The following is a 54,794-nucleotide window of genomic DNA, read 5'->3' as shown; positions in this document are numbered from 1 at the left end:
AGCTCGCGCGGGCGGTCGACATTGGCATGCATGGCTTCGATGCCGTTCACCACCAGGTTGATCAGCACCTGCTGCAGCTGGATCCGGTCGCCGCAAATGCTGGGCAGGTCGGACGCCAACTCCATTCGCACCGACACCGCATGGATCGCGAGCTCGCGCCGAACCAGCGCCACTGCCTCCCTGACGACCTGGTTGATGTCGAGTGGAGCCATTTCGATCTCGGTCTTCTTCGCAAGCGCTCTGATCCGGCGGATCACCTCGCTTGCCCGGTTGGCGTCCTCGACAATCCATTCTGCGGAACGGCGCGCGGCCTTCAGGTCGGCGGGGTCGCGGTCAAGCCAAGCGATGCAAGCGTCCGCATTGGAGATCACCGCGGCAATGGGCTGGGTGATTTCGTGGGCAATCGAGGTGGTCAGTTCGCCGAGCGTCGTGACGCGGGTGACGTGGGCGAGCTCGCCTTGCGCCTTGCGCAGCGCCTCTTCCGCCTGCTCGACGCGGATTGCCGCCGTGACGTCGCTGCTGACGCCGCGATAGCCGAGAAAATTGCCTGCCGCATCATGGAAAGGCTTGCCGCTGGTCCGAACGTAGATTGGAGATCCGTTGCCATCCCTGCTGCGGTAGATCAGATCGCGGAACGCAACGTGGGCATCGAGCGCCGCGCGATGCTGCTCCCATTTCTCCGGCTCGAACTCGGCGTCGGGCGGAATGTCCCAGCGGGTCAGGCCGATCAGGCCCTTCGGCGCCGCGCTGGAGGTTTCGGCATGCTCCGATATCCTGGTGATGCGGTGGTCCGGCCCGGTCTCCCAGAACCAGTCGGATGCGGTTTCGGCATAGTCGCGGAATCGCTGTTCGGATGTCTTGAGCTCGTCGAACGCCTTATGCAGCGCATCTTTCGCCGCGAACTGCTCGGTGACGTCCACGTGCGTGCCGATGATTTCCATCACCTCGCCGTCGCGGCCGATCACAGGATGTCCCTCGCTGTGGACGCGTCTGATCGAGCCGTCGGGGCGCACAATCCGGAAGTCGATCTGGAAGGGCTGCTTTTGCCTGACAGCTTCACGTTCCACCTCGACAATCCGCCGAAAGTCCTCCGGCAGGATACGTTGCTGAAAAGCCCGGGCCGGGACATCGGTCTGGTCCGGCTCAAACCCGAACAGTCGGTACAGTTCAGTCGAGCGGTAGGCGAACTCCTGACGATGAACGTCCCAGGCCCAGCTGCTCGTCTGGCTGAGGCGTTGGGCTTCGGCCAAATAGGCTTCGCTGCGACGCAGCCTCTGTTCCGCTTCCTTCGCAATCGTGACATCGGTCACCGCTCCGACGAACTCGATGCGCCCGGATGGGTGCCGCACGGCGCGCGCCACGGAATGGAGATATTTGATCGATCCGTCGGGCATCAGCAGGCGGTATTCGTGGTCGAAATCCTCCGCCAGCCGGTAGGCCCGATCAAGGGTGCTGCGGACTGTGTCGCGATCTTCCGGATGGATGCGCTGAAAGGCGAAGTTCAGGGTCGGCTTCGTCGCAGGGTCGCATTGGAAGATGCGGAAGGTCTCCCTCGACCAGACCGCCTCGCCGGTGGCGAGGTTCAAGCCGAAGCTGCCGGTGTGGCTCAATTCCTGGGCCTGGGCGAGGTAGGCCTCGCTCTGTCGCAGCGCATCCTCGGTCTCCTTGCGCTGGGTGATGTTCTCGCAGGCGACCAGCAGGATCGGCGTGCCGTCGCCACGCAACATCGCCTTGGCGTTCTCGCGGACCCAGAGCACCGACCCGTCCTTCCGGAACTTGCGAATCTCCCAGGTATGCGACTGGTCCACGGTCGTGAGGCACAAAGCGACGCATTGACGAACGAAGTCGTGGTCTTCCTCGAAGAAGACGTTCAGCACGGATTGGCCGATCAGCTCCGCCGTCGTGTAGCCCAGTTGTGCGGCGCCAAACGTATTCACGTTGAGCACCGTTCCGGCCGGATCGACCATGAAGTACATGACCGGGTTGTGCTCGAACACCTCGCGCCATTGCTTCATGGCGTCACGCAGATCGGCGTTCTGCCGCGAGGCCTCAGCTACCGCGGACCGGTCCTTCTCGCCGTTGCCGAATGATCGAAGCGCCGCAAGGCCGCCGAGCAGGAATTGTGCGGCCGAAGTCCCGATTTTCGTGATCTGGCCAGGCATCATCGCAAGCGTCCCGGCGCGCCAGCGTCAAGGCGAGTAGAGCACTTTGCCCGAACAGGAGCAATTGGCTCCGACCAAAGTCGGATTGCCGCCAAAACTCCCGGTTGCCGTGCAGCTTGCGCGCGTTGCTCCGTCTCGTTGCGCGGGCGGGCAGAGGTCCGCAAAACTACGGCCAAACCTATGTATAGCTCGCACAACCCTAGTTCTAGCGCGCATTTACCTCCGTACAATTGAGTGATGCGTTGCAGCCGCCTAGTTTTGCAGCCAATCGAGAGGAGACGATTGCGGAGCACAAATCGCTGAAAGGCTCGGGGATGTTGTCCCCAAAAAGCCAGGCTCTGCGTCCGCCCCCTGACTTGCCGGATGAATTGGCGGTCACGATTGAGAAGCCGCATTTTCCGTGACGACCGTGGCGACCCGTGCTTGCGCACAAGGAAGCCGGGACCCCTAAGAGGTCAAGAGGAGAGGATGATGTGCGATAGCCCCGACTACTCCGAGCGCCGTCCCGAGTCCAAAGGCTGTGCTGTCTGCGCGGCGAAGTTTGGCCTGATCCGATACTATTCCTGGCGGACGCCGGTCTGCTCGAGGAAATGCCTCGACCGGTTCAGGGCGCGCCGTGAGCGCGACCGTCGCTGGTTGTTCCGATATCAGGCGGCCTGAGGACCAGCCGCCGCGTCTGCCACCTCAGGCAATTTCTTCGTCGGGAGGCTGCGTTGAACCGTACCTGCAAGCTCCTGTTGGCGATCGCGCTGCCACTTTCGCTGGTGACGGGCGTGGAGGCCGACGAAGCCGGACCGGATGGTTCACATCGTCACCATCCGCCTCAGGATCAACTGCTGCACGAGAAGTTCTATTCGAGCTGGCACATGCCGGATAATCCGGTTCTGAGCTGCTGCAACAATGCCGATTGCTACCCGACCGAGATTCGCTACGTCGACGGCAGGATCTACGCGCGGCGCCGGGAAGACGGCAAATACATCCTGATCCCGTCCCAGAAAGTCGAGCGCAACAGAGACAATCCCGACGGCCGCAACCATATCTGCGCGCCACCGCCGTCCGCCTCTCTGGTCGACCTGGTCTACTGTTTCGCGCTGGGAGGTGCCACGTGAGATTCATATTGGTGAACGGCAGAACCCCGTTCCGCAAGACGTCGTGCCTTTGGTGCTGCGAGGAGATCGATGGTGGCTATCTGCGCGACGCCAGGACGCTGCTGCGCTACTGCGGCTACGACTGCTACGCACTTCATCACGAGTCCGCGCCGTTGATCGAGGGACGCACGCGCGCGGCATCTTGAGTAGTCGGGCCGCAGAACGCATTCGGCAGGAGAGGACACGGCATTGAGATTCATGCTCGTCAATCAGGAACATCCCTGCCACGGCGGCGTCTGCCGCGCATGCGCCCGGCCCCTGGGTGCGAGTTACGTCCGTCATGTGTCCAAGCAGGAGCGGTATTGCGACTACGGTTGCTACCGTCAGCAGACGGCCATGGACATGCTGTGGCCCGGCAGCTCGCTCGAGACGATCGCGGCGCTGGCGGCGATCTCGAGCTGGAGCTGGATGATTCAGATCGGCGCGCTGTCGCGCGCATTGGCCGAGGCATATCTGCGCGAGTACGACCTTCTGACCACGGAAGGAGGTGACGGCTAGCTCGATGACGGCCGCGCAGAGCAGTCGGCCGCAGTCACCGCGTCCAGCCCGCGCCGCGTCCAGCCCCGGCGGCGGCGAGGCTAGGGTGAGGGGGCTGCGGCCGATCCCGTTGGTGCCGCGCTCACTTCCTGCGTCGTGACGCGCTGGTCGGACTTGCCGGCGACCATGCTGCTGCCCTCGAACCGTGCGCGGTACACCAGCACGTTCTCCATCACGCGCTGGACGTAGTTGCGCGTCTCCGACAGCGGGATGCGCTCGACCCAGTCGACCGGATCGACCTTGGGATCCCTGGGGTCGCCGCGGGCCTGCACCCATTCGCGCACGCGGCCGCGGCCGGCATTGTAGCCGGCAAACGTCATGATCTGGTTGCCGCGATATTCCGACAGGAGCGCGCTGAGCTCGGCCGCGCCCATTTGCGTGTTGTAGACGGGATCTGAGACCATCTTGTCCCAGTCGTAGGTCAGGCCGAAGCGCTTGGCGGTGTCGCGGCCGGCTTCAGGTGTCACCTGCATCAGCCCGACCGCATTGGCCGGCGACTTGTCGCGCTGGTCGAACGAGCTTTCGGTGCGCGCCACCGAATAGATCACGCTGGTCTCGATCGCGGGCGCGACCTGCTGGTGCTCGGGGATGCCGATGGTCGGAAAAGCGTAATGGTCGAGCGCGAGCCCGCGCGCCAGCGCCGACTTGCCGACCTCCAGCATCACGCGCGCATCGCGGCGCTGTCCGGCGAGTTCGCCTAGCCCCTCGAGGGCCGCGACGTCGGTGCTCTCCTTGGCGAAATCCTCGGCGTAATAGAACACCGTGTCGCGCTCGCCGATGCCGTAGAGCATGTCGGCAGCGCGCACGCGCTCGTCTGCGGGCGGAGTGTCGAGCGCGGCCAGCACGGGCGAGGGCGGTCGCAGCTCGATGCGATCGAGGCCGAGCTTTGCGCGCGCAAGCTGGCCGTAATAGGCGGTCGGATAGCGCGCGGCCGCCCGGTAGCTCATGCGAGCATCGGCCACAGCACCCATCGCCTCGGCGGCACGGCCGCGCCAGTAATGGGCACGCGACAGCGCGATCGGATTGGCCGAGCCTGCATCGATGGCGGCGAAGTGCACCATGGCCGCCTGGGGATCATTCAGGAAGCGCAGAGCGATCCAGCCGCACATGAAATGATAGTCGACGCGGTAGACTTCCTTCTCGGGCACCGCGGCGGTACGCACCACGTCATACGCCGTCTTGAACTTGCCCTGGTCGAGCAGCTTGCGCGCGAGCATGCGACGCTCGCGCCACCAGGCGTCGGTGTCCTGCGCGGCCATGGTGTCGGGCGCGGCGGCCAGGATCACCTCGGCGGCGTCGTCGATGCGATCCTTCTGGAGGTGCCATTGGGCGCGGCACAGCACATAGCCGAGATCGCGGCGCGCTTCAGTCGGTACGTCCTCGAGATAATCCTTGGCCTTGCTGGCCTTGCCGGTGACGGCGGCGCAGGCCTTGACGATCGCGAGCTCATCCTCGCCGAGCCGTTTCGCGGCGCGCCGCGCAGCCGCATAGTCCTTGGCGCCGAGCCGCTTGTCCATGCGGGCGCGATGATCCTCGGAGTTGAGCAGATCGCGGAACGCCTCGTAGGAATCCTCCTCGCTCCGCTCGGACAATTCGTCGGTGCGCCAGGCCTCGCGCACGAGCCGCGCGGCCCTGTCGGCGTCGCCTTCAGCGAGCAGCACGCGGGCGAGGGCGAACTTGCCCTTGGCGCTGGTCGGGCGGTCCATGGTGAATTTGTGCACGGTGGCCGCGTCGGCCTTCTCCTGCCACAGCCGCGCCTCGGCGCGGCGGCGAAGCAGGGCGCTGCTCGGCCAACCCGGATTGGCGGCGAGGAAGGCGGCATAACGCTTGAAATTGGCGGTGCTCTCGGAATGGCGCAGCATGAACCAGTCGGCGAGCTTCTGTCCGGCGGGATCAGCGATGCGGTCGCGCGCCGCGCTCGCATCATCCGTCTTGCCCTTGCGCGCGAGGTCGATCGCATCCTTCAGCGCGGCGAGGTCCCCGGTGAGCGGCGGGGCGGCCGGCTTCTCGGACGGCTCGCCGCCGGTCTTCTTCGACTTGCGCTTGGCCTCGGCATGCTTGCCATGGCGCGATTTCACCGCGGCATGACGCTGCTTGCCGGCTTTCGCCTCATGCGACTTCTTCGGCGCGGACGATTTGTGGCTGCTCTTGGCCGCCAGCTCGGTCGGAAGGAGGGCCATTGCGGCCACGGCAACGAGACACGCGAGCGAGCGTAGGCACTGGTTCATCCCATGGTCCCCCTGCGAAACCACTACAAACCAAGGTCCGCGACGACATGCGGCTTGAGAATCAACGACATCGAGAACGATGCCACGGCATCGTTTCGCATTCCTCACGCTGTCGCAACAATGCGGCGAAATACGGATGTGACCAGGGAACTTCGGCTGGGGAGCAAAGGTCAGCTTCTTTAACCTTTGTTAACGATCCGGACCTGCGACGGTCGGGCCTGTTCAGGGCGCCAGGAGGAACCAGATTGCGCGTGTTCCCGCAGCCAGATCCGGTGTATGGAGTTCCCTTGCTCCGTCCCTTTGGCCTTTGTCCCTGCAGCTATGCCGATTTTCAACCAGTCGATCAGGCGCAAGATCGTCGGTATCGCCCTCGGATTGATCGTCCTGATGCTGGTCACCTCGATCCTGTCGATGGTGATGTCGAGCCAGGTCGGCGTCCTGCTCGACGAGCTGACCAACCGCTACATCCCGGCCTACAGCCATCTGGCTCGCGCCAACATCCGCTCGCTGGAGCGGGGGCTGGCGCTACGGCGGATGGTCATGACCAAAATGGAGTCACCGTCGGACGAAGAGGCCTATGCGGCGCGCCTTCGCGAGTTCGAGACATCCGATCGCAAGATCGAGGAGGAGGCCGAGGCCGCGCGTTCGCTTGTCAACGCGATCATCGACGACCCCAGGACGTATTCCGACAATGCCGCGCTGGGACGGATCGATATTCGCATCGAGACCGCCGTCACCGAGCTGCGGCGCGATCTGAACGAGGACCATGCGAAGCTGCTCAAGCAGGTCGACGCCAGGCAGATGGCCGAGGCCCGCGGCACGCTGGAACACATCGACGTGCTACGCGATCAGTTCAACCGCAAGGTCGATGCGATCCGCGCCGACATGCTGACGCAGGTGTTCTTCTCGACGTCGCAGGTGATCAGCCGCCAGCATCAGGCGATCGTCGTTTCGGGTGTCGTGACCCTGCTCGCGGCGATCGTCGGCTTTGCCTTTGCGCTCCTGGTCTCCAGCGGCATCACGCGCCCGGTGCGGCTGCTGCTCGCCGGCACCCGCGAGGTCGAGGCCGGCCGCTTCGACAAGACCATCACCGTCTCCACGCAGGACGAGATCGGCGAGCTCGCCGCGGCCTTCAACCGCATGACCGAGCAGCTCAGGCACAACGAGCGCATCCGCGAGACCTTTGGCCGCTACATCGATCCCAAGGTGGTGCAGGGGCTGATCGATCGGCCCGAGGTCGCGATCGACGGCGAGCGCCGGGTCATGACCATCATGTTCTGCGACATGAGCGGCTTCACGTCGATGAGCGAGGGTATGACCCCGCGTGGCCTCGTCAGGGTGATGAACCACTATTTCACGGTGATGTCCGGACCGATCAGGAGCAATCGCGGCATCATCGACAAATATATCGGCGACGCCATCATGTCCTATTGGGGCCCGCCCTTCATCGAGGAGGACGAGCAGGCGCTCCTGGCCGGCATCGCCGCAACCGAGATGGTCGACCAGGTGCCCGCGCTGCAGAAGCAGCTGCCCGACCTGCTCGGCATCCGCGCCATGCCGGCGCCGTGTGACCTGCGGATCGGCATCGCCACCGGCGAGGTCCTGACCGGCAGCATCGGCTCCGAGCTGATGATGAGCTTCACCGTGATGGGCGATGCCGTGAACCTGGCGTCGCGGCTGGAGGCCGTCAACAAGGTCTACGGCACCCGCATCCTGATCTCGCAGGCAACTGCTGATGCGATCGGCTCGCGGCTCGAGCTGCGCGAGATCGATCGTCTCGCGGTCGCGGGGCAGAGCGCGCCGCAGCCGATCTTCGAGGTGATGGCGCGGGCGGGCGCGCTCACCGCCGCGCAGGACAGCCTGCGCACGCATTATGCCGAAGCGCTCGCCGCCTATCGGGCCCGCCGCTTCGACGAGGCGCGCGCGGCCTTCAACGCCGCGCTCGAAGCCGTCCCCGGCGACGGCCCCTCGCGCACGATGCTCGGCCGCATCGCGCAATTCGAGGCCAAGCCGCCGGAAGAGGGGTGGGACGGCGCCTGGCGCCTGGAGCAGAAATAGCCGTTTTTGTTGGGTCGGCCCGCCCTGTCCGGAAAAAACGTTTCTACTCGATAACGATGTTCGCCGTGACCTATTTCCCGGGCTTAGGTTGGATGTCCTTGAGGCGTTTGACGGGGACACGCCGATGACGGAACTTCAGGACAGGCTGGAACGGTTCGAGACGCTCACCGCCGAATGCGAGCTGATCGCCAAGCTCGCCACCGACAGCACCAAGCGCGAGTTCTATCTGAAACTCTCGGAACAGTACCGTCAGCTGGCGGTGGACATGCGGCAGGCGATCGCGACCAAGGCTGCGGCCTGACGCCGGCTGCAATCCGTTCTTAAGGTTTGGCGCGCATCCTTGACGTCGCGAGCGATCGCTCGTGGTGGAAAGGCCGGGGTTCGCTGCAATGCAGCGCACCTCGCGAGTGTCATTTGCCATGCTTGACAGGGCAATCACATGCGCCTCGTTGCCGTGATCATAGTCGCGCTCATGACGGCGGCCTGCGACCAGGAGCAGGATATCACCGGCTCGACGCCGACCTGCCCGATGCGGAACTACAGCTACAATCCCCGCGACATGAACCAGTGCGTCAGTGCGTGCAAATCGTGCGATCGTGGCACCACGGTCACCTGCACCACCTCCTGCACCCTCAAGGGCGCGCGCTGAGGCTACCGCTTTCTCCGGCGCACCCAGCGGCGGTGCTAGGGCACCGGAACGATTCACTTGGGTTAATCATTGAAGCAGGTGGGCAGGACGCGGAGTCCGATGGAAATGGGTATGCTCGATCCCGGTCGATTTCTGGTGTCGTGCTCGCATTGTGATGCCTGGCCGATGGCGGCCAATGTGAAGCGGTCGAGCTGGTCGGCGTCCCCGCACGAGGTCCGCTTTGTCTGCACGCGCTGTCGTCGCGAGGAGACCGCGATCGTCTCGGCCTCCGGCGAATTGACCCCGATCAAGCGCGTCGACGTTCCGCCGCGCGACGTCGCTGTCGCCTGGGCCCAGGCGCAACGTGTGCGAGGGCGGACCTGAGCGCCCGGCATCGACCGGTCGATTGACTCCCGGGGCCAACGGCTCGTAAATGATCGGCGACGGTTCTCCTCAGGGAGATCAAAAGGGAATGTGGTGCGGGATTGTCCCAACGCAGGGATCTGTCTCAACGCCACGGCTGCCCCCGCAACTGTAAGCGGTGAATCTTTCGTCTCATGCCACTGGGAAACTCGGTCCTGGGAAGGCGACGCAAGGTCACGACCCGCGAGCCAGGAGACCTGCCGTCAGCCGTGGTCACACGCGAAGATGTCGGTCGGGGAGTACAGACATTAGCTTCACCGGAGCAATCCATCGCTCTGCCGTGAAACCTCGTTCGCTGTGACGTGCCACTGACGTCATACCGAGGTTACAATTGTGTCCCGTCTCGTCTCTGCCGCCAGGCGCCTTGCCGCCGGCCTGCTCGCATCCGTTTCCTTCCATTCGCTCGATCTGTCCTCCGCCTTCGCCCAGCACGAGCTTGCCGAGCAATTGCCGCCGATCGAAGTGATGCATCACGACGATCACAACCGCACGCGGGCGAGGGCGATCGGTGACGGCGAGGCGACTCGGCAGCGGGCGAGGACGAATGTCGCGCCGGCAGGCAATGGCGCCGGCTCATCCGGCTCCGGCGGTAAGGCTGCCGCCGGCAACGGCGGCATCGTCGGGGCCGCCACGACCGTCATCACGGCCGCGGATATCGCGCATTCGCCATCGCAGACGCTTGCCGAGATCATCGCGATGCAGACGCCGGGGGCCCAACTCACGACGCTCTATGGCGGCCAGATCGGCGCCAAGACCAGCGTGGACCTGCGTGGCTTCGGCGCCTTTGCCACCGCCAACACGCTGGTGCTGGTCAACGGACGACGGTTGAACGACGTCGACATGGCGCAGGTGGACCTCTCCACCATCCCGCTCAATTCGATCGAACGCATCGAGGTCACGCGGGGAAATTCCGGCGCGGTGCTCTACGGCGACAACGCGGTCGGCGGTGTGATCAACATCGTTACCAAAAATGGCGTCGGCGGACCGCCCGTGACCGCGCGCATCGAGGCCGGCTTCGGCTCGTTCAACACCAGGCTCGGCAATGTCTCGACCTCGCTCAATTCCGGTCCGTGGTCGACCTCGTTCTACGGCAATACGGTCAGGACCGATGGCTACCGCGACAACAATCGCTATTCGCAGCAGAACGGCGTCGGCAATCTCAACTACACGACGCCGGGCCTGAGTGCTTTTCTCACCGTCACCGGCGACAATCAGGAGCTGCGACTGCCGGGCGGCCGCACCGTCGATCCCTCCATCGGCCTCGACGAGCTCAGGGCCAACCGGCGAGGGACCAGCACGCCGTTCAACTACGCCAACCAGCAGGGTTTTGGTGCGACCGCGGGCTTCACCAAGACCCTGGTCAACGGCGTCGATCTCATTGTCGACGGCGGCGTGCGCGACAAGAAGCAGCAGAGTGCGTTCTTTTCCACCCCGACGCCGGTTCCGGCTTTCTTCACGTCAACCTATGTCGGTTCCCATCTGACGAATTGGTCGATCACGCCGCGGCTCAGCGTGAAGAGCCTGCTGCTCGGCATGCCGTCGCAGCTCCTGAGCGGCATCGACTATTACGATGCGAGCTTTGAGCAGAACCGCGGCGCGGGGCAGGGGCTCTCCCCCTGGCACAATTACGACCTCAGGCAGCAGACGGTTGCGGGTTATGTCCAGCACACATTGGGAATCGCGCCCGCGACCGACATCTCCTACGGCGCGCGTGTGCAGAACGTCAGACTTGCGGCACGCGACAATTTCGACCCGGTAGCTCCTTTCAACGCCGACATCGGCGCGCTGCCGCTGACGAGCAACGAGACCCAATATGCGCTGCATCTCGGGGCCGAGCATCGCCTCAACGACCAGGTCTCACTGTTCGGCCGCATTGCGCGCGCGTTCCGCACGCCTGATGTCGACGAGCGCCTGTCCTCGGGGCCTTCCTTCGATCCCTTGACCTTCGCTGCGATCCCGCAAACGTTCCAGCTCAAGACCCAGACCTCTGGGGATATCGAGGGCGGTGTTCGCATCAAGGGAGGCGGATTGCAGCTGCAGAGTAGTCTCTATCTGATGGATCTCACCAACGAGGTCCATTTCAATCCGGTCCTGTTCTACAACACCAATCTCGATCCGACCCGCCGCTACGGCTCGGAGACCAGCCTGTCCTATCGCGTCAACGATGCCCTGCTGCTGCGCTCCGGCGTGGCCTACACCCGCGCGGTCTTCCGCGAAGGCATCTGGGCCGGCAACGACGTGCCGCTGGTGTCGCGCTACACGGCGAGTGCGGGCATCACCTGGAACATCTGGCAGAATTACGTGGTGCTCGATGCCACCGCGCGCTTCTGGAGCGAGCGACGCATGGACAACGACCAGGCGGGCACCCAGAAGCCGATTCCCGCCAACGGCACGATCGATCTCAAGCTCAGCGGCCAGGTTGAGCGCTACTTCTGGTCCCTCAGCGTCAACAATGTGCTGAATGCGCTCTACTACGACTACGCCATCGCGAGCACCTTCACGGACGGCCGCTTCAGCGCCTATCCGCTGCCCGGCCGCTCCTATCTGCTCAAGGCCGGTGCAACGTTCTGATTTTCGTCACGCGCCCTAAATGGACTAGAATTCGAAAGAAGGAGATTCAACCATCGCTCTCAGCATCCTGCCGTCTGGTGGCGATCGCTTCCGGCTTCACCCGGTCGCGCCGCGCCTTGCGCCGATATTCTGCTTTGCGCTGCTGACGGCGTCATGCGCGCTCGCAAGTTTTGCGTTCGCCTGCGCCACGCCGTTCGCGGCCTTCGCCGTCGTTGCCGCGGCGATGTTGCCGCAGCGTCCGGCGCTGCTCGTCGTCACCGGCGCCTGGCTCGTCAACCAGACCATCGGTTTCGGCGTGCTGCATTATCCCGTTGACGCCAACGCGATTGCCTGGGGCTTCCTGATCGGCGCGGCTGCGCTTCTGGCGACCGCGGCCTCGTCGACGGTGCTCGGCCTGCTGCCGCAGGGCCGCACGCCGCTGACGCTGGCGATCACGCTCGTCGCCGCCTATGGGATTTACGAGCTCGCGCTGCTCGCCGCGACGCCGTTCCTCGGCGGCGAGGGCGCCTTCACCGCCGCGATCGTGACGCGCATTGGACTGACCAGCGCCGTCTGGCTCGCCGGCCTCGTCGCCATCTGTGAGATCGTGCGCCTGGTCGATCCGGCCGGACGCAAGCGAGCGATGTCGGCCTGAGCGGCCGATCGTGGCCGTAGCCCGGATGGAGCAAAGCGCAATCCGGGGCCGCTCGCCCCGGCATCTCGCACCGTCCCGGATTACGCTGGCGCTCCATCCGGGCTACGCGATCGTGCCTGTGTCGCCCTCTGTCAATCCACGTCGCTAAAAATATTCCACTTTACCGAAATTCGGTTTCGGCGTATGTGTCGTCCATCCCGGCTCACCCAAGAGGGGCGACTATGTGGTCGTCACTGTCGCGAGCCGGGCTTGCGGTGGACGCGGCAGCGTCGGCACGAGAGGCGCGGGCAGGGCGGGTAGTCCCTGTGAGCCCGAGGCTTCGTGCGGATGAGCGGCGCTGCTAGGCTTCGTCTCGTCTGTTAGTTTCCGGCTTCGTCGACAGGGCTGGAAAAACTGCGGCGAAATGGCGGGCCGTGCGTACGGCAAAACCGTGTGGTCCTGGCCGTCGTTGCCACGGTCAAGCTTCCGCGGAGATGCGAGCGAGCCCAACCGGGCAGACTGCATCATCCAATTCGCGGGGCGAGGGAGGCCAGAAGGAATGGTCGGCTCCCGGGAGATCACGGCATAAGCCGTCCAGCCACTGCGCAGGGAAGGCCGAGTGATCGGCCACACCTGTATGCTGCTGTGCGGTTCTTTCTGCGCGTGCTTTTCGCGCAGCGGACCGCGGGTGCGAGCCGGCACCCGGCCTTCCCTGCGCCCTCTTGGATGAGAGGGTAGCGAGACCAAGCAAAGCTCGGGCGAATGAAGCCGCGAGGCCGCGAAGGCATGTCTGTGAGCTGAGCTGCGTGCCACAATCTCGATCTCGTAGGGTGGGCAAAGCGCAGCGTGCCCACGCCTTGTTGTTTATGGAGGGAGATCGTGGGCACGGCGCGATGCGCCTTTGTCCACCCTACGGCACTGCAGCTAGGATATGCATTGGAGCATCCCGATGGTGCCTCCTGCTCCGTCATTGCGAGGAGCGCTTGCGACGAAGCAATCCAGAATCCCTCCGCGGAAAGACTCTGGATTGCTTCCGCCTTCGCCGAGGCTTCGGCGGACAAGTCGCTTCGCTCGCAATGACGGCGTGGAGAAAGCGTGCGTCATAACTCCGCTGGTGCCCCGGACGCAGCGCAGCGCTCCTTCAGCGGTGCGTTGCAGAGCCGGGGCCCACACACGAGGGAAGAGTCGTCGATGAGCGGCGCGCCCCGACTCACCCGCGCGGTCACCGCCTCGTGGAGCAAATGCGGAAGTGTTGTTGCCGATACAAAATCTGAAGTTGTGGATCATCCTTCCCGCGAGGGTATTGAAGTAGTCCACCCCGTGTCTTCCCGGTAACGATTGTGCTGTCTACGCAACACTCGGTTCCGATTTAACCGTCATCACTGGTGGTTCGCATCACCGCCGCTTTTTGGCCACACCCAAACATGAATAAAATCGCTCTAATGTTCTAGGGCAGCGGCGGTCTTCGAAGGCGACGAGAAATCCCAAGGTCGATTCAAATCTTGGCTCTGATTTTTCGGGTCTGAAAGGGTTGACCGAGGAAACTGGTTTGCGATGAGCGCGAAGATTGACAAGCAGAGGCTGCCGAGCCGTCACGTGACGGAAGGCCCTGCGCGCGCGCCGCATCGGTCCTATTTCTACGCCATGGGTCTGACCACCCAGCAGATCCACCAGCCTTTCGTCGGCGTCGCCTCGTGCTGGAATGAGGCCGCTCCCTGCAACATCGCCCTGATGCGCCAGGCGCAGGCGGTGAAGAAGGGCGTGGCGTCGGCCGGCGGCACCCCGCGCGAGTTCTGCACCATCACCGTGACCGACGGCATCGCCATGGGCCATGACGGCATGCGCTCCTCGCTGCCGTCGCGCGAATGCATCGCCGACTCCGTCGAGCTCACCGTTCGTGGCCATGCCTATGACGCCCTGGTCGGGCTCGCCGGCTGCGACAAGTCGCTGCCGGGCATGATGATGGCGATGGTCCGTCTCAACGTGCCCTCGATCTTCATCTATGGCGGCTCGATCCTGCCCGGCACGTTCCGCGGGCAGCAGGTCACCGTGCAGGACATGTTCGAGGCCGTCGGCAAGCACTCGGTCGGCGCCATGTCGGACGAGGACCTCGACGAGATCGAGCGCGTGGCGTGCCCCTCGGCGGGTGCCTGCGGCGCGCAGTTCACCGCCAACACCATGGCGACCGTGTCCGAGGCGATCGGCCTTGCACTGCCTTACTCGGCCGGTGCTCCGGCACCCTATGAAATCCGCGACGCCTTCTGCATGACCGCGGGCGAGAAGGTGATGGACCTGATCGCCGAAAACATCCGGCCGCGCGACATCGTCACCCGCAAGGCGCTGGAGAATGCCGCCGCCGTGGTCGCCGCCTCGGGCGGCTCGACCAATGCTGCGCTGCACCTGCCGGCGATCGCGCATGAGTGTGGCATCAAGTTCGACTTGTTCGACGTTGCCGAAATCTTCAAAAAGACACCATATGTCGCGGATTTGAAGCCGGGCGGCCGTTATGTCGCCAAAGACATGTTTGAAGTAGGTGGCATACCGCTTCTGATGAAGACGCTGCTCGACAACGGCTTCCTGCACGGTGATTGCCTTACCGTCACGGGCCGCACGATCGCCGAAAACCTCAAGAGCGTGAAGTGGAATCCGCACCAGGACGTGGTGCACCCGGCAGACAAGCCCATCACCGTCACTGGCGGCGTGGTCGGTCTGAAGGGCAATTTGGCGCCAGAAGGTGCGATTGTGAAAGTCGCGGGAATGTCCAACCTCAGGTTTACCGGTCCGGCCAGGTGCTTCGACCGTGAGGAGGATGCTTTCGAGGCGGTCCAGAAGCGCACCTACCACGAAGGCGAAGTCATCGTGATCCGCTACGAGGGGCCGAAGGGCGGCCCCGGCATGCGGGAAATGCTCCAGACCACCGCGGCGCTGACCGGCCAGGGCATGGGCGGCAAGATCGCGCTCATCACCGACGGCCGCTTCTCCGGCGCCACCCGCGGCTTCTGCATCGGCCATGTCGGGCCGGAAGCGGCCATTGGCGGCCCGATCGGGCTGCTTGAGGACGGCGACATCATCGAGATCGACGCGGTCGCCGGTACCCTTAACGTAAAATTGAGCGACGCCGAGCTGGCCCAGCGCAAGACCAAATGGACCGCTCGCGCGACTAACCACACGTCAGGTGCGCTCTGGAAGTATGCTCAACAGGTTGGACCAGCGGTCGGGGGGGCAGTGACCCATCCGGGCGGCGCGCACGAGAAACAGTGCTATGCGGACATCTAGGCGTGCCATAGTTGCGTTTGTGTTGGGGGCCGGTGCGCTGGCCGCCCCGGCGCTTGCCTTCGACGGGGCTCCGGTCAACCCGAAGGACGCGACCATCCCGGTCGTGACCACCTTGCCGGGGACCGCGGTGACCGCGCGCGGCAAGGTCGCGCCGGCGGCTGTGCCTCAGGAGACCTCGCTCAGTGCGCTGCAGTATGCCGCCGAGGGTGGCCACCCCATCGCGCAGTGGAAGCTCGGCCGCATGTACGCCAATGGCGACGGCGTCGCCCAGGACGATCTGCGCGCCTTCGAATATTTCAGCCGGATCGCCAATGCGCATGCCGAGGACAGCCCGTCGGCACCGCAGGCGCAGATCGTGGCCAACGCCTTCGTCGCGCTCGGCCGCTACTATCTGAGCGGCATCCCGAACTCGAAGGTCAAGTCGGATCCGGAGCGGGCGCGGGAGATGTTCTCCTATGCGGCGTCTTATTTCGGCAATGCCGACGCTCAATACGATCTCGCCCGGCTCTACCTGAAGACGCCGGACGCCTCGCGCGAGGATTTCCGCTATGGCGCGCGCTGGCTCGGCCTCGCCGCGCAGAAGGGCCAGCACGAGGCGCAGGCGCTGCTCGGCCAGATGCTGTTCAACGGCGACCGCCTGCCGCGGCAGGCCGCGCGCGGCCTGATGTGGCTGACGCTGGCGCGTGACAGCGCCGGCGCCGAAGAGACCTGGATCAAGGAAAGCTACAGCCGCGCCTTCGCCAAGGCCTCCGACGACGACCGCGCCATGTGCCTGCAAATGCTGGAACAGTGGGTGCAGGGCGGCCGCCGGCAGTAGCTCGGCAATCTCGGTCTCGTAGGGTGGGCAAAGCGCAGCGTGCCCACCAATTCCGCGTAGCCTACGCCGCCTCCAGATCCAGATCCGCCCACACCGGCACGTGGTCCGACGGCTTCTCCCAGCCGCGCACATAGCTGTCGATCCCGACATTGGCGAGCCGGTCGCTGGCCTGGGGCGACAGCAGCAGGTGATCGATCCGCAGGCCCTGGTTCTTCTGCCAGGCCCCGGCCTGGTAGTCCCAGAAGGTGTAAAGCCCGGGCTCATCCGTGACTGCCCGCAAGGCATCGGTCAGCCCGAGGCCGAGCAGGGACTGAAAGCTCTCCCGCGTCTCCGGCTTGAACAGCGCGTCCTCGGTCCAGGCGGCGGGGTTATGGACGTCACGGGCGTGCGGGATGACGTTGAAGTCGCCGGCGAGGATCAGCGGCTCCTCGGTCTTGAGGCGCTCCTTCGAATAGTCAAGAAGCCGGGACATCCATTTGAGCTTGTAAGGATATTTCTCCGTCCCGACCGGATTGCCATTGGGCAGATAGAGACAAGCGATGCGCATCACGCCCGACTTCAGCGTCACCACGCCCTCGATGAAGCGGGCATGGGCGTCCTCGTCGTCGCCGGCGAGCCCCGACTTGGTCTCGTCGAACCGAAGCTTGGAGAGCAGCGCGACGCCGTTGAACGTCTTCTGCCCGTGGGTGACCACGTTGTAGCCGAGCGCCTCAATCTCCAGCCGCGGAAAGGCCTCGTCGACGCATTTGATCTCCTGCAGGCAGACGATGTCCGGCTGGCATTCCCTGAGCCAGGTCAGCAGGAGGTCGATCCGCTGCCGGACCGAGTTCACGTTCCAGGTGGCAACTCTGATGGTCATGTCGGCGGGCTCCGGGCAGGGGCCATGGTTAGAACAAACTGCAAACGCGCCCGTCAAGGACGCCGCAAAATCTCCCACAAAATTAACCCGGCTTAAGCATGCGGCAGGCCATTGATCGTCAAAAGGTTCCGCGAATGGGATGGCCGAACAAGTCGATGAAGCAAACTGAGCCGCGTGACGGCCTGATCGGCGCGTTCCTGTATTGGCTCGGCGGCTTCGAGATCGAGGACGGCCTGACCGCCGATCTCAGCGAGCGCGAGATCCGCCGCATCCGCGCCAAGCAGATCGATGCCGTGACGCGGCTGATTCCCGTGACGATGGCGGTGACGATGCTGAACGTCGCCATCGTGCTGATCCTGTTCTGGGGCAGGGGCTGGAACGACTTCCTCGCGATCTGGGGCCTGACGCTCGCCGCCACCGCCTCGCTCGCGGTGCGCGCCTGGCGGCGGTCGCACCAGAACCCGCCGCAGGAGGCCTCGCCTCGCGCCGCGCGGCAGATGCTGCGGCAGGCGGTCTTGCTCGCCGCGATCTGGGGCGCGCTGCCGCTCGCTCTGTTCAGCCGCATCGAGCCGACCAGCCAGCTGATCCTGGCCTGCCTGATGGTCGGCATGATGTCGGGCGGTGCCTTCACGCTGTCGACCTTCCCGCGTGCCGGCCTCGTCTATCTCGCCACCATGACGACCGCCTGCGCCGGTGCGATGCTGCTCTGCGGCGCCGGGCCGTATCTGGTGACGGCGGTGTTCCTGCTGCTGTTCGCATTTTTCATGGCGCGCAGTATCGTCTCGCAGGGCAATCTGTTCCTCGGCAATCTCAAGGCCCAGCTCGAGCTCGAACGCCAGACCGAGATCATCTCGCTGCTCCTGAAGGACTTTCAGGAGAACGCCAGCGACTGGCTGTGGCAGACCGATGCCGAAGGGCATTTGATCGACGTGCCCGAGCGCTTCGCAGATGTCGCTCAGTTGCCGTTGCCGCTGTTGAAGGGATCGAATTTCGCCGACGTGCTCGACATGCTGTGCCCGGAGGACAAGAGCGCGGCCTACAACGTCGTCGGCCTGATGGAGCAGAACGAGCCGCTGCACGAGATGAACCTCAAGGTCGTCGCCGGCGGCGAGGCGCGGCTGTGGTCGCTGACGGCCAAGCCGGCCTATGACCGCGAGGGCCAGTTCCTCGGCTATCGCGGCTTCGGGCGCGACGTGACCGAACGCTGGCGCGCGGAAAAGGCGGAGGCCGAGAGTCGCGCCAAGTCGGACTTCCTCGCGGTGATGAGCCACGAGATCCGCACGCCCATGAACGGCGTGTTCGGGCTTGCCAGCATGCTGCTCGAGACCAGGCTCGATCCGGAGCAGCGCGAGGCGGTCACCACGATCCGCGAGTCCGGCGACAATCTCCAGCGCATCCTCAACGACATCCTCGACCTGTCCAAGCTCGAGGCCGGGCGCTTCACCTTCGAGGTGATCGACTTCGCCCCGCAGGCGCTGGTGGAGGCGGTCGCGACCGTCGTCCGCGCGAGCGCCAAGGCCAAGGGGCTGACGATCAAGCTGGAACTCGACCCGAACCTGCCGCCGACGCTGCGCGGCGACGTCGCGCGCATCCGCCAGGTGCTGCTCAACCTCGCGTCCAATGCGGTGAAGTTCACCGATGAAGGCGAGGTGACGATCTCGGCGACCTGCCAGGCGCGCCGCGACTTGCTGGCGACCGTCGAATGGACGGTGACCGACAGCGGCATCGGTATCGCTCCCGAAAAGCTCGGCCAGCTCTTCAGCGACTTCGCGCAGGCCGATGCCTCGATCAGCCGCCGCTTCGGCGGCACTGGCCTCGGCCTTGCGATCTCCCGGCGCATCATCGAGCAGATGGGCGGCACCATCGGCGTCACCTCGGCGCCGGGCGAGGGCTCGACCTTCCGCTTCACGCTGGTGCTGCCCTGGAGCCAGGCCCAGGCCTCCGAGCAGACGGCCGGCCACGACGAGGCCGACGAGCTCAAGGCCCGTATCGCCGGTCTCGATCGGCCGCTGAACGTGCTGGTCGCGGAGGACGATGCGGTCAACCGCATGGTCGTGAGCAAGATGTTGGGGGCCTTCGACGTCGAGCTGCGCGTCGTCACCGACGGCGCTGAGGCCGTCGCGGCAGCATCCGAAGGCAATTACGACGTGGTGCTGATGGACGTGCGCATGCCCGACATGGACGGGCTTGCCGCCACCCGCGCCATCCGCGCGCAAGGCGGACGCTGCGAAGCTTTGCCGATCGTCGCGCTGACCGCCAATGCCTTCCCCGAGGACGTCAGGATCTGCCGCGAGGCCGGCATGTCGGACTTCCTCGCCAAGCCGCTGCGCAAGCCGGCGCTGGTCGCGGCCTTGCTGCGCGCGCTCGGCGGCTACACGATGTCAGAGGACGCGCCGCTGCAGCCGGAGCTGATGCCGGCCGAGATGGAGTGGACGGACGAGGAGAAGCAGATAACAGGCGCGTAAGCGGTCAGACCGAGAAGCTGGTCCCGCAGCCGCAGGACGCCGTGGCGTTGGGGTTGTTGACGCGGAACGAAGCGCCGATCAGGTCGTCGACGAAATCGACCTGCGATCCCGCCAGGAACGGCTGCGAGGCGGGATCGACCAGCACCACCGCATTGTCCTGCTCGATCACGAGATCGTCGTCGGTTCGCGCACGGTCGATGTCGAACTTGTACTGGAAACCCGAGCAGCCGCCGCCCTCGACCGAGATGCGCAGCATCGCGCCAGAGCCTTCGCCCTTGAGGATCTCTCCAATCCGGCGTGCGGCGCGGTCACTGATGGTCACGTCGGTCGTCATGGCTCGTCTCCGATAGTCGCGCGGTCATACCAGGTTCACTTGCCAAATTCATTTGGTATCCCGCGTCCGGCATAGTTAAGTGCAAGGATACGCAGAATCAAATGGATAGGGACTAAATTCGTCGTGTCCGTCGGAATGGCTGCCCCCCATGCGCCCTATGCCTGCGATCCCGACCGCAGCCGCGGCCGGCTGGTCGCGGAGCCGCCGAGCCGGACCCGCAGCCCGTTCCGGCGGGATTGCGACCGGGTGATCCATTCCACCGCGTTCCGCCGCCTGAAGTACAAGACCCAGGTGTTCGTGTTCCACGAGGGCGACCATTACCGCACCCGGCTGACCCATTCGCTGGAGGTGGCGCAGATCGCCCGGGCGCTGGCCCGGCAGCTCGGGCTGGACGAGGATCTCACCGAAACCCTGGCGCTGGCCCATGATCTCGGCCATCCCCCGTTCGGCCATGCCGGCGAGCGGGCGCTGGACGCCTGCCTGAAGGAATTTGGCGGCTTCGACCACAACGCCCAGACGCTCCGCGTCGTCGCTTCGCTCGAGCATCGCTATCCTGATTTCGACGGGCTCAACCTGACCTGGGAGTCGCTGGAGGGCATCGTCAAGCACAACGGTCCACTGACCGACCGCGGCGGCGCGCCGGTGGGGCGCTATCGCGAGCAGGGCATTCCCGTCGGAATCGCCGACTACATCAAGACCTACGACCTCGAATTGTGGAGCTTCGCCTCGCTGGAGGCGCAGGTCGCCGCCATCGCCGACGACATCGCCTATGATGCCCACGATATCGACGATGGCCTGCGCGCCGGCCTGTTCCATCTCGACGATCTCAAGGTGATGCCGCTCACGGCTGAGATCATCGCCGAGACCTCAGCGCACTATCCCGATCTCGAGGACCTCAGGCGTGGCGCCGAGCTGGTGCGCGAGCTGATCTCGCACCTGATCGGCGCGGTGTTCGCGCAGGCGCAGAAGAACCTCGCCGCGGTGAAGCCGCAATCGGCCCAGGATGTCCGCCAGCAGAGCCGGGCCCTGGTCGCATTTCCGGCCGAGGTCGCCGAAGAAGAGGCCGCCATCAAGACCTTCCTCTATCAGCACATGTACCGTCACAAGCGGGTGATGCGGGTGATGGGGGAGGCGGAACAGATCCTGTTCGACCTGTTCGCGAAATACCTGAAAGCCCCTAGCGAGCTGCCGCCGGAATGGCTGCTGGGGGCGGAGGCGGATAATGAGGGTGACCGAGCCCGCCGGATCGGCAATTTCATTGCCGGAATGACCGACCGTTTCGCCCTGACCGAGCACCAGCGGCTTTTTGACTCGACCCCGGATTTGCGTTAGGCGGCGGCCATGCCCGACACATCCTCAGCACTGCATTTGTTCGCCGACGTGCTTGCACGCGTGCACGCCGCCTGCCGTACGCTGGCGGCGGAAGCCAACTGGCCCGAGGGCATCGATTTCGCGCGCGTGGTGGTCGAGCCGCCGCGCGATCCCTCCCATGGCGACATGGCGACCAACGCCGCCATGGTGCTGGCGAAAGAGGCCAAGGCAAAGCCCCGCGACCTCGCCGAGCGGATCGCAGAGCGGCTGCGCGCGGACGCGCTGATCGCCAAGGTCGACGTCGCCGGTCCCGGCTTCATCAATCTGACCTTGAGGCCGGCCGCCTGGGCCGAGGCGTTACGGACAGTGCTGCGCGAGGGCGCCGATTACGGCCGGGTCCGCGGCGGGTCCAAGGTCAATGTCGAATACGTCTCTGCCAATCCGACCGGGCCGATGCATGTCGGCCATTGCCGCGGCGCCGTGTTTGGTGACGCGCTGTCGAGCCTGCTCCAGTTCGCGGGCCACGACGTCGCGCGCGAATATTACATCAACGACGCGGGCGCCCAAGTCGACGTGCTCGCGCGCTCCGCGTTCCTCAGGTACCGCGAGGCGCTCGGCGAGGACATCGGTGCGATCCCGGAGGGGCTCTATCCGGGCGACTACCTGAAGCCGGTCGGCGCGGCGCTGGCGAAAGAGCACGGCGACAAGCTCCTCGCGATGAACGAGGCCGGGTGGCTGCCCACGGTGCGCGCCAAGGCGATCGCGATGATGATGGACGAGATCAAGGACGATCTCGCCGCCCTCAACATCCGCCACGATGTGTTTTTCTCGGAGCGCTCGCTGATCGAGACCGGCAACAACAGGGTTGCCGAGACCATCGATTTCCTGAAGGCCAAGGGTGATGTCTACGAAGGCCGCCTGCCGCCGCCGAAGGGCGCGCCGGTCGAGGATTGGGAAGACCGCGAGCAGCTGCTGTTCAAAGCGACGGCTTACGGCGACGACGTCGATCGTCCGCTGATCAAGTCGGACAATTCCTACACCTACTTTGCCGCCGACATCGCCTACCACAAGAACAAGTTCGACCGCGGTTTTGCGGAGATGATCGACGTCTGGGGCGCCGACCATGGCGGCTATATCAAGCGCATGCAGGCGGCGGTGAAGGCGACGACGTCAGGCAAGGGTTCGCTCGACGTCAAGATCGTCCAGCTCGTCAAGCTGCTGCGCAACGGCGAGCCGGTGAAAATGTCCAAGCGGAGCGGGGACTTCGTCACCTTGCGTGAGGTGGTGGATGAGGTCGGCCAGGATGCCGTCCGCTTCATGATGCTCTACCGCAAGAACGACGCGGTGCTCGACTTCGACCTCGCCAAGGTCATGGAACAGTCGCGCGATAACCCGGTGTTCTATGTCCAGTACGGCCACGCCCGCGGCCACTCGATCTTCCGCAACGCGAGAGCGGAGGTGTTCCCGGAACTGCCGGAGGATGCCGGCGAGCGGATCGCCTGGCTCGCTGAGTCGGCGGTGGAACGGCTGTCAGACCCCGTCGAGCTCGACCTGCTCAAGCGGCTCGCAATATTTCCGCGCATGCTGGAAGCTGCCGCCGCGGCCCACGAGCCGCACCGAATTGCCTTTTATCTCTATGATTTAGCCAGCGAATTTCATGCACTTTGGACGAAGGGGCGCGATTTGCCCTATTTACGCTTCATTATCAATAATGATGCAGATCTAACAAAGGCGCGACTGGCCATGGTCCAGGGCGTCGTCTCGGTTCTGGCATCGGGCCTCGCCATCCTCGGCGTCCATGCTCCGAACGAGATGCGGTAGTTTGGGGCGAACTACTTAAGGGGAATATCGGGGGTAACCGGCAGAAGCCGGATCGCTTAGACTTGGTTGAAAGCCTTGTGGGTCGAAAGCCGTGCCTTGGTCGAGGGGCGCGCGGCTTTCCCGAAGGGACGCATCATCACGATGGCCGAACGATATCAGGACAGACCGTTTCCCTCCGATGACTATGGTCGCGGTGGCGCCCAGCATGGCAAGGCGGAAAGCGATCCCTTGGCCGAGCTCGCCCGCCTGATCGGACAGACCGATCCGTTCGCAGCTCAGGGGCGGCCCGGCGCACATCCGCCGGCAGTCCCTGCGCCCGCACAGAGCTATCAGGACGACGACTATCGGCAAGCGGATCGGCAAGACGATTATCAGCAGGACTATGCCGAGCAGGCCCCGCCGGCGCAGCCCGGGCCGCCCTCATGGATGCGGCGCGCCAACGTGCAGCCGCAGCCGGCGCCAGCTCCCGAGCCCGACTATCCCGTGTCCGTGAACCCGGTCCATCCGTTGCACCGCTATTCAGCCCAGCCCGCCGCGCCCGAGCCTGAACTTCACCAGCCGCAGGCTTATCAGGATCATGCCTATCCGGCGCAGTCCTACCAGGATCAGGCCTACCAGCAGGATCAGGCTTCCCAGCAACACGCCTATCAGGAGCCGCATCAGCAGCCCGATCCGGCGCGTTATGACGATGCGCTCTATGGCCGGCTGGAGGCAGGCGAGCAGGACTATCAGCGCGATCCGGCCTATCCCGACGATCCCTACGCGTATCAGAGCGACTATCCGGAGGCGGAGCCCGAAGAGCCCAAGAAGCAGCGCGGCGGCATGATGACGGTCGCAGCGATCCTTGCGCTTGCCGTGGTCGGCACCGGCGCCGCCTTCGCCTACAAGACCTATGTCGGCTCGCCCCGCAGCGGTGAGCCGCCGATCATCAAGGCCGACAACACTCCGACCAAGATCGTGCCTGCGCCGACGGATTCATTGGCCAAGGTGCCGGATCGCATGGTGAGCGGCGATGGCACCGAGAAGATCGTGCCGCGCGAAGAAGCGCCGGTCGACGTCAACGCCAAGGCGGGTGGTCCTCGCGTGGTGTTCCCGCCGCTGAACCAGAACGCGAACCCGCCCTCGGTGGCGAGCGTGTCGCCGTCTGCGGTGCCGCCGCCGAGCACGGGCGCGAGCAACGGCACGATGTCGAACAGTTCACCGCGCCCGATCAGGACTGTCGCCGTGAAGGGCGATCAGACCGATAGCGCCACGCCGCAATCGGCCGCCGCCGCCAAGCCGACGGCTGCGCCGAAGCCTGTTGCCGCGCCCGTGGTGCCGCCGGCACCGCGCAATCCGCCGACTTCGGCCAATGCCAGCGCCAACCAGCCGATGTCGCTGGCGCCGCAATCGGTCCCGGCGGCCGAACCGCCGCAGCGGGTGGCTGCGACCACCCCGACGCAAATCGCGCCCGCCAGCAGCGGCGGTGGCTACATCGTGCAGGTCTCCTCGCAGCAGAGCGAGGATAGCGCGGCCGCGTCGTACCGCGTGCTTCAGAGCAAATATGGCAGCGTGCTCGGCTCCCGTTCGCCGGTGATCAAGCGCGTCGACCTCACCGACAAGGGCAAGGGCGTCGTCTACCGCGCCTTCGCTGGTCCCTATGGTTCGGCCGAGGAGGCGACGCACGCCTGCAACAGCCTGAAGTCTGCAGGCTTGTCCGCCTGCTTCGTCCAGAGGAATTAACGGCCGTTTCCTTGACCCCCTCGCGGGTCAGGGTTAATCGGCCGTTATGAGCACGCGGGCCTTCATTACCGGTGTATCCGGAACGGAACTGACCGCCGTCGAGCGGGAGTTTATCCGCGACCAGCGCCCATGGGGCTTCATCCTCTTCAAGCGCAATGTCGCAACCCCAGCTCAAGTCGCTGCACTGGTTGCGGAATTGCGGACGACGGCGAGTGCCGCCGACGCGCCTGTCCTGATTGATCAGGAGGGCGGACGGGTGCAGCGCCTGGGTCCGCCGCACTGGCCGGTCTACCCGCCGGGCGCCGTTTTCTCGACCTTGTACGACACTGATTCGGCACTCGGGCTCACCGCGGCGCGCTTGTCCGCCCGCCTGATCGCGGCCGATCTTGCCGATCTCGGCATCACCGTGGATTGCCTGCCGCTCGCTGATGTGCCGGTCGAGGGCGCCGATGCGGTCATCGGGAACAGGGCTTATGGCACCGAGCCCGGCAAGGTCGCAGCGATTGCCCGCGCGGTCACCGAGGGCCTGGAGCAGGGCGGCGTGTTGCCGGTCCTCAAGCACATCCCCGGCCATGGCCGGGCCACTGCCGACACCCATTTCAAGCTGCCGACGGTCGATACGCCGAGGGGAGAGCTGGAACGGACCGACTTCGCCGCGTTCAAGCCGCTTTCGGACCTGCCGATGGCCATGACTGCACATGTTGTGTTTAGCGCGGTCGACCCCGCCCATCCGGCGACGACATCTGCGACAATGATTGCTGACGTGATTCGCGGCGCAATCGGGTTCCAGGGTTTGTTAATGAGTGATGACGTGTCGATGAACGCGCTGTCGGGGAATATCGCCGAGCGGACCCGCGCCATCTTCGCGGCCGGCTGCGACATGGCCCTGCATTGCAACGGCAATATCGAGGAGATGCGCGAGGTCGCCGGCCAGACACCTGAGCTGTCGGGCCGGGCGCTGGAGCGGGCGAACGCCGCGCTCGCCGCGCGCAAGGCGCCGCAACCGCTCGACCGCGTCGCCGCACGCACTGAGCTGGACGCATTGATCGCACGGGCAAACACGGCTTCCGCATGACCGCAGAAATTCTATCTTTCGAAACCGGGCGGCCCGCAGAGCTGGCCGAGGGTGAGCCGGCGTTGGTGGTGGACGTCGAGGGCTATGAGGGCCCGCTCGATCTGCTGCTCGCGCTGGCGCGACAGCAGAAGGTCGACCTCGCCAAGATCTCGATCCTGGCGCTGGCCGACCAGTATCTCCACTTCATCGAAGCCGCACGAAAGATCCGGCTCGAGCTTGCCGCCGACTACCTCGTCATGGCGGCATGGCTCGCCTTCCTGAAGTCGCGCCTCTTGCTGCCCGAGCCGCCGAGCGCGGAGGGCCCGAGCGCCGAGCAGATGGCGACCGCGCTCGCCAATCGCCTGCGCCGGCTGGAAGCCATCCGCGAAGCCGCCAACCGGCTGATGAACAGGCAGCAATTGCTGCGCGACATCTTCCCTCGCGGCGAGCCCGAGCAGATCGCCGAGATCAAGCACCCGAAATACACGGCGACGCTGTACGATTTGCTCACTGCCTACGCCTCGCAGCGCCAGTCGCGCGTGCTGGCGAGCGTGCATCTGGCCAAGCGCACGGTCTGGTCGCTCGCCGAGGCGCGCGCCACGCTGGAGCGGCTGGTCGGCAGCATCAGCGAGCAGGACGATTGGGGCGTGCTCGACGATTTCCTGGTCCGGCATGTCGCCGATCCGACGCAGCGCGCGACGGTGTTCGCGTCGAGCTTCGCCGCCGCGCTGGAACTGGTTCGCGAAGGTCAGCTCGAGCTGAACCAGAAAGAGGCGTTTGCGCCCATCTATTTCCGGAAGGGGCGCCCCAAACCGGTGCCGGACGCAGCTCCTGCGCCTGATGCGCCGGTCGGTTAAGTGCAAGAAGGAGAATCTGCCATGGCAAGCCTGGCTGAAGTGCGGATAGAAGAGGCCGAGCCGATGGAGAACGAATCCCAGGCACGTCCCGAGGAATTGCGGCTGCTGGAAGCGCTGCTGTTCGCTTCGAGTGAACCGCTGGATACCGCGACGCTGGCCAAGCGCATGCCCGAGGGCGTCGACGTCAAGGCCGCGCTCGAGCAATTGCAGGCCGACTATTCCTTGCGCGGGGTGAATCTCGTTCGCATCGCCAACAAATGGTCCTTCCGCACGGCGGGTGATCTCGCCTGGCTGATGACGCGGGAGAGCACCGAGACCCGCCGCCTGTCGCGCGCGGCAATCGAGGTGCTGGCGATCATCGCCTATCACCAGCCGGTGACGCGCGCCGAGATCGAGGAGATCCGCGGCGTGGTCACCTCGAAGGGCACGCTCGACGTGCTGCTGGAGACCGGCTGGATCAAGCCGCGCGGCCGCCGCAAGACGCCCGGCCGTCCGCTGACCTTCGGAACCACCGAGGACTTCCTGTCGCAGTTCACCCTGGAACAGCTCGGCGATCTGCCGGGCCTCGAGGAGCTGAAGGGCACGGGCCTGCTGGATTCGCGCCTGCCGACCGGATTCAGCGTGCCGACGCCGTCGGACGACCCGCAGCTCCGCGAGGACGAGGATCCCTTGGAACCGGGCGAGGACCTCGATCTGGCGCTGGCGCCTGCGGTCGAACCCGAGACCCCGGAAGAGGCGCCGCAGGGCGGCAATGAGGGGGGCGGTGAAGGCGGCACCGAAGAGTGAGGCCTTTGCGTTTTACCGGTGCCCTGCGACCGGTTAACACTAGCAAGATTACGTAGTGCCAACAGCGAATTGGCGCTCCCTAGGTCCTTGTTTTTGAGACCTGCCAAGCCTAGGTTTCGGTGAAGATCGGCCGGGTCCCCGGCCATGCGCGTTTGGAGGGTTGCAGGATGGGTTCACTCAGCATTTGGCACTGGATCCTGGTGATCGCAGTGGTCCTGCTGCTGTTCGGCCGCGGCAAGATTTCGGATCTGATGGGCGACGTGGCGCAGGGCATCAAGGCGTTCAAGAAGGGCATGCAGGACGACGACAAGCCCGCCGAGAAGCCCGAGCCGGCCAAGTCCATCGAGCACAATGGTGCGCCGACCGCGGCGCGGTCCGACGTCGGCAGCAAGGCCGTCTGAGCCGGAAGAAGCACGCGAGACGCGGGGTGCGGCCCGATCCTGCGCGCAAGGGATTGGGCCGGCTGCGGCTTCGCGTGAACGGAAGACCTCATGTTCGACATCGGGTGGAGTGAACTGGTCCTGATCGGGGTCGTGGCCCTGATCGCCATCGGCCCGAAAGAGCTGCCGGGCGTGCTGCGCATGGTCGGCCAGTGGATGGGCAAGGCCCGCAAGATGGCCGCCGAATTCCAGGGCCAGTTCCAGGAAGCGATGCGCGAGGCCGAAATGGCCGACCTCAAGAAGAGCTTCGACGAGGTCAAGGAAGCTGCGACCAGCTTCAATCCGCTGACCTCGCTGCAGAAGGACGTCAGCGACGCGCTCCGTGTCGATGCGCTGGACAAGCCGGCAGAGACGTCGACCACAACGGCGGTCGAACCGCCGGTAACACCAACCACCCCGGAAGCGCCGACGCCTGCGACCTTCATTGAAGCCGAGGCGCATGCGGCCGCCAACGAGCCGCTCGCGATCACCCGTGAGGTCGAGCAGGCACCGGTTGCGCAGGACACCGCGCCATCCGAAGCGATCAAGGACGCCAAAGCGTCATGACCGACGCCGATATCGAGGCCAGCAAAGCCCCGCTGATGGACCATCTGATCGAGCTGCGCTCGCGGCTGATCAAGGCGCTGCTCGGCTTTGGCATTGCGTTCATCTTCTGCTTCTTCTTCGCCAAGCAGATATTCAACGTGTTGGTATGGCCATATGTCCTGGCCGTCGGCGACCCCGCAAACGCCAAGCTCATCTACACCGCGTTTCTGGAGTATTTCCTGACCCAGCTGAAGCTGGCGATGTTTGGCGCGGCCTTCATCTCGTTCCCGATCGTGGCGGGGCAGGTCTACATGTTCGTGGCGCCCGGGCTCTACAAGCACGAGAAGCAGGCCTTCCTGCCGTATCTGGTCGCGACGCCGTTCTTTTTCGTGCTGGGTGCGGCGCTGGTCTATTTCGTTGTGTTCCCGATGCTGGCGCGCTTCTCGCTTGGCATGCAGCAACTCGGCAGCGACGAGACCGCAAAGATCGAGCTGTTGCCGAAGGTCGGCGAATATCTGTCGCTGATGATGTCGCTGATCTTTGCCTTCGGCATTGCCTTCCAGCTTCCGGTGATCCTGACGCTGCTTGGCCGCATCGGCATCATCACCTCGAAGATGCTGCGCGAGAAGCGGCGCTATTTCATCGTCATCGCCTTCGTCATCGCGGCCGTGCTGACGCCGCCCGACGTGATCAGCCAGTGCTCGCTGGCGATTCCGCTGATGGCGCTCTATGAGGGCTCGATCATCGCGGTGGCGATGGTGGAGAAGAAGGCCGCCGCCGCGGCGCAGGCCGCCACCGGCACCGACGTGTCGACGCCGGCCAATCCGGCGGAGTAGGGCGCCGCCCCACGCTCCGGTGTCATTCCCCGCCTTGTGCGCAATTGCGCACTGGTGCGGGGAATCCAGTACGCCGCGGCCCCTCGGAGAATCACCACCGTCTCTGGAATACTGGATCATCGGCCTTCGCGGATGATGGCAGCTGTGCTAGGGGACGCGCTGACGTACAACGTTTGCCGTTGTCTGTTTACGCGCCGATCCAGGACCACAGCCATGCACGACATCAAATCGATCCGCGACAATCCGCAAGCCTTCGACGCCGGCCTCGCCCGGCGCGGCCTGAAGCCGTTGTCGGCCTCGCTGCTCGCGATCGACGAGACGCGGCGCGCGGCGATCCTGGCGTCCGAGCAGGCGCAGGCGCGGCGCAACGCGGCGTCCAAGGAGATCGGCGATGCCAAGAAGGCCAAGGACGAGGCGCGCGCGGCCAAGCTGATGGCCGAAGTCGCCGAGCTCAAGACTACGATGCCGCAGCTCGAGGCCGCCGCCAAAGCCGCCGATGAGGAGCTGACCAAAGAGCTGTCCGCGATCCCGAACATTCCGTTCGACGAAGTGCCCGATGGTGTCGACGAGCACGGCAACGTGCAGCACCACGTGTTCGGCAACAAGCGCAACTACAGCTTTGCGCCGAAGCTGCATGACGACCTCGGCACGGCGCTGGGTGACATGGATTTCGAGGCGGCGGCAAAACTCTCCGGCGCGCGGTTCGTCGTGCTGAAGAAGGCGCTGGCGCGGCTCGAGCGCGCGCTCGGACAATTCATGCTGAATCTGCACGTCGACGAGCACGGCTATACCGAGATCAATCCGCCGCTGCTGGTGCGCAACGAGATCATGTTCGGCACCGGCCAATTGCCGAAGTTCGAGGACGATCAGTTCTGGGCGATCAAGGGCGAGCTGCTTGCCTCGCCCGACCAGGAGCGGCTGAGGACTGAGCGCCTCGGCCTGATTCCGACCGCGGAAGTCTCGCTCACCAACCTTGCGCGCGAATCCATTCTTGACGAGAAGCAACTGCCGATGCGGCTCACCGCGCTGACGCCGTGCTTCCGCGCCGAGGCGGGCGCTGCCGGGCGTGACACGCGCGGCATGATCCGCCAGCACCAGTTCACCAAGGTCGAGCTGGTCTCGATCACGACGCCGGAGGAGAGCAAGGACGAGCTGGAGCGGATGCTGTCCTGCGCCGAGCAGGTGCTGCAGCGGCTCGGCCTGCATTATCGCGTGATGACGCTTTGCGCAGGAGATATGGGTTTCTCGTCGCAAAAAACCTATGACATCGAGGTCTGGATGCCGGGGCAGGGCGAGGGCGGGGCATTCCGCGAGATCTCGAGCTGCTCGGTCTGCGGCGACTTCCAGGCACGGCGCATGGATGCGCGCTCGCGCGGTCCCGACGGCAAGCCGCGTTTCGTCCACACGCTGAACGGTTCGGGCACCGCGCTCGGCCGCGCGCTGATCGCCGTGATGGAGACCTATCAGCAGGAGGACGGCTCGATCGCAGTCCCCGACGTGCTGCAGCCCTATATGGGGGGCGTGAAGGTGATCGGGCGCGACTAAAGCGTTTTCGGGCGAAGTGGGTACGGTTCGCGTTAGGAAAACGCGTCAAGACGAGAATCGCGTTGCCCGTCTGAAATGCTGGAAACGATCGGTTGCGAAGATCTGGCGGCCGGCTATCCTGCCGGCCCCGCAACGCGAACCCACCGTTCATGGCCTTGCACCGCGACATCTTCTGGGTCGGCCGACAATGGGCGGTGACGGGGGCGGGCATCCAGGCCGTGGATCAGCGCCTGCGCGGTGTGCTCGACATCGAGAGCGCGCGGCTCTGGGACGAGGATCTCGTGCAGAGCCGGCGGGCCAAGCCCGGTGTGAATGCCGCCGACTTCGACAACGCGCTGACGGTGGCGCGCGAACGCTTTCCGCAGACGCCGGAGCCGGATGCGTTCGTTGCGCAATTGGAGGCGCTCGGCGTGATCGAGGCGCCGATCGTCAGTCCGGCGGTACCCGCGATGGGTCTGCGTGCGGAGGGGCGGCTGGCGCGCTTCCTGCCGCAATGGCGCATCCGCCGGTAGGACGTGGCCGGGAACCTCCGATCAGCCGGTTTGCCTGATCGGCCGGAGCCGGATAAGACCGCTCAGACCCCGTTTTTTTGGAATCGACCCTTCGCATGCGCATTCTCTGTACCAATGACGACGGCATCCACGCCCCCGGCCTCAAGGTCGTGGAGGAGATCGCGCGCGCATTGTCCGACGACGTCTGGGTGGTGGCGCCCGAGCTCGACCAGTCCGGCGTGTCGCATTCGCTGTCGCTGAACGATCCCTTGCGCCTGCGCGAAGTGGGTCCGCGGCACTTTGCCGTGCGCGGCACGCCGACCGACTGCGTCATCATGGGCGCGCGCCATATCCTCGGTGCCAAGCTGCCCGACGTCGTGCTGTCCGGGGTCAACAAGGGCCGCAACGTCGCCGAGGACGTGGTCTATTCCGGCACCATCGCCGGCGCGCTGGAAGGCACTATCCTGGGCTTGCCCTCATTCGCGCTGTCGCAGGAGTTCAGCGTCGAGACCCGCGAGCGCCCGCCGTGGGACACCGCCCGCAAATTCGGGCCCGACATCCTGCGCAAGGTGATTGCCGCGGGCATTCCGAAGGACACCGTCATCAACGTCAATTTCCCGTCCTGCGCGCCCGAGGATGTGCTGGGCATCCGCGTCACGCGCCAGGGCAAGCGCAATCTCGGTTTCCTCAGGATCGATGAGCGCCAGGACGGCCGCGGCAATCCCTATTTCTGGATCGGCTTCGAGCGCGCCGCGATGATGGACACCCCGGCGGACGGCACCGATCTGGCGGCGCTTCGCGAGCGCTATGTATCGGTCACGCCGCTCAGGCTCGACCGTACCAATGAAGCGTTTTCGGAAGAGCTCAGCGCGACGCTGAAATAGCGGCTAGCCGCCGCGAAGTGCGGCTTCGATGGTCTTGCCGAGTGCGTCGAGCTGAAACGGCTTTTGAAGCGCCGGCCGGTCGCGGTACTGCTCGGGCAGGCCGGAGGAGCCGTAACCGGTGGCGAAGATGAACGGGCAGCCCTTCGCCTTGATCACGTCGGCGACCGGCGAAATCACCTTGCCGTTGACGTTGACGTCGAGAATGGCGATGTCGAACTCGGTCGCCTGGGCAAGCCGCATGGCCTCGGTGATGTCGCCAGCCTCAGCTGCGACCTTGTAGCCGAGCTCTTCGAGCATGTCCGCGACCATCATCCTGATCATCACCTCGTCCTCGACGAGAAATACAGAGCGGCCGGAAAGCCCTGTCGCGGTCATAGTTGAGTCCCTTGCCCATTGCCAAAAACGTTCGCAGATAACACGAATTGACGCAATGCGCGTTTCGACGAACGGATACCTGAAAATGGTCATCGCGGCTCGCCCGTGGCAAGCCAATTTGTGGTCAAATGCTCCAGGCGAAGGTTATCATGGGTTCCTGAGCAGGAACACGATTCTTGCGCCCGGGTTTAACGTCCACTGGCCCCGGCAAGACAGCACAAGCAGGCAATGACCTCCCATCAGCATCCGCCGGAAAAGATGATGTTTCAGCTCACGCTGAGGCGTCGGGGCATCAGCGATCAGGCGGTGCTGCGAACCATGGAAGAGGTGCCGCGCGAGCTTTTCGTCGACGAGGCCGATCGCGACGGCGCCTATCGTGACAGCGCGCTGCCGATCGCCTGCGGGCAGACCATCAGCCAGCCCTTCGTCGTGGCCTACATGACCGAGCAGCTCCAGCTCCAGAAGCGGCATCGCGTGCTCGAGATCGGGGCAGGTTCCGGCTATCAGGCCGCCGTGCTGTCGCGGCTCGCCGGCCAGGTCCTGACAGTCGAGCGCTACCGCAAGCTTGCCGACACGGCACGCGCCAGGCTCGAAAAGCTCGATTGTCACAATGTCGAGGTGATGCTCGGCGACGGGCTCAATCTGCCGCCTAATATCGGTCCGTTCGACCGCATCATCGTCACCGCCGCGGTCGAGCAGCTTCCGGACAATTTGGTCGAGCGGCTCGAGGTCGGCGGCATCCTGATCGCGCCGGTCGGCCCGCATCAGGGTGTGCAGACGCTGGTCCGCCTGACCCGCACCGAAGCCGGGATCGAGCGCAAGGAACTCGTCGAGGTCCGCTTCGTGCCGGCACTGCCCGGGGTGGCGCGGGAGCTGTAGATTTCCGGATCGGCTGTGCCGCCAACATCTTATTGGGAGGGTTAAGCCGTTATTTACTCGGCGCGTGTTTACTTAAAACATCAGTTCTGTTGCGTACGAGTGAGTAACCATGTCCGTCGTCGCCGAGTTGCTTTACTCGCGCCGCGTACCGCAGGTCGCGGTGCTGGCGCTGATCTCCTTCAGTTTCGCAGGATGCAGCGCCGACATGTCGTCGCGGCTGTCCCAGTCGAACTTCTCCAACCCCTTCTCCTCTGATCAGACCGGTTCGGTGCAGCAGGCCCCGCCGCCGCAGCAGCGCGAGCTGCCGCAATATTCGCGGCCGCAGACGCAGCCCGGCTATTATCAGTCTCAGCCCTTGCCGCCGCCGGCGGTGTCCGCGCCGCAATCCTATCCCGTCGCGGGTGGTGGTGGCGTGTCCGGAGGGGGGCGCGGCGTCAGCTCCTACGCGCCCCCGACGCAGCCGCATCTTGAGACCACGGCCACCGTTCCGCCGCGCTCCGTTGCCGCGGCTCAGCCGGCCGGAGGCACCAAGATCATCGTCGGCACCAGCGACACGCTCGACGTGCTCGCCAAGCGCTATCGTGTCACGCCGCAGGCGATCCTCGCGGCCAACGGCTACAAGGGGCCGCGTTCGCTCTCGCCCGGCCAGCAGCTGATCATCCCGCATCCGGCCACGGCCGCTGCACCCGCGCCCGCGCTGGCTCCCGTCGCGGCGGCTCCTGCGATGGCGCCTGCAGCCAAGCCGGTTGCGGCCATTGCGGCGCCGCCGAGCACCCACTTCGTCAACCACGGCGACACGCTCGCCAGCATCGCCCGCAAGAACCATATCACGTCGGCCGAGCTCGCCCGTGCCAACGGCCTCGATCCGTCGGCCAAGCTCAAGCTCGGCACCAAGTTGACCGTGCCCGGTGCCAAGACCGCTGCCCTTGCGGCGCCGGTTGCAGCGGCTCCTGTCGGGGCTGCTCCGGTTGTCGGCACGCTCCAGCCGGTTGCCGCCGCTCCCGCGCCCGCCACCAAGATGGCGGCTGTCGCCGCGCCGGTGCAGAGCGCTCGCCTGGCCCAGGCCACGACCAACGTCGAAGAGAAGCCCGCCGAGACCCCGGCGAAAGCTACGGAGACCACCAGCGCGCTGCCGACCTTCCGCTGGCCGGTGCGCGGCAAGGTGGTCACGAGCTACGGCGCCAAGACCAACGGCAAGTCCAATGACGGCATCAATCTCGCGGTGCCCGAGGGAACGCCGGTCAAGGCGGCGGAAGACGGCGTCGTCGCCTATTCCGGCAACGAGCTGAAGGGTTACGGCAATCTGGTCCTGGTTCGGCACTCCAACGGCTACGTCACCGCATATGCCCATGCGAGTGAGCTGATGGTGAAGCGCGGCGATACCATCAAGCGCGGTCAGGTCATTGCCAAGTCGGGTCAATCCGGGGAGGTGGCGTCGCCGCAGCTCCACTTCGAGATCCGCAAGGGATCGAGCCCGGTTGACCCGCTTCAATTCCTGAACGGGGCGTGAGGCGCCGCCAGCCGTCACCACACGAACGGTGTCATCGCCCGCGAAAGCGGGCGATCCAGTATTCAAGAGATAGTTGTGGTTGAGCCGATAGGCTGCGGCGTACTGGATTCCCCGCTCCAGTGCGCAATTGCGCACAAGGCGGGGAATGACAGTTGTGAGTGGGGTGAAAGCCAGCCTTACTTCGCCGTCAGCTTCACGCCCAGCCGGCCCGCCAGCTCCTGCACGAACTGCCAGGCGACGCGGCCCGAGCGGGAGCCGCGGGTGGTCGACCATTCCAGCGCCTCGCGCTCCAGCGCCTCATCGTCGACCTCAATGCCGAAATGGCTGCAATAGCCGCGCACCATGGCGAGGTATTCGTCCTGGCTGCAGCGGTGGAAGCCGAGCCACAGGCCGAAGCGATCCGACAGCGAGACCTTCTCTTCGACCGCTTCGCCGGGATTGATCGCGGTCGAGCGCTCGTTCTCGATCATGTCGCGCGCCAGCAGATGGCGGCGGTTGGAGGTGGCGTAGAGGATGACGTTCTCGGGCCGGCCCTCGATGCCGCCTTCGAGCACGGCCTTCAACGATTTGTAGGACGCGTCGTTGCCGTCGAAGGAGAGGTCGTCGATGAACACGATGAAGTGGAAGCTGGCGTCCCGGAGCTTCTCCATCAGCATCGGCAGCGTTTCGATGTCCTCGCGGTGGATCTCGATCAGCTTCAGCCTGTCCGCCGGCTTTCGCTCCGCGTTGATGCTGGCATGCGCCGCCTTGACCAGCGACGACTTGCCCATGCCGCGCGCGCCCCAGAGCAGCGCGTTGTTGGCGGGCAGGCCGTTGGCGAAGCGCTCGGTGTTCTCCATCAGGATGTCGCGCATGCGGTCGACGCCCTTGAGCAGGAACAGCTCGACGCGGCTGACCCGCGGCACGGCGGCGAGGCGGCCGTCGGGGTGCCAGACATAGGCATCGGCCTGCTTGAACGACTCGCGTTCGAGGGCCGGCTTGCCCTGGGCGGAGAGGTGCGCCGCAATGGTCTCCAGCGCGCGGACCATGCGCTCCTGGGAGAGGTCTGGGGCTGCCTCGAGGGCTGCCTTGACGGCCCCCTTGGGGCGTTTTGCCGCGACGGGGGCGGGCTTGCGGGCAGGGGTGCGGGGGCCTTTGCCGGCCGGGCTTTTGCTGAGGTTTTTTGGCATGTCCGAAGTTCCTGAGAACGCAGCCTTATCGGGCCTGACGGCGCGCCGCAAGGTGGGTCAAAAGGGCAGTCTGGCAGCGTTGCAATTGGGGCAATGGCCGCTATAGTCCGCGCGAATTTGACCGAACCGGTCGCCTTTGAGGGCCTGACCGGCTTTCCCCCGTTCTCACGAGGATCGTCCGAATGCTGATTACCCCTGCGTATGCCCAGGCCGCGGGCGCCGGCGACACCAACAGCATGTTGATGTCGCTGCTGCCGTTCGCCCTGATCTTCGTGATCATGTATTTCCTGATTCTGCGTCCGCAGCAGAAGAAGGTCCGTGATCACGCCGACCTCGTGAAGAATATCCGCCGCGGCGACACCGTGGTGACCTCGGGCGGCCTCGTCGGCAAGGTCACCAAGGTCGTGGACGACGACCAGATCGAGTTCGAGATTTCCGACGGCGTGCGTGTGCGGCAGATGCGCCAGATGATCTCGGGCGTGCGCGCCAAGGGCGAGCCGGCGAAGGAATCCAAGGATAGCAAGGAAGCCGCCAAGGACGACGCCGCCTCGAAGTGAGCGTGTCCGCGAGCATCTCAAGTCTCCTGATCTGACAGGTCCAGTCGATGTTGTATTTCACGCGGTGGAAGGCGCTCGGGATCATCCTGACGGCGCTGATCGTGTGCCTCTGCGCGGTCCCGAACTTCTTCCCCGAGTCGCAGGTCAAGACCTGGCCGGCCTGGGCGCAGCGCCGGCTCGTGCTCGGCCTCGACCTCCAGGGCGGCTCCTACCTGCTGCTCGAGGTCGATTCCAACTACGTGAAGAAGGAACGGCTCGACCAGATCCGCGACGACGTTCGCCGCACGCTGCGCGATGCCAAGATCGGTTTCACCGGCGGCGTCACCGTGCGCAACGACGCGGTCGAGGTTCGCATCACCAAGGAAACTGACGCTCAGGCTGCGCTCGCCAAGCTGCGCGAACTGTCTCAGCCGCTGGGCGGCCTGATGGGATCCAGCGGTCAGCGCGACCTCGAGGTGACCGATGCCGGCGGCGGGGTGATCCGCCTGAGCGTCCCGCAGGCTGCGATCCTCGATCGCCTGCGCAAGACCATCGAGCAGTCGATCCAGATCGTCGAACGCCGCGTCAACGAGCTCGGCACCGTCGAGCCCGTGATCCAGCGCCAGGGCAATGACCGCATCCTGGTGCAGGTCCCCGGCCTTCAGGACCCGACCCGCCTGAAGGAACTGCTGGGCAGGACCGCGAAGATGGAATTCCGGATGGTCGATACCTCCGTGCCGCCGGATCAGGCGCAAGCGGGCAGGTTGCCGCCGGAATCCGAACTGCTGATGAGCGCCTCGCCGCCGCCGACGCCCTATGTGGTCAAGAAGCAGGTGCTGGTCGCCGGTGGCGATCTGACCGATGCCCAGGCGAGCTTCGACCAGCGAACGGGCGAGCCGGTCGTCAGCTTCAAGTTCAATACCTCGGGTGCGCGCAAATTCTCGCAGGCCACGCAGGAGAACGTCGGCCTGCCGTTCGCCATCGTGCTGGACAACAAGGTGATCTCGGCGCCCGTCATCCGCGAGCCCATCACCGGCGGCCAGGGCCAGATCTCCGGCAGCTTCACCGTGCAATCGGCCAACGATCTGGCGATCCTGCTGCGCGCCGGCGCGCTGCCGGCGCCGCTGACGGTGGTCGAGGAGCGCACCGTCGGTCCGGGCCTCGGCCAGGACTCGATCGAGAAGGGCGAGCTCGCGGCCTATGTCGGCTCGATCCTCGTCATCATCTTCATGCTGCTGACCTACCGGCTGTTCGGGGTGTTCGCCAACATCGCCGTGGCCATCAACGTCGCCATGATCTTCGGCCTGTTGTCCCTGCTCAACGCAACGCTGACGCTGCCCGGCATCGCCGGCATCGTGCTCACCGTCGGTATCGCCGTGGACTCCAACGTGCTGATCTACGAGCGCATCCGTGAGGAGCTGCGCGGCGGCCGCAACGCGATCTCGGCGATCGACGCCGGCTTCAAGCGGGCGCTCGCGACCATCCTCGATTCCAACATCACCACCTTCATTGCCGCCGCGGTGCTGTTCTACATCGGCACCGGCCCGGTGCGCGGCTTCGCCGTGACGCTCGGTATCGGCATCATCACCACGGTGTTCACCGCCTTCACCATGACCCGGCTGATCGTGGCCTGGTGGGTGCGGTGGAAGCGGCCGCAGAGCGTGCCGATCTAGGAGCCTGATCGTGACTCACACCGTTCTCATCGGGCTCGGCGTCCTCATCGCCATTCTCACTGTGGTCGCAGCCCTCGGCCTGTTGCCGTCGTTGCGGATCGTCCCGGACAACACGCATTTCGACTTCACGCGTTTCCGCCGGATCAGCTTCCCGATTTCGGCAGTGCTGTCGATCGTAGCGATTACGCTGTTCTTCACCCATGGGCTAAATCTGGGCATCGACTTCAAGGGCGGCACGCTGCTCGAGGTCAAGGCAAAGTCCGGCACCGCTGACATCGCGGCGATGCGCACCAAGCTCGACGCGCTGGGACTGGGCGAAGTCCAATTGCAGGAGTTCGGCGGCCCTGAGAACGTCCTGATCCGCGTTGCGGAACAGCCGGGCGGCGACGCCGCCCAGCAGGCTGCGCTGCAAAAGCTTCGTGGCGCGCTCGGCGACAGCGTCGACATCCAGCGTACGGAGGTGCTTGGCCCGCGCGTCGCCGGCGAGCTGCTCGCCTACGGCATGCTCGGCCTGATGCTCGCGATCATCTCGATCCTGATCTATCTCTGGTTCCGGTTCGAATGGCAGTTCGCGCTTGGCGCCATGATCGCCAACGTGCACGACATCGTGCTCACGATCGGCTTCATGTCGATCAGCCAGGTCGATTTCGACCTGACCAGCATCGCCGCGCTGTTGACCATTCTGGGCTATTCGCTCAACGACACCGTCGTCATCTACGACCGCATCCGTGAAATGCTGCGTCGCTACAAGAAGATGCCGATGCCGCAGCTGCTCAACGAGTCCATCAACTCGACGCTGTCGCGCTCGATCATCACCCACTTCACGGTGACGTTGGCGCTGCTGGCGCTGCTCCTGTTCGGCGGTCACGCCATCCACAGCTTCACCGCGGTGATGATGTTCGGCGTGGTGCTGGTCGGCACCTATACCTCGATCTTCATCGCGGCGCCGATCCTGATCTATCTCGGCGTTGGCGAGCATCGCGAGGATGCGCCCGATACGGCTACGCCGGCGAAGAAAAGCAAGGCATGATCCGAACCGCATGCCCTCGCAGGCGTTTGCGAGGGCAGTAAGCCCATTCGGACGAAGCTCATGGCCGGCGATCCCAACGCACCGCATTTCCCGCGCTCGGCGCCGATCGAGGCCTATGGCAAGGGCGGCTTCGCCTTCGCAGGCATGTCGCATCGGGGCTCGCTGTTGTGCCTGCCCGACGCGATCTGGGCCTGGGACGTGACGGATCCCGCGAGGATCGACCGCTATTCGCTGGACCGGGTCTTCACGGCCGCCAACAGCATCGACACCCTGCTGATCGGCACCGGAACCGGGGTCTGGCTGCCGCCGCCGGCGCTGCGGCAGGCGCTCAAGGCGGTAAGGGTGGTGCTGGATACGATGCAGACCGGTCCCGCCGTGCGCACCTACAACATCATGATCGGCGAACGGCGGCGGGTTGCCGCTGCGCTGATCGCGGTGCCATGAACAGCACATGAGCAGCGCCGCGCCGTCGCCCGATTCGGTCACTTTCTGCGCCGATCTCGTGCGCAGCCATGACTTTCCGCGCTATGCCGCGACACTGTTCGCGCCTGCCGCCGAGCGCCGTGCGCTGCTGGCGCTCTATGCCTTCAATGTCGAGATCGTCCGCGTCCGCGACCAGGTGAGCCAGCCCTTGCCCGGCGAAATCCGCTTTCAATGGTGGACCGATCTGTTTTCCGGCCTGGTGCACGGCAGTGCCGAGGGCAATCCCGTGGCGGCGGAGCTGCTGCGTGCGATCCGCGAGTTCGACTTGCCGGTCGAGCCGCTGTCGCTGCTCGTCGACGAGCACCAGTTCGACCTCTACAACGATCCGATGCCGACCATGGCGGCGCTGGAGGGCTATCTGGCCGCGACCTCGTCGGCGTTGTTTGGTCAGGCGGCGCAGGTCCTGGGGCCGCCGTCGGGGGCGGTCGAACATCTCGCCCGTCATGCGGGATTGGCGCAGGGCATCGTGCAAATCATCGCGAACCTGCCGCGCGATGCGTCGCGCCGGCAGCTATTCCTGCCGCAACAGGTGCTGGCGAGCCATGGCTGCCAGATGGAGGACGTGTTCGCTGGCAAGGAGACGGCGAGCCTCCGCGCCGTACTGGAGCAGCTTGCAGGCGAGGCGCAGCAGCATTTGACCACGGCCTTGTCGCTGCTGGCGGACGTTCCGGTGCAGGCGCGTCCGGCGTTTCTGCCGCTGAGCCAGGTCAGGGCCGATCTCAAGCGCCTGTCGCAGCCCGGCCGCGATCCGTTTGCGCCGCAGCCGACGTCGCGGCTGCGTACGCTCTGGACATTGTGGCGGGCTTCACGTTCCCGGGAATTTACCAAATAGCGGCTGGCTTATCGCCTCGAACCGCCGGATGCTCTATGCTGTCCCATGGCTGAGTTGTCCCAAACCACATCGTCCGACCTCAGCGGCTTTCCGGTCGCTCCTGACGACATTCAAGCTGCCGCCGAGACGATCAGGGGTGCCGTCGTCGAGACGCCCTGCAGCTACAGCCGCACGCTGAGCAGCATCTGCGGCTGCGAGATCTGGCTCAAATTCGAGAACCTCCAGTTCACCTCCTCGTTCAAGGAGCGAGGTGCGCTCAACCGCCTCACCGCGCTGACGCCGGAGGAGCGCGCGCGGGGCGTGATCGCGATGTCGGCTGGCAACCACGCGCAGGGCGTGGCCTATCACGCCAAACGACTCGGCATTCCCGCCACCATCGTCATGCCGGTCGGCACGCCCATGGTGAAGGTCGAGAACACCAGGCATCACGGCGCGGAGGTGGTCGTCACGGGCGCGACGCTGGAGGAGGCGGCCGCGTTCGCGCGCAGCCACGGCGAAGCCAGAGGCATGATCTTCGTCCACCCCTACGACGATCCGCTGGTGATCGCGGGGCAGGGCACGGTCGGGCTGGAGATGATGAGGGCCGTGCCGGAGCTCGACACGCTGGTCGTGCCGATCGGCGGCGGCGGCCTGATCAGCGGCATCGGCATCGCGGCGAAATCGATCAAGCCGTCGCTGCGAATCCTGGGCGTGGAGGCCTGGCTCTATCCCTCGATGTACAACGCCATCCATGCCGGCAATCTGCCGGCGCGGGGCGATACGCTGGCCGAAGGCATCGCGGTGAAATCGCCCGGCAAGATCACCACCGAGATCGTCCGCCGCCTCGTCGACGACATCGCGCTCGTCAACGAAGCCGAGCTCGAGCGCGCCGTCGCGACCCTGATCTCGATCGAGAAGACGGTCGTCGAGGGCGCCGGCGCCGCCGGCCTTGCCGCGCTGATGTCCGATCCGACCCGCTTTGCCGGCCAGAAGGTCGGTCTCGTCCTGAGCGGCGGCAATATCGACACGCGGCTGATCGCCTCCGTCCTCACCCGCGAGCTGGCGCGCGAGGGGCGTTTGACCCAGCTCTCGCTCGACATTCCCGACAGACCCGGGCAATTGGCCGCCGTCGCGGCCCTCCTGGCCGAGGCCGGCGCCAATATCATCGAGGTCTCGCACCAGCGGACCTTCTCCGACCTGCCGGCCAAGGCCACGCTCCTGCAACTCGTCATCGAGACCCGCGACAGCGCCCATCTCGACGAGGTGATGGCAAAGCTCAGTGCATCCGGACTAAGCGCGCGCTGCACGTAGGGCGCGTGGAGACGCCAGGCCGAACTCGGCGCTACTCCGGAAGGCCTGCGATGCGGAGGGCATCGCCGAGAGAGGAAGCGAGCGCTGGCGCGCAGTTGACGCCCTGAAATTGACGGCCATAGCGGAACGTCGGGTGCAGCTCCAGCACCCGCGTGGCCGCCGCCTTCGCCTCCTGCAATCGTCCAAGCTTTGCCAGCGCCGCGGCCAATTGCACATGGGTGATGCTGTGGCGAGGATTGGCCTGAACCGAGCGGTAAGCGGCGCGACACGCTTCCTCATATCGGCCGCGATGGAAGTGCCCAAGAGCCTGGGCGTCGAACGCGGCGAAAGCCCAGGAATCGAACGGACTGAGCCGCAGGCCTTGTTCGCTCCATTCGATAGCGCGGTCGGCATCTCCGCCCCAGCCGAGCATGACGCTGCCGAGGATGTAGGTCAGCGCCGATGATGGGCTGATGGCGAGCGCGGCCTCGAACGCGATGAACGCTGCGGAGCGATCGTGCCCGTCCATACCGATCGAAAAGCCTGCGAGCGTGAGAGCAAGCGCATCATCCTGGCCGTGAGCGATGGCCGAGCGCGCGTGGCGGATCGAGGCCTGCCGATTGGCCTCCTGCAAACCGGCTCGAAGAAACAGGCAGTGATGGCACATCGCTGCATTGCCGTGCGCAAGCGCGTACGCAGGCTCGAGCGCGATCGCACGTTCGAGCAGCACGAGCGCCTGGGTGACCTGGGCCGGCATGCCGGAATCGACATCCGGCTGGGCGCGCAGGACGAGATCATAGGCATCCAGGCTGTCCGGCCGCTTGCGCCTGACCCTATTGATCTCGGCGCGCCGCAGGCTGGGCGCGATCGCACCGACGGTCAACGATGCGATGTCGTCCTGGAGGGCGAAGACGTCTTCGGACCGGCGGTCAAATCGCTCGGCCCAGACGTGCATGCCAGTCGACGCATCGATCAACTGGCCGGTGATGCGGACCAGCGTGCCGGTCTTGCGGACACTGCCTTCCAGCACGTAGCGTACACCAAGTTCGCGGCCGACCTGCTTCACGTCCACCGCGCGGCCCTTGTAGGCGAATGTGGAATTCCGCGCGATCACGAACAGCCAGTTGATGCGCGAGAGGCCGGTGATGATGTCGTCGACCATCCCGTCGGCAAAATAGTCCTGCGCCGCATCGCCGCTCAAGTTCGTGAAAGGCAACACTGCGATCGACGGCCTGTCGGGCAATGACAGCAATGGCGCTTGCGGTGTTGCTCTTGCGGGACCCGGATCGGACTTCGTCACGGTCGGGCCGACATAGCGATAGCCGCGGCGCGGCAGCGTTTCGATCCAACGCGCCTCGCCGGAGATGTCCGCCAGCGTGCGCCGCACCGCCGCGATCTGGACGGTCAGGTTGCTGTCCTCGACGGCCTGGGCGGGCCAGGCCGCCTCGATCAAGGCATCCTTTGAAACCGGCACGCCAGCCTGCCGGACGAGGAGCGCCAGGAGCAATACTGCGCGCTGGCCGAGAGCGGTCGGCTCAGCACCGTGGAACAGGATCCCCGCATCGCCATCGAGGCGAAAGGGACCAAATTCAAGGATCGTGGCCATCATCGAACAAGGCCACATTTCGCAGGTTTTTTGCAACGTTTTCCGAACGGCTTTGCGACTTTCCGGCTGGACTGGATCACCATCGCGCGAGCCGTGAGGAACACTGCAACAAGCGATGGAGGTGTACATGACCGCGAAACACGTCATCCGCAGGCCCGGCGAGACCGAGGGGGTCACGCTGCGCGGCCAACCAATGGCCTTCCTGGTGACGGGCGAGGACACTGGGCATACGAGCATGTTCGATTGGACGATTCCGGCAGGATTCGCCACCGGTCGGCACGTTCATCGTGTTCAGGAAGAGACCTTCTACATGCTCGACGGCGAGTGTGAATGGTTCGTCGGGGATGAGATTGTCCGGGCAACCCCAGGGACCTTCCTCTTCATTCCTCCCGGTGTTCCCCACAACATCACCAACGCGAGCGAGAAGCCCGCGCGCGTGCTCATGACCGTATCCCCGCCGGGACACGAGCATTACTTCGAGGAGCTGGCGAAGCTGACGGCAAGTGGTCCCCCGGATGCAAAAGCCATCAGCGAGCTACGCGCCCGCTTCGATACCGACCAGCTCTCGGCGCTGACGACAAGAGCTTGAAGCCCAGACGGCGCGAGGCTGGATCGACTTCAAGGTCGGCCCGGCCGCGCTACCGTGCCGCCAGATCCGCCAGGTGAGCGATCAGCCGATCGATCTCGGCTTCCGTGTTGTAATAATGCGGCGATGCCCGCACGACATGCGGCAAGGCGCGAAGTTCGGCATCGATACGCGTGCTCGACGGATCTGAAGCGCCGATGGTGATGCCTGCTGTAGCGGCGCTGGCGACAACGGCGTCCGCCTCATGCCCGTCCAGCGTGAAGCTGACGATGGCACCCGGCGCGCGTCCGAGGTCGCGAATGGTGATGCCGGGAAGGGCGGCAAGGCCGCCGCGAAGACGTCCGGCAAGCATGCGGCAGCGTTGTTCGATCGGAGCGATGCCGATCTCCTGGGCGTAATCGACGGCGGCGCCGAGGCCCAGCCGGGCCGCGTAATTGTTCTCCCAGGTCTCGAAGCGGCGTGCATCGTCGCGAAGCCGATATTCATCGCGCGAGACCCAGGGCGCGGCGAAGTGATCGATCATCGGCGGCTCTAGTCGTTGCAGCAGCGCCTGGCGGACGTAAAGGAAGCCGGTGCCGCGCGGGCCGCGCAGGAACTTTCGACCCGTGGCCGACAGCATGTCGCAGCCAATGGCCTCGACGTCCACCGTCATCTGGCCGACCGCCTGGCAGGCGTCGAGCAGATAGGGAATGCCGTGCGCCCGCGCGATCTTGCCGACAGCTGCCGCCGGATTGACCAGCCCGCCATTGGTCGGGACCCAGGTGATCGCGATGAGCTTTACGCGCTCATCGATCATCCGTTCGAGCGCGTTTACGTCGAGCTCGCCGCTCGCATCGCTGGGCACCACGTCGATGACCGCGCCGGTTCGTTTGGCGACCTGGAGAAAGGCGACATAGTTGGCGGCGTATTCCGCTTCGGCGGTCAGGATTCGGTCGCCCTTGCGAAACGGAAGCGAATAGAACGCCATCTGCCAGGCAACCGTCGCATTCTCCACCAGCGCGATCTCATCGGGCGCGGCATTCAAGAGATGCGCCACCGAGCCGTAGACCGCGTTGAGCCGGTCGGCCTCGCGATCGGCGGCAGCGTAGCCCCCGATCTCGGTCTCCAGATCGATGTGTCCCTTCATCGCCGCTACGACCGGCGCCGGCATCAGGCCAGCGCCTGCGTTGTGGAGATATGCGAGCCGGGAGGCGGCGGGTGTGTCGGCGCGAATTCGGGCGATGTCGATCAAGTCAGAAGCCTCTGCCATCGGGTTCCCTCAGCTAGACACAATGACGCAACGAGCAAGATCGGGCAAACTGGAGCATCCGGATCCCGATGCCTATGCTGATTGAAAGCAAGATTTGGTGGGGTATTGAAAGGACGCACGATGGCGAAGAACACGATTTGCCTCTGGTACGACAGGGATGCCGAGGCGGCTGCCCGCTTCTATGCCGAGACGTTCCCCGACAGCGCGGTGAGCGCCGTCCACCGCGCGCCCAGCGATTACCCGTCCGGAAAGGCGGGGGATGTGCTCACCGTCGAATTCACCGTCGCCGGCGTTGCCTGTCTCGGCCTCAACGGTGGTCCGATTTTCACGCACAACGAATCTTTCTCGTTCCAGATCGCAACCGATGACCAGGAGGAGACGGACCGCTATTGGAACGCCATCGTCGGCAATGGTGGACAGGAGAGTGCGTGCGGCTGGTGCAAGGACAGATGGGGCGTCTCCTGGCAGATCACCCCGCGCGTGCTGACCGAGGCGCTGGCGGCCGGCGGCGCTGAAGCCAAGCGTGCCTTCGATGCGATGATGGGGATGAGGAAAATCGACGTCGCTGCGATCGAGGCGGCACGACGCGGCTGACGTTGGCTTGCCTCAGATACAGAGGCTGAGCAGCTTGATGTGACAGCTGCTGGGCTTGGGCTTGCTCGCGGGTGCGGCCTCGCGTTTCACGGCAACCTCGCGCTTCACGGCGACGAGGGGCTCCTTGTCCTTCTTCTTGCCCTTGCCCTTCGGCTCGTAATCGCCCGCGATCACCATGGCCCAATAGGTGCGCTTGCCGCTGGCATTCCTGGCGCTGGCGATGCCGACGCGGGAGGCGTTGTGCAGCAACAGGTTCTTGCGGTGCCCGGACGAGTCGATCCACTGTCCCAGGGTCTTCTCGAAATTGTCGTAGCCGTAGGCGATGTTCTCGGCGGCGCGGCCGGCGCCGGCGGGCGCGACACGGCGATTGAAGGGGCCGAGCGCGTCGTGACTGAGGTCGTCCTTCGCCGCCATCGCGCGGGCCTGGTCCATGGCGATGCGGTCGAGGGTGGAATCGCGGACGACGCGAACCTCACCGTGCTTGAGGCGGAAGCTGGAGATCAGCTCGGCCGGGGTCTCGGCCATTGCGGGCGCGGCCGCCAGCAGCAGAAGGCCGGCAATCAGGCCGCCAACCACGCGATGCATCATCGTCCCCCGAGTGCCCATGACCCCGCCGAGCCTGACTTGTCCGACCGCTTCTCTATCGCCAATGTGGACGCTTCAAGGCGAGACTGCCCGTCAGTTCGCTGGCAGGTTCGCCTCGAAATTGAAGCGGTCGCGCAGGTTTTTCCGCTGTTCCAGGATGTCCTTGAGGAAAGCGCGGTCCTGGTCGTTCTTCATCATCGGCTCGATCAAATCGAGCTGGTTCATGGCGACCAGTTGCAGGATCTCGGTGCGCGGCTTGCCGCTGGCGTCGCGCGGTAGCGCGTGAACCACCTGGATGTGCTCCGGCGGTTTCGGCCCCTTGGCGGCCGAAAGCTCGTTCCGCAACTGGCCCTCGAGCGTGCCCTGATCGGCTTCGACGAAGGCATAGAGCCCGACGCCGGAGCGGCGGTCCGCGAAAGCCACGATGGCGGTGTCGCGCACGGCCGGGTTCTTGCGGATCAGCTCGGTCAGCACCGGCGCGTCGTTCACGAGCCTGCGGCCGCCGCCCTCGCGGTCGGTGAAGTTGAACAGGCCGCGCGTGATCGCGCGATAGACTTTCTTGCCGGTGACAAGCCACAGGCTGGCGGCGAATGACTTCTTCGCAAGGATCTTTCGCTCGCGCGGCGTCAGCGCCTCAGGTGCGTAGGAGCGCTTGTGCTTGAGCAGATGCCGGAGGTCTTCATAGGCGAGGATGCGATAGAGCCGGCCGCGCCGCGCAAAGCAGGCGGCGAGCTGGAAGTCGGTGACATAGGCGAGGCCGTCGCGGCCGACCAGCCAGTTCTGTTCCTTGGCAAGATCGTTGTGGCAGATACCGGCGCGGCGCAGCCGGCGCAGGGCCACCTTGGCCGAACGGAAATAGGCGAGGTCGCCATGGGGCTTTGCCAGATGCAAGGCGACGCCGTCGACGAAGCCGCGCACCAGCGCGCGGCGTCCGGCCCACAGCAGCTCCGGACCAACGTTGAGGCCTTTGGCCAGCGCCAGAGCGTGTTTCTCGCGGGCGAACAGATGGCGCGCCAGCAGGAATGACCACCACGGCACCTCGTCGAGCCGGCGCAGCACGGCGTCGACTTCGCCGATGTCGGTACGGAAGCGCCCGCGCTCGACGGTCGAGAACACGTCGCGCTTGAGCAGCACGCCCTCGGTCCAGCGCGCCGAGAGCGTCGCGGCGTCGTCTTTGGGGAGGCTCATTGCAAACTCACGCGGCTGCGGCAATGCGCAAATGATCGGCGATCCAGCGATCGAGATCGGCGAGTGCCAGTGCGCTCATCGCCTGCTTCTTGGCCACCGTCTTCTCGTTGCCGCGCAGGCGCGTGCCGTCGGGCTTTTTCGTCGGCGCGGTCGCAAGCGGTGGGAATAGACCGAAATTGATGTTCATCGGCTGGAACGAGCGTGTGCCGGGCTCGATGGTCTCGATATGGCCGCCGGTGATGTGGCCGAGCAGCGATCCGAGCGCGGTCGTGCCGGGCGGGCTGACAAGCGTCTCGCCGCGCGCGTCCGCGGCTGCATAGAGACCGGCGATCAGGCCGACGCTGGCCGATTCCACATAGCCCTCGCAACCCGTCATCTGGCCGGCAAAGCGCAGACGCGGCTGTGCGCGCAGGCGCAGCTGACTGTCGAGAAGCTTTGGCGAGTTCAGGAAGGTGTTGCGATGCAGGCCGCCGAGGCGGGCGAACTCCGCCTTCTCCAGCCCGGGAATAGTGCGGAAGATGCGCTGCTGCTCGCCGTATTTCAGCTTCGTCTGGAAGCCGACGATGTTGTAGAGCGTGCCGAGCTTGTTGTCCTGGCGCAGCTGCACGATCGCGTAGGCTTTGGTCGTGGGATCGTGCGGATTGGTGAGACCGACCGGCTTCATCGGGCCGTGGCGCAAGGTCTCGGGGCCGCGCTCCGCCATCACTTCGATCGGCAGGCAGCCGTCGAAATAGGGCGTGTTGGTTTCCCACTCCTTGAACTCGGTCTTCTCGCCGGCGATGAGCGCGGCGACGAAGCCGTCGTACTGCTCCTTGGTCATCGGGCAGTTGATGTAGTCCGCGCCGGTGCCACCGGGGCCGACCTTGTCGTAGCGCGACTGAAACCACGCCACCGACATGTCGATGGATTCGCGGTGCACGATCGGCGCGATTGCGTCGAAGAAAGCGAGCGCGTTCTCGTCGGTCAACTCGCGGATGGCATGGGCGAGCGGTGCGGAGGTGAGGGGCCCGGTGGCAACGATGACGTTGCTCCAGTCGGCCGGCGGCAGGCCTGCAACCTCGCCACGGGCGATCTGAATCAGGGGATGGTCGTTCAGCGCCTTGGTGACGGCCGTGGAGAAGCCGTCGCGGTCGACGGCGAGCGCGCCGCCGGCGGGCACCTGGTTGGCATCGGCCGCGCGCATGATCAGCGAATCGAGCCGGCGCATTTCGGCATGCAGCAGGCCGACGGCATTGTTGGCGGCGTCGTCTGAGCGGAACGAATTGGAGCAGACGAGCTCGGCGAGCCCGTCGGTGCGGTGCGCTTCGGTCATGCGGGTCGGCCGCATCTCGTGCAGCACCACGGGCACGCCGGCCTTGGCCACCTGCCAGGCGGCTTCAGAGCCGGCAAGGCCGGCGCCGATCACGTGCACGATGTTGGATTGAGGTCCTGTCATGGGGCGGACAGGTAGCGCTTTTCGGCGTGGAGTGGAATCGCCGAGATCGAGTTTTCTGCCGCTAGATACGACAACGCCCGCACGAGGCGGGCGCTATCGGTCCGTTCCGGTGGAAGGGCTGAAACGATATCAGCCCTGATACTGACCGGCGGCAACGCGCGGGATGTCCGAGCGATCGAGGCCGATATCGGCCAGTTCGCGATCGCTGAGCTGGGACAGCTCGGCAACATTGCGCTGATAGTCCCGGAAGGCCTGGATCATGCGGATGAGCGAGAGCAGCATTGGTAGTCTCCTGTAGTTCGATTCAACCCTTGCCCGGGCTGCATCGTTGAAATGAATATAGGTGAGAGTGTTGCGGTGCGAAAGTTCCGATGTTGCGATGCAGCTAAGCGAGTAACGCATACCGAGAGTAAGGGAGGCTTAACCTCTCGCCAGTCCCGCCCAAGGCTTGAATTGTATGGACCGAATCTGCCGACAAACTTCCGTGAAATCACGGGTTTAAGGGCTGTCGACTGATCTCGATCATAGCCGAAATAAGTTGCGTGCCTGTCACCAGCAAGTCGGGTCGTCAGCTTCTACACCCAAGTCGGGCATGCGCGATTCGCATGAGACGAAAATCGCCATTTTGAATATAGATTCATTATTTGTGGGATGGAACTGTAGGCGCGAATGGAGTCCCACGGGCTTTTTCGCGGCAGGATACGTCGGAACGGCCCATTCGCACCCACGATAGCGCAGCGCACACACGCCGAGCGTGTGACGATGATTACCGGGATGTAATGAAAATCAGAAATTTCGCATGCGGCTCTGCGTGATGCGCAACATCACGCAATTCTCGCGGGGAATTTATTGCGGCAAGTTGCCGCGTCCGGGGGAAAGTCATGTTGCAGAGGCCGGCAATGTCGCGGGTCCTGTCTCAAGAACAACAGAAGGAAGTAACATCATGACGAAGTTACTCGGGGTTATTGCAATTGCCGCCGTCGCGTTCGCCGTCGCGCCGGCCGAGGCCGCCAAGCACGCCGCGGGTGGTTGCAGCTCGGCCAACCTGGAGAAGACGGAGACCGCGATCGAGAACATGGCCGACGGCGACGGCAAGTTCGTCGCGCAGAAGGAGATCGCGGCTGCCCAGGATTCGCTGCTCAACGGCAAAATGGGTGCGTGCGGCGGGCATCTGAACAAGGCGATGCACGCCACCATGGCTAAGTAAACGGGTAGGCAAACGCACGAGAGAGGGCCGGTCAGACGATCGGCCCTACGCGTTTGTTGATGGGTCTTTAAGGGGCGCGCGCCAGCTGGGTGGCGAAATAGGCGACGGTCTTGGAATAGACCTCGCTCTTGTTCCACTGCTGGAGCACCGCGAAATTCGGACTGCCCGGCTGCCAATCCTTGCCCTTCTGCCAGCCATAGCCGGCAAGATAATTGGCGGTGGAGGCGAGCACGTCGGGCGCGTTGTGCAGGAGGTCGCGCTTGCCGTTGCCGTCGAAATCGACGGCGTATTTCATCCAGGACGACGGCATGAACTGGGTCTGGCCGAGCTCGCCGGCCCAGGCGCCCTTCATCTCGGCTGGCACGAGATCGCCGCGCTGGACGATGCGCAGTGCGTCGAGCAGCTCGGCGCGAAACTGCTCGGCGCGCCGGCAGTCATAGGCCAGTGTTGCCAGCGACCGGATCGTGGCGAACTTGCCGGTGTTGACGCCGAAATCGGTCTCCAGGCCCCAGATCGCGACCAGGACCTCACCGGGAACGCCATAGGTCTGCTCGATGCGCGACAGCACCGAGCCGTACTGCTTCATCCTGTTGGAGCCGCGTTCCAGGCGCGGCGGCACCATGCGGCCGGAAAATTCCTCGAAGGTCTGGGCGAAGACCTTTTGCGAGCGGTCGCGGTTGAGCACGCTCTGATCCAGCGTCACGCCGGCGAGACCAGATGCGATGGCCTGCTGTGAGATCCCCTTGGCCGCAGCGTCCGTCTTGAAGTCCGCAAGCCAGGCATCGAAATTGCCCGAGCCGCAGGCAACCGCGGCGAACGCTGGCTGGGCGGACAGGATTGACGCGGAGAGGGCGAAGGCTGCGAGAGCGAGACGAGAAATCGTCGAGGTCATTCGAGGTAATGAATTCCGTGAAGCGATCTGACCGGGGCGCGCAATCTCGATCGGAACCGCGGCCAAAGCAAGGCGTGCGACAGGCCGCGATCCTGCCCGAACCAGAGCAGGATCGCATGTCACGATATCGTCAGGCGTCCGTCCTGTTACGCCAGGGGAAGAGGTTGGCCGGGAAGTCGGCAGCCGGCTTGCGCGGACGATGTGGCGGGGGCGGCACCGGACGTGCACCGGGCTCCGAGACGATCACCTTGCGGTAGAGATGCCAGGTGGCATGGCCGAGCAGGGGGATCACCACGGCAAGGCCGAGGAACGCCGGGATGGTGCCGAGCGCGAGCAGCACCGCCACGATCACGCCCCAGGCCGCCATCGGCACCGGGTTCCTCGCGACCACGCGCAGCGAGGTGCTCATCGCCTCGAACGCGCCGGCGTGGCGATCCAGCATCAAGGGGAACGACACGACGCTGATGCAGAGCGCGGCGAGCGCGAACAGGAAACCGACGCCGCAGCCAACCACGATCAGCCACCAGCCCTGCTGCGTCGTCAGCACGCGCGTCATGAAGTCCGAGATTCCGGTGACGCCCTCATAGCCGAACGCCGCGACATAGATCGCCTGCGCGGTCGCAACCCAGGTCACGAACAGCGCGAGCAGCAACGTACCGAGGCCGAGCATCGCCCCGAACGAGGGCGAACGCAGCACCTCCATCGCATCCCAGGCGCTTGCTTCCTCGTAGCGTTCGCGCCGGCTGGAAAGCTCGTAGAGACCGAGCGCTGCGAAGGGGCCGATCAGCGCGAAGCCGGCGGCGAGCGGAAACAGCAGTGGCAGCACCGAATAGCCCATCACCACACGGGCGAGCACGAGGCCGAGCACCGGGTAGATCACGCAGAGGAGGATGGCGTGGCTCGGCACGGCCTTGAAATCTTCCCAGCCGCGCCTGAGCGCATCGTGCAGATCAGACAGCTGGATGGTTCGGATCACCGGTCCAGCCGCATCCGCGGGCTGGGCCATCGTGGGGACATTGCCCTGGTAGAGTGTAGCCATGGTCGCTAGCTCCCTTGCCGCGCGGCCGAATTCGGCGCCGGCAAACGGCGCGAGCGGCCGCCATTCTCTGAAGTCCCGCGATCCCGACCAGACGCGAATTCCGGACGACATCGCGAGCTGAGCTGGAAGCGTACGCCCATTTCCGAGTCCTGTCCTCACGCTTGGGTGAAATTCGATGCCGCATCGCAACCTCGACGATGTCATTCGGCCGTCATTTCGCCGCAGATAAGCTGATGCTGCGTGGTGGTTCGCAGAACTTCGCGGGCGCTACGCAGTAACTTGGTCTATAAGTGCATAAGTGCCACTCAAGGCCCTTCCAACGGATCCTTTTCGGGGAGCAGACATGAGCATTTTCGGGAAAATCATGAGCGCGATCTTCGGCGGCCAGCCGGCTTCCGCCGCGCCCGCCGGTGGCGCGGCGCCGGGTAGTGCGCCCGCAGGGGCCGCGCCTGGAGCGTCGGCGCCGGCTTCCGCGCCCATGGCGGCGGTCGATGTGGCGGCGATCGTCGACAAGGCGGTGGCCGCGCACAAGGGCGAGAAGCTGGAATGGCGCACCTCGATCGTCGACCTGATGAAGGCGCTCGACATCGATTCCAGCCTCGCTGCGCGCAAGGATCTCGCCAAGGAGCTCGGCTACAGCGGCGACATGAACGACTCGGCCAGCATGAACGTCTGGCTGCACAAGCAGGTGATGTCCAAGCTCGCCGCCAATGGCGGCAAGCTGCCGCCTGAGATCAAGCACTGACCGCAAGCACTGACCGCAAGCACTGACCGCAAGCACTGACCGAATGCCGGTCGTGCCGCAGGGGCTCGCGATCGCGCGGGCCCTTTTTGCTTTCAGCCGACCAGATCCGCATTCTCCGGATGCCTGTCGAGATAGTCGACCACGAAGCCGCAGCCGGCGATCACCTTGCGGCCGTCGCGCCGGATCAAGTCCAGCGCGCCCTTGATCAGCTCGGAGGCGATGCCGCGGCCGCGCAGCGCGCGGGGCGTCTCGGTGTGGGTGATGATGACGGCCGTCGAGGTCAGCCGGTAATTGGCGAAGGCGACCTCGTTGCCGACATCGAGTTCGAAGCGCCTCCTGTCCTTGTTGTCCCGTACCGATGCCACCATGCAAGATCCTTCCGACGTGCGTCTGAGGCGTTGATCTAGGAGCCCGTCCCGGTCCTTGGCAAGGCGCGGCCATGGGAGCTTGCCGCACGGCAGATATCTGCAAACGCGCGTGCCTGTAGCTGCAGTGCAGTATGAGAAGCCATCCCTGGTGAACACCACGCCGGCTCCAATAATTACCGGCGCCACTCTTGCAAGTTCCACGGCGGCTCCCACGTCCTCTCAAGGACATACGCCCGAATGCGGCCGGCAGGGTCGCTAGACATTCGGAGTGTCATGATTGCCAGCCGCAGACGTATGCCTCTTTGGAGGAGGTTACGATGTCGGACTTTGGTTTCTTGAATACTCATCGGACATGGGAAGACTGGTGCGGGATGCTGCTCGGCGCGCTCATCGTGGCTTCGCCGTGGTTTCCCGTCCAGGATCCGGCGATTGCCGGGCACCCGACGGCGATCCTGAATGCGGTCGCAATCGGCCTGGTCGTATTTGGCATCAGCCAGCTCGAATATGTCGCCTTGCAGCGTTGGCAGGAGGTGACGACGATCCTCGTCGGATTGTGGCTCATCGCCTCGCCTTACGCCCTCGGCTATTCCGCTGACGGCTTTCTCCGCATCTACCACACGAGCCTCGGCGCGGCGGTGGTGCTGTTGGGCATCCTTCAGCTGTGGCAGGACTGGGATCTGAATGATCAGGACATGCTCAAGCACGGACGATAGGCCGTAGCTGTCGGCAGGCCCGCTGGCTACGGGCGGCGGGCCTGTGCTCTCACCTCGCCACGAGGTCCGCATAATCCGGATGTTTTTCGATCCATGCCTTCACGAACGGGCATTGCGGGATCAGCTTCAATCCGGCGGCGCGGACCTGGTCGAGCGCGCCTTGCACCAGCTTCGAGCCGACGCCCTTGCCGCCGAGCTCCTTTGGTACGTCGGTGTGCTCGAACGTGATGACGCCGCCGTCGAGCTTGTAATGCTCGGTCGCAACATGGCCCTCGACCTCGAGCTCGAAGCAGTGATGGTCCTTGTTGTCGATGACGTCGCTCATGTCGTCGCACCTCCAATTGCGATCCTCGCGCGAAGCGGTAACGCGTGGTCAGGTCGCCTGGTTTCAGTAGCTGAGGTCGTTCGGTTCAATCGGCCGCTTTGGCGAGCCTGGAATC

At 65.0% G+C, this 54,794-nt stretch carries 55 protein-coding genes and 1 riboswitch (2 of these 56 running past the window's edge); of the genes, 38 read left to right on the top strand and 17 right to left on the bottom strand.

Annotated features, from left to right (window positions below; translation table 11 throughout):
* On the bottom strand, positions 1-2,165 hold the 5' portion of the coding sequence (locus GGD65_RS03005; RefSeq protein ID WP_183234363.1) for a PAS domain S-box protein. It extends 259 nt beyond the left edge of the window; 2,165 of the gene's 2,424 nt are visible here — the first part of the coding sequence; its start codon is at positions 2,163-2,165; its stop codon lies off the left edge, out of view.
* A 710-nt stretch (positions 2,166-2,875) separates the two neighbouring features.
* Here GGD65_RS03005 and GGD65_RS03000 point away from each other — a divergent pair.
* The 3 genes from GGD65_RS03000 to GGD65_RS02990 are packed head-to-tail and all read left to right on the top strand — an operon-like array spanning position 2,876 to position 3,808.
* The gene (locus tag GGD65_RS03000) at positions 2,876-3,271 is read left to right on the top strand and encodes a hypothetical protein (protein WP_092256935.1); all 396 of its coding nucleotides are present in this window, start codon (positions 2,876-2,878) and stop codon (positions 3,269-3,271) included.
* Complete coding sequence (locus tag GGD65_RS02995; RefSeq protein ID WP_177237119.1) at positions 3,268-3,456, top strand: hypothetical protein; 189 nt, start codon at positions 3,268-3,270, stop codon at positions 3,454-3,456. Before GGD65_RS03000 ends, GGD65_RS02995 begins: the two co-directional genes overlap by 4 nt.
* Before the next feature lie 43 nt (positions 3,457-3,499).
* The gene (locus GGD65_RS02990) at positions 3,500-3,808 is read left to right on the top strand and encodes a hypothetical protein (protein WP_245283271.1); all 309 of its coding nucleotides are present in this window, start codon (positions 3,500-3,502) and stop codon (positions 3,806-3,808) included.
* An 80-nt stretch (positions 3,809-3,888) separates the two neighbouring features.
* Here the strand turns inward: GGD65_RS02990 and GGD65_RS02985 are convergent, their stop codons facing one another.
* On the bottom strand, positions 3,889-6,075 hold the full coding sequence (locus GGD65_RS02985; protein ID WP_183234362.1) for a transglycosylase SLT domain-containing protein: 2,187 nt from the start codon (positions 6,073-6,075) through the stop codon (positions 3,889-3,891).
* A gap of 321 nt (positions 6,076-6,396) precedes the next feature.
* Between GGD65_RS02985 and GGD65_RS02980 the strand changes: the two genes are divergently transcribed.
* The 8 genes from GGD65_RS02980 to GGD65_RS02945 all read left to right on the top strand — a co-directional run bounded on the left by GGD65_RS02980 (position 6,397) and on the right by GGD65_RS02945 (position 16,461).
* Positions 6,397-8,133 (top strand): adenylate/guanylate cyclase domain-containing protein, encoded by a 1,737-nt coding sequence (locus tag GGD65_RS02980; RefSeq protein ID WP_183234361.1) that lies wholly within the window; start codon positions 6,397-6,399, stop codon positions 8,131-8,133.
* 124 nt (positions 8,134-8,257) lie between these two features.
* A complete protein-coding gene (locus GGD65_RS02975) occupies positions 8,258-8,434 on the top strand; it encodes a hypothetical protein (protein WP_018320305.1) in 177 nt (58 codons plus the stop codon).
* A gap of 138 nt (positions 8,435-8,572) precedes the next feature.
* The gene (locus GGD65_RS02970) at positions 8,573-8,782 is read left to right on the top strand and encodes a hypothetical protein (RefSeq protein WP_018320306.1); all 210 of its coding nucleotides are present in this window, start codon (positions 8,573-8,575) and stop codon (positions 8,780-8,782) included.
* A gap of 99 nt (positions 8,783-8,881) precedes the next feature.
* On the top strand, positions 8,882-9,145 hold the full coding sequence (locus GGD65_RS02965) for a hypothetical protein (RefSeq protein WP_244550660.1): 264 nt from the start codon (positions 8,882-8,884) through the stop codon (positions 9,143-9,145).
* Positions 9,146-9,188: 43 nt separating this feature from the next.
* A riboswitch (cobalamin riboswitch) is annotated at positions 9,189-9,404 on the top strand.
* 113 nt (positions 9,405-9,517) lie between these two features.
* Positions 9,518-11,755 carry a TonB-dependent receptor domain-containing protein gene (locus tag GGD65_RS02960; protein WP_183234360.1) on the top strand — a complete coding sequence of 746 codons (2,238 nt, stop codon included), beginning with the start codon at positions 9,518-9,520 and terminating at the stop codon, positions 11,753-11,755.
* A gap of 52 nt (positions 11,756-11,807) precedes the next feature.
* Positions 11,808-12,389: a hypothetical protein gene (locus GGD65_RS02955; RefSeq protein ID WP_183234932.1), complete on the top strand. Its 582-nt coding sequence runs from the start codon at positions 11,808-11,810 to the stop codon at positions 12,387-12,389.
* Positions 12,390-13,922: 1,533 nt separating this feature from the next.
* Positions 13,923-15,644: a dihydroxy-acid dehydratase gene (gene ilvD, locus GGD65_RS02950; RefSeq protein WP_179736566.1), complete on the top strand. Its 1,722-nt coding sequence runs from the start codon at positions 13,923-13,925 to the stop codon at positions 15,642-15,644.
* Positions 15,631-16,461 carry a tetratricopeptide repeat protein gene (locus GGD65_RS02945; RefSeq protein WP_026201921.1) on the top strand — a complete coding sequence of 277 codons (831 nt, stop codon included), beginning with the start codon at positions 15,631-15,633 and terminating at the stop codon, positions 16,459-16,461. Before ilvD ends, GGD65_RS02945 begins: the two co-directional genes overlap by 14 nt.
* A 61-nt stretch (positions 16,462-16,522) precedes the next feature.
* Here the strand turns inward: GGD65_RS02945 and xth are convergent, their stop codons facing one another.
* Positions 16,523-17,320, bottom strand: a complete 798-nt coding sequence (gene xth / locus GGD65_RS02940) for an exodeoxyribonuclease III (protein ID WP_018317865.1) — start codon at positions 17,318-17,320, stop codon at positions 16,523-16,525.
* Positions 17,321-17,454: 134 nt separating this feature from the next.
* On the opposite strand from xth, the gene GGD65_RS02935 reads away from it, so the two are divergent.
* Positions 17,455-19,785, top strand: coding sequence for an ATP-binding protein (locus GGD65_RS02935; RefSeq protein ID WP_183234359.1), 2,331 nt, complete (start codon positions 17,455-17,457; stop codon positions 19,783-19,785).
* A 4-nt stretch (positions 19,786-19,789) separates the two neighbouring features.
* Here the strand turns inward: GGD65_RS02935 and erpA are convergent, their stop codons facing one another.
* The gene (erpA, locus tag GGD65_RS02930; RefSeq protein WP_018317867.1) at positions 19,790-20,119 is read right to left on the bottom strand and encodes an iron-sulfur cluster insertion protein ErpA; all 330 of its coding nucleotides are present in this window, start codon (positions 20,117-20,119) and stop codon (positions 19,790-19,792) included.
* Between the two features lie 135 nt (positions 20,120-20,254).
* Here erpA and GGD65_RS02925 point away from each other — a divergent pair, with 135 nt between their 5' ends.
* From GGD65_RS02925 to surE, 12 genes are all read left to right on the top strand, one after another.
* Positions 20,255-21,451 (top strand): deoxyguanosinetriphosphate triphosphohydrolase, encoded by a 1,197-nt coding sequence (locus GGD65_RS02925; protein ID WP_049814859.1) that lies wholly within the window; start codon positions 20,255-20,257, stop codon positions 21,449-21,451.
* 9 nt (positions 21,452-21,460) lie between these two features.
* Positions 21,461-23,251, top strand: coding sequence for an arginine--tRNA ligase (gene argS, locus GGD65_RS02920; RefSeq protein ID WP_183234358.1), 1,791 nt, complete (start codon positions 21,461-21,463; stop codon positions 23,249-23,251).
* A 141-nt stretch (positions 23,252-23,392) separates the two neighbouring features.
* A complete protein-coding gene (locus GGD65_RS02915; RefSeq protein ID WP_183234357.1) occupies positions 23,393-24,973 on the top strand; it encodes an SPOR domain-containing protein in 1,581 nt (526 codons plus the stop codon).
* Between the two features lie 46 nt (positions 24,974-25,019).
* Positions 25,020-26,048 (top strand): beta-N-acetylhexosaminidase, encoded by a 1,029-nt coding sequence (gene nagZ / locus GGD65_RS02910; RefSeq protein ID WP_179736572.1) that lies wholly within the window; start codon positions 25,020-25,022, stop codon positions 26,046-26,048.
* A complete protein-coding gene (locus GGD65_RS02905) occupies positions 26,045-26,884 on the top strand; it encodes a ScpA family protein (protein ID WP_018317872.1) in 840 nt (279 codons plus the stop codon). The genes nagZ and GGD65_RS02905 overlap by 4 nt, the downstream gene beginning before the upstream one ends.
* A gap of 21 nt (positions 26,885-26,905) precedes the next feature.
* A complete protein-coding gene (gene scpB / locus GGD65_RS02900; RefSeq protein WP_177237162.1) occupies positions 26,906-27,670 on the top strand; it encodes an SMC-Scp complex subunit ScpB in 765 nt (254 codons plus the stop codon).
* 167 nt (positions 27,671-27,837) lie between these two features.
* Positions 27,838-28,071, top strand: a complete 234-nt coding sequence (locus tag GGD65_RS02895; protein ID WP_018317874.1) for a twin-arginine translocase TatA/TatE family subunit — start codon at positions 27,838-27,840, stop codon at positions 28,069-28,071.
* A 90-nt stretch (positions 28,072-28,161) separates the two neighbouring features.
* A complete protein-coding gene (gene tatB / locus GGD65_RS02890) occupies positions 28,162-28,656 on the top strand; it encodes a Sec-independent protein translocase protein TatB (protein ID WP_018317875.1) in 495 nt (164 codons plus the stop codon).
* On the top strand, positions 28,653-29,471 hold the full coding sequence (gene tatC / locus GGD65_RS02885; RefSeq protein WP_018317876.1) for a twin-arginine translocase subunit TatC: 819 nt from the start codon (positions 28,653-28,655) through the stop codon (positions 29,469-29,471). Before tatB ends, tatC begins: the two co-directional genes overlap by 4 nt.
* Before the next feature lie 213 nt (positions 29,472-29,684).
* Positions 29,685-31,016, top strand: coding sequence for a serine--tRNA ligase (serS, locus tag GGD65_RS02880; protein ID WP_183234356.1), 1,332 nt, complete (start codon positions 29,685-29,687; stop codon positions 31,014-31,016).
* Between the two features lie 149 nt (positions 31,017-31,165).
* Positions 31,166-31,528, top strand: a complete 363-nt coding sequence (locus tag GGD65_RS02875) for a hypothetical protein (protein ID WP_183234355.1) — start codon at positions 31,166-31,168, stop codon at positions 31,526-31,528.
* 95 nt (positions 31,529-31,623) lie between these two features.
* Positions 31,624-32,391, top strand: coding sequence for a 5'/3'-nucleotidase SurE (surE, locus tag GGD65_RS02870; protein WP_018317879.1), 768 nt, complete (start codon positions 31,624-31,626; stop codon positions 32,389-32,391).
* Positions 32,392-32,394: 3 nt separating this feature from the next.
* Here surE and GGD65_RS02865 read toward each other — a convergent pair whose 3' ends face one another.
* Positions 32,395-32,766 (bottom strand): response regulator, encoded by a 372-nt coding sequence (locus GGD65_RS02865; protein WP_008547195.1) that lies wholly within the window; start codon positions 32,764-32,766, stop codon positions 32,395-32,397.
* 228 nt (positions 32,767-32,994) lie between these two features.
* On the opposite strand from GGD65_RS02865, the gene GGD65_RS02860 reads away from it, so the two are divergent.
* Positions 32,995-33,645, top strand: coding sequence for a protein-L-isoaspartate(D-aspartate) O-methyltransferase (locus GGD65_RS02860; protein ID WP_018317880.1), 651 nt, complete (start codon positions 32,995-32,997; stop codon positions 33,643-33,645).
* 109 nt (positions 33,646-33,754) lie between these two features.
* Positions 33,755-35,155 carry a LysM peptidoglycan-binding domain-containing M23 family metallopeptidase gene (locus GGD65_RS02855; RefSeq protein ID WP_183234354.1) on the top strand — a complete coding sequence of 467 codons (1,401 nt, stop codon included), beginning with the start codon at positions 33,755-33,757 and terminating at the stop codon, positions 35,153-35,155.
* 176 nt (positions 35,156-35,331) lie between these two features.
* Here the strand turns inward: GGD65_RS02855 and GGD65_RS02850 are convergent, their stop codons facing one another.
* Positions 35,332-36,324: an ATP-binding protein gene (locus GGD65_RS02850; protein ID WP_183234353.1), complete on the bottom strand. Its 993-nt coding sequence runs from the start codon at positions 36,322-36,324 to the stop codon at positions 35,332-35,334.
* 182 nt (positions 36,325-36,506) lie between these two features.
* Here GGD65_RS02850 and yajC point away from each other — a divergent pair, with 182 nt between their 5' ends.
* Genes yajC through GGD65_RS02820 form a run of 6 tightly spaced genes read left to right on the top strand, consistent with a single transcriptional unit; the run spans position 36,507 to position 42,168 of the window.
* Positions 36,507-36,881 (top strand): preprotein translocase subunit YajC, encoded by a 375-nt coding sequence (yajC, locus tag GGD65_RS02845; RefSeq protein WP_014495068.1) that lies wholly within the window; start codon positions 36,507-36,509, stop codon positions 36,879-36,881.
* A 47-nt stretch (positions 36,882-36,928) separates the two neighbouring features.
* Positions 36,929-38,533, top strand: coding sequence for a protein translocase subunit SecD (secD, locus tag GGD65_RS02840; protein ID WP_018317883.1), 1,605 nt, complete (start codon positions 36,929-36,931; stop codon positions 38,531-38,533).
* 10 nt (positions 38,534-38,543) lie between these two features.
* Entirely contained in the window at positions 38,544-39,563 is a 1,020-nt protein-coding gene (gene secF, locus GGD65_RS02835) for a protein translocase subunit SecF (protein WP_018317884.1), read from the top strand.
* A gap of 60 nt (positions 39,564-39,623) precedes the next feature.
* Positions 39,624-40,007: an Mth938-like domain-containing protein gene (locus GGD65_RS02830; protein WP_018317885.1), complete on the top strand. Its 384-nt coding sequence runs from the start codon at positions 39,624-39,626 to the stop codon at positions 40,005-40,007.
* Positions 40,008-40,014: 7 nt separating this feature from the next.
* Complete coding sequence (locus GGD65_RS02825) at positions 40,015-40,878, top strand: phytoene/squalene synthase family protein (protein ID WP_183234352.1); 864 nt, start codon at positions 40,015-40,017, stop codon at positions 40,876-40,878.
* A 45-nt stretch (positions 40,879-40,923) separates the two neighbouring features.
* Positions 40,924-42,168: a threonine ammonia-lyase gene (locus tag GGD65_RS02820; protein WP_018317887.1), complete on the top strand. Its 1,245-nt coding sequence runs from the start codon at positions 40,924-40,926 to the stop codon at positions 42,166-42,168.
* A 31-nt stretch (positions 42,169-42,199) separates the two neighbouring features.
* Here the strand turns inward: GGD65_RS02820 and GGD65_RS02815 are convergent, their stop codons facing one another.
* Positions 42,200-43,753 (bottom strand): winged helix-turn-helix domain-containing protein, encoded by a 1,554-nt coding sequence (locus tag GGD65_RS02815; protein WP_177237198.1) that lies wholly within the window; start codon positions 43,751-43,753, stop codon positions 42,200-42,202.
* A gap of 127 nt (positions 43,754-43,880) precedes the next feature.
* On the opposite strand from GGD65_RS02815, the gene GGD65_RS02810 reads away from it, so the two are divergent.
* On the top strand, positions 43,881-44,342 hold the full coding sequence (locus tag GGD65_RS02810; RefSeq protein ID WP_026201926.1) for a cupin domain-containing protein: 462 nt from the start codon (positions 43,881-43,883) through the stop codon (positions 44,340-44,342).
* Positions 44,343-44,391: 49 nt separating this feature from the next.
* Here GGD65_RS02810 and GGD65_RS02805 read toward each other — a convergent pair whose 3' ends face one another.
* Positions 44,392-45,588, bottom strand: a complete 1,197-nt coding sequence (locus GGD65_RS02805; RefSeq protein WP_246783183.1) for an aminotransferase class V-fold PLP-dependent enzyme — start codon at positions 45,586-45,588, stop codon at positions 44,392-44,394.
* Positions 45,589-45,708: 120 nt separating this feature from the next.
* Between GGD65_RS02805 and GGD65_RS02800 the strand changes: the two genes are divergently transcribed.
* Positions 45,709-46,182, top strand: coding sequence for a VOC family protein (locus GGD65_RS02800; RefSeq protein WP_018317891.1), 474 nt, complete (start codon positions 45,709-45,711; stop codon positions 46,180-46,182).
* Between the two features lie 12 nt (positions 46,183-46,194).
* On the opposite strand, the gene GGD65_RS02795 is transcribed toward GGD65_RS02800, so the two are convergent.
* From GGD65_RS02795 to GGD65_RS02780, 4 genes are all read right to left on the bottom strand, one after another.
* Positions 46,195-46,767, bottom strand: coding sequence for a CAP domain-containing protein (locus GGD65_RS02795; protein WP_049814866.1), 573 nt, complete (start codon positions 46,765-46,767; stop codon positions 46,195-46,197).
* 93 nt (positions 46,768-46,860) lie between these two features.
* The gene (locus GGD65_RS02790) at positions 46,861-47,955 is read right to left on the bottom strand and encodes an AMP-binding enzyme (protein WP_183234351.1); all 1,095 of its coding nucleotides are present in this window, start codon (positions 47,953-47,955) and stop codon (positions 46,861-46,863) included.
* A 7-nt stretch (positions 47,956-47,962) separates the two neighbouring features.
* A complete protein-coding gene (gene trmFO / locus GGD65_RS02785) occupies positions 47,963-49,390 on the bottom strand; it encodes a methylenetetrahydrofolate--tRNA-(uracil(54)-C(5))-methyltransferase (FADH(2)-oxidizing) TrmFO (RefSeq protein WP_183234350.1) in 1,428 nt (475 codons plus the stop codon).
* 129 nt (positions 49,391-49,519) lie between these two features.
* Positions 49,520-49,672, bottom strand: coding sequence for a DUF1127 domain-containing protein (locus GGD65_RS02780; RefSeq protein ID WP_007590701.1), 153 nt, complete (start codon positions 49,670-49,672; stop codon positions 49,520-49,522).
* A 532-nt stretch (positions 49,673-50,204) separates the two neighbouring features.
* Here GGD65_RS02780 and GGD65_RS02775 point away from each other — a divergent pair.
* Positions 50,205-50,597 carry a hypothetical protein gene (locus GGD65_RS02775; protein WP_246783182.1) on the top strand — a complete coding sequence of 131 codons (393 nt, stop codon included), beginning with the start codon at positions 50,205-50,207 and terminating at the stop codon, positions 50,595-50,597.
* 67 nt (positions 50,598-50,664) lie between these two features.
* On the opposite strand, the gene GGD65_RS02770 is transcribed toward GGD65_RS02775, so the two are convergent.
* Positions 50,665-51,489, bottom strand: coding sequence for a lytic murein transglycosylase (locus tag GGD65_RS02770; protein ID WP_018317895.1), 825 nt, complete (start codon positions 51,487-51,489; stop codon positions 50,665-50,667).
* A 130-nt stretch (positions 51,490-51,619) separates the two neighbouring features.
* Entirely contained in the window at positions 51,620-52,528 is a 909-nt protein-coding gene (locus GGD65_RS02765) for a DUF2189 domain-containing protein (protein ID WP_183234349.1), read from the bottom strand.
* Between GGD65_RS02765 and GGD65_RS40710 the strand changes: the two genes are divergently transcribed.
* Both GGD65_RS40710 and GGD65_RS02760 read left to right on the top strand, forming a co-directional pair.
* Positions 52,527-52,649 (top strand): hypothetical protein, encoded by a 123-nt coding sequence (locus GGD65_RS40710; protein ID WP_283813649.1) that lies wholly within the window; start codon positions 52,527-52,529, stop codon positions 52,647-52,649. The two genes, GGD65_RS02765 and GGD65_RS40710, sit on opposite strands and share 2 nt — an antisense overlap.
* Positions 52,650-52,871: 222 nt before the next feature.
* Positions 52,872-53,273: a DUF3597 domain-containing protein gene (locus GGD65_RS02760; protein WP_026201930.1), complete on the top strand. Its 402-nt coding sequence runs from the start codon at positions 52,872-52,874 to the stop codon at positions 53,271-53,273.
* A 92-nt stretch (positions 53,274-53,365) separates the two neighbouring features.
* On the opposite strand, the gene GGD65_RS02755 is transcribed toward GGD65_RS02760, so the two are convergent.
* A complete protein-coding gene (locus GGD65_RS02755; RefSeq protein WP_092257868.1) occupies positions 53,366-53,641 on the bottom strand; it encodes a GNAT family N-acetyltransferase in 276 nt (91 codons plus the stop codon).
* A 371-nt stretch (positions 53,642-54,012) separates the two neighbouring features.
* On the opposite strand from GGD65_RS02755, the gene GGD65_RS02750 reads away from it, so the two are divergent.
* On the top strand, positions 54,013-54,354 hold the full coding sequence (locus tag GGD65_RS02750; protein ID WP_312013773.1) for an SPW repeat protein: 342 nt from the start codon (positions 54,013-54,015) through the stop codon (positions 54,352-54,354).
* A gap of 49 nt (positions 54,355-54,403) precedes the next feature.
* Here the strand turns inward: GGD65_RS02750 and GGD65_RS02745 are convergent, their stop codons facing one another.
* Both GGD65_RS02745 and GGD65_RS02740 read right to left on the bottom strand, forming a co-directional pair.
* Complete coding sequence (locus GGD65_RS02745) at positions 54,404-54,679, bottom strand: GNAT family N-acetyltransferase (protein ID WP_092257871.1); 276 nt, start codon at positions 54,677-54,679, stop codon at positions 54,404-54,406.
* Positions 54,680-54,764: 85 nt separating this feature from the next.
* A protein-coding gene (locus GGD65_RS02740; RefSeq protein ID WP_018317901.1) for a hypothetical protein crosses the window boundary here: on the bottom strand, positions 54,765-54,794 show its 3' end. 330 nt of this gene lie beyond the right edge of the window; only the last 30 of its 360 coding nucleotides appear in the window; its start codon lies beyond the right edge, outside the window; the stop codon is at positions 54,765-54,767.

Origin of the sequence: Bradyrhizobium sp. CIR18, from assembly GCF_014198295.1 — a bacterium.
Classification (GTDB): domain Bacteria; phylum Pseudomonadota; class Alphaproteobacteria; order Rhizobiales; family Xanthobacteraceae; genus Bradyrhizobium.
Note: the sequence above shows the minus strand (reverse complement) of the source record. Positions and strands in the feature narration are given on the sequence as shown.

What these genes read in the sequence shown, in the direction of transcription:
- GGD65_RS02980 (WP_183234361.1), top strand. Translation starts at nt 6,397, where the DNA reads ATGCCGATTTTCAACCAGTCGATCAGGCGCAAGATCGTCGGTATCGCC.
- GGD65_RS02855 (WP_183234354.1), top strand. Translation starts at nt 33,755, where the DNA reads ATGTCCGTCGTCGCCGAGTTGCTTTACTCGCGCCGCGTACCGCAGGTC.
- GGD65_RS02755 (WP_092257868.1), bottom strand. Translation starts at nt 53,641, where the DNA reads ATGGTGGCATCGGTACGGGACAACAAGGACAGGAGGCGCTTCGAACTC.
- trmFO (WP_183234350.1), bottom strand. Translation starts at nt 49,390, where the DNA reads ATGACAGGACCTCAATCCAACATCGTGCACGTGATCGGCGCCGGCCTT.
- GGD65_RS02795 (WP_049814866.1), bottom strand. Translation starts at nt 46,767, where the DNA reads ATGCATCGCGTGGTTGGCGGCCTGATTGCCGGCCTTCTGCTGCTGGCG.
- GGD65_RS40710 (WP_283813649.1), top strand. Translation starts at nt 52,527, where the DNA reads ATGGTCGCTAGCTCCCTTGCCGCGCGGCCGAATTCGGCGCCGGCAAAC.
- GGD65_RS02965 (WP_244550660.1), top strand. Translation starts at nt 8,882, where the DNA reads ATGGAAATGGGTATGCTCGATCCCGGTCGATTTCTGGTGTCGTGCTCG.
- GGD65_RS02945 (WP_026201921.1), top strand. Translation starts at nt 15,631, where the DNA reads ATGCGGACATCTAGGCGTGCCATAGTTGCGTTTGTGTTGGGGGCCGGT.
- GGD65_RS02985 (WP_183234362.1), bottom strand. Translation starts at nt 6,075, where the DNA reads ATGAACCAGTGCCTACGCTCGCTCGCGTGTCTCGTTGCCGTGGCCGCA.
- GGD65_RS02860 (WP_018317880.1), top strand. Translation starts at nt 32,995, where the DNA reads ATGACCTCCCATCAGCATCCGCCGGAAAAGATGATGTTTCAGCTCACG.
- surE (WP_018317879.1), top strand. Translation starts at nt 31,624, where the DNA reads ATGCGCATTCTCTGTACCAATGACGACGGCATCCACGCCCCCGGCCTC.
- argS (WP_183234358.1), top strand. Translation starts at nt 21,461, where the DNA reads ATGCCCGACACATCCTCAGCACTGCATTTGTTCGCCGACGTGCTTGCA.
- nagZ (WP_179736572.1), top strand. Translation starts at nt 25,020, where the DNA reads ATGAGCACGCGGGCCTTCATTACCGGTGTATCCGGAACGGAACTGACC.
- secD (WP_018317883.1), top strand. Translation starts at nt 36,929, where the DNA reads ATGTTGTATTTCACGCGGTGGAAGGCGCTCGGGATCATCCTGACGGCG.
- GGD65_RS02790 (WP_183234351.1), bottom strand. Translation starts at nt 47,955, where the DNA reads ATGAGCCTCCCCAAAGACGACGCCGCGACGCTCTCGGCGCGCTGGACC.
- GGD65_RS02850 (WP_183234353.1), bottom strand. Translation starts at nt 36,324, where the DNA reads ATGCCAAAAAACCTCAGCAAAAGCCCGGCCGGCAAAGGCCCCCGCACC.
- GGD65_RS02775 (WP_246783182.1), top strand. Translation starts at nt 50,205, where the DNA reads ATGCGCAACATCACGCAATTCTCGCGGGGAATTTATTGCGGCAAGTTG.
- GGD65_RS02750 (WP_312013773.1), top strand. Translation starts at nt 54,013, where the DNA reads ATGCTGCTCGGCGCGCTCATCGTGGCTTCGCCGTGGTTTCCCGTCCAG.
- GGD65_RS02915 (WP_183234357.1), top strand. Translation starts at nt 23,393, where the DNA reads ATGGCCGAACGATATCAGGACAGACCGTTTCCCTCCGATGACTATGGT.
- tatC (WP_018317876.1), top strand. Translation starts at nt 28,653, where the DNA reads ATGACCGACGCCGATATCGAGGCCAGCAAAGCCCCGCTGATGGACCAT.
- GGD65_RS02820 (WP_018317887.1), top strand. Translation starts at nt 40,924, where the DNA reads ATGGCTGAGTTGTCCCAAACCACATCGTCCGACCTCAGCGGCTTTCCG.
- xth (WP_018317865.1), bottom strand. Translation starts at nt 17,320, where the DNA reads ATGACCATCAGAGTTGCCACCTGGAACGTGAACTCGGTCCGGCAGCGG.
- GGD65_RS02810 (WP_026201926.1), top strand. Translation starts at nt 43,881, where the DNA reads ATGACCGCGAAACACGTCATCCGCAGGCCCGGCGAGACCGAGGGGGTC.
- GGD65_RS02760 (WP_026201930.1), top strand. Translation starts at nt 52,872, where the DNA reads ATGAGCATTTTCGGGAAAATCATGAGCGCGATCTTCGGCGGCCAGCCG.
- erpA (WP_018317867.1), bottom strand. Translation starts at nt 20,119, where the DNA reads ATGACGACCGACGTGACCATCAGTGACCGCGCCGCACGCCGGATTGGA.
- GGD65_RS02905 (WP_018317872.1), top strand. Translation starts at nt 26,045, where the DNA reads ATGACCGCAGAAATTCTATCTTTCGAAACCGGGCGGCCCGCAGAGCTG.
- GGD65_RS02780 (WP_007590701.1), bottom strand. Translation starts at nt 49,672, where the DNA reads ATGCTGCTCTCGCTCATCCGCATGATCCAGGCCTTCCGGGACTATCAG.
- GGD65_RS02825 (WP_183234352.1), top strand. Translation starts at nt 40,015, where the DNA reads ATGAGCAGCGCCGCGCCGTCGCCCGATTCGGTCACTTTCTGCGCCGAT.
- GGD65_RS02935 (WP_183234359.1), top strand. Translation starts at nt 17,455, where the DNA reads ATGGGATGGCCGAACAAGTCGATGAAGCAAACTGAGCCGCGTGACGGC.
- GGD65_RS02800 (WP_018317891.1), top strand. Translation starts at nt 45,709, where the DNA reads ATGGCGAAGAACACGATTTGCCTCTGGTACGACAGGGATGCCGAGGCG.
- GGD65_RS02925 (WP_049814859.1), top strand. Translation starts at nt 20,255, where the DNA reads ATGGCTGCCCCCCATGCGCCCTATGCCTGCGATCCCGACCGCAGCCGC.
- GGD65_RS02830 (WP_018317885.1), top strand. Translation starts at nt 39,624, where the DNA reads ATGGCCGGCGATCCCAACGCACCGCATTTCCCGCGCTCGGCGCCGATC.
- GGD65_RS02875 (WP_183234355.1), top strand. Translation starts at nt 31,166, where the DNA reads ATGGCCTTGCACCGCGACATCTTCTGGGTCGGCCGACAATGGGCGGTG.
- serS (WP_183234356.1), top strand. Translation starts at nt 29,685, where the DNA reads ATGCACGACATCAAATCGATCCGCGACAATCCGCAAGCCTTCGACGCC.
- GGD65_RS02745 (WP_092257871.1), bottom strand. Translation starts at nt 54,679, where the DNA reads ATGAGCGACGTCATCGACAACAAGGACCATCACTGCTTCGAGCTCGAG.
- tatB (WP_018317875.1), top strand. Translation starts at nt 28,162, where the DNA reads ATGTTCGACATCGGGTGGAGTGAACTGGTCCTGATCGGGGTCGTGGCC.
- GGD65_RS02765 (WP_183234349.1), bottom strand. Translation starts at nt 52,528, where the DNA reads ATGGCTACACTCTACCAGGGCAATGTCCCCACGATGGCCCAGCCCGCG.
- GGD65_RS02970 (WP_018320306.1), top strand. Translation starts at nt 8,573, where the DNA reads ATGCGCCTCGTTGCCGTGATCATAGTCGCGCTCATGACGGCGGCCTGC.
- GGD65_RS02770 (WP_018317895.1), bottom strand. Translation starts at nt 51,489, where the DNA reads ATGACCTCGACGATTTCTCGTCTCGCTCTCGCAGCCTTCGCCCTCTCC.
- scpB (WP_177237162.1), top strand. Translation starts at nt 26,906, where the DNA reads ATGGCAAGCCTGGCTGAAGTGCGGATAGAAGAGGCCGAGCCGATGGAG.
- GGD65_RS02975 (WP_018320305.1), top strand. Translation starts at nt 8,258, where the DNA reads ATGACGGAACTTCAGGACAGGCTGGAACGGTTCGAGACGCTCACCGCC.
- GGD65_RS02815 (WP_177237198.1), bottom strand. Translation starts at nt 43,753, where the DNA reads ATGGCCACGATCCTTGAATTTGGTCCCTTTCGCCTCGATGGCGATGCG.
- GGD65_RS02805 (WP_246783183.1), bottom strand. Translation starts at nt 45,588, where the DNA reads ATGGCAGAGGCTTCTGACTTGATCGACATCGCCCGAATTCGCGCCGAC.
- yajC (WP_014495068.1), top strand. Translation starts at nt 36,507, where the DNA reads ATGCTGATTACCCCTGCGTATGCCCAGGCCGCGGGCGCCGGCGACACC.
- GGD65_RS02865 (WP_008547195.1), bottom strand. Translation starts at nt 32,766, where the DNA reads ATGACCGCGACAGGGCTTTCCGGCCGCTCTGTATTTCTCGTCGAGGAC.
- ilvD (WP_179736566.1), top strand. Translation starts at nt 13,923, where the DNA reads ATGAGCGCGAAGATTGACAAGCAGAGGCTGCCGAGCCGTCACGTGACG.
- GGD65_RS02895 (WP_018317874.1), top strand. Translation starts at nt 27,838, where the DNA reads ATGGGTTCACTCAGCATTTGGCACTGGATCCTGGTGATCGCAGTGGTC.